Origin of the sequence: Streptococcus sp. HMSC067A03 (genome assembly GCF_001814295.1) — a bacterium.
Classification (GTDB): Bacteria; Bacillota; Bacilli; order Lactobacillales; family Streptococcaceae; genus Streptococcus; species Streptococcus constellatus.
This window is the reverse complement of the sequence record NZ_KV815650.1, coordinates 1-57,671: the sequence shown is the minus strand read 5'-3', so window position 1 is coordinate 57,671 and position 57,671 is coordinate 1. Positions and strand designations below refer to the sequence as shown.

Here is a 57,671-nt window from a genome sequence, read left to right as displayed (position 1 = left end):
CTTTTGTAAGTATAGCTATTCTTGTTCATATCTCCACATACACCTCGATCCCGGAAAGGAACTACTTCTTCATATTTCATACTATTCGCATAAATAACAGAAGTTGAGGACGGTATAACTGTTGCACCGATCATAAAAGCTGCTGCAATCGTAAGGAAAATTTTATATAATTTTTTCATAATATATACCTCTTTCTTTATAAAGACAAATACTTTTAAAAAAACAATACTAATTACATCAATACTTATAGTACATTGGTTTCACTCCTCCCTTTCTTTAAATTGTAGCACTATATACCAAATGGTGGCCACCATGGAAATGTACCAATTATTGCAGTAATAAAAGATAGTATTGAGAAAAATCTAAATTTTTTCATATATTTTCATCTCCTTGTCTTTATTTATCCTTATGATATAATATTATGAAAAGGCATTCACAAAATGCCCACTATTTTCACATTTCATATTTAACACAAGGAGTCGCCTATGCATTGGGATATTGGCACAGTTTACAAGACGATTCGAAAAGCAAAGGGAATCACCCAGCAAGAGATTTGCGGGGATTGGATTTCGCGCTCCAATCTTTCCAAGTTTGAAAGCAACCAATCCGTTCCCAGCTATGAAACTATGGAATTTCTTCTCAATCAAATTGACATGAGCTTTGGCGAGTTTGAGTATATTTGCAATCACTACAAACCTCAGACAAGACAAATGATTATCAATCAAATGTCCAATCATTTATCTACTTCAGATAGTACAGAATTGATTAAAATTGCTCAGCTTTGTAAAGAACACTTAAAAAAAGTTGAACATGATCTTCCTATCCAGCACATACTAGAGACCTTAAATATTATCATAGAAATCCGAAAAAATAGTTTTAGTGACCACTCTAGAGAATTGGCTGAAGCCATGTGGTCTGATCTTAAAAGGCGTGATATTTGGTACAAAAACGACTTTAATATGCTAGATGTGATTCTCTTTATTTTTCCTATTGAGACGCTTCAGGATATTACAGAAAAAATCTTAATTAACCTTGAAAAATACAAGGATTACAAAAGCATCAAAAATGCCCAAGTTTCCTTGCTGCTCAACCTTTCTACTATCTATCTCTGTAATCAATTATTAGATGACTGCGAACACATCTCCGCTATCGCCTTAGACTTAGCCAAACAACTCAAGCGCTATGATTTTCTCGGCTTTGCTCAAGTCCGTCTTGGAATCTGTCAAGCAAATGATGAACTAATACGGAAAGGGCTTAGTCTGTTGGAATTAACCGAAGAAACAAAATTGTTAGAAGATTTACAAGAAGAAGTCAAACAATATCGTGCTTCCTATTTCTCTCATATTTCACATGGAATTTCAACCACTTCAATAGAAACGGAGAAGTAAATGACTTACAACGGATTTGTATTTTTTGATATTGATGGTACTTTAGTAAATAGTCAGGGACAAGTTCCGATAGAAAATAAAAGAGCCATTGCTCAACTACGAGCCAATGGCTTTCTTCCCATTGTCTGTACCGGACGTGGCCGCGGAGAAATGGGAACGGTTCTGGAAGACGCTGGGATTCATTCTGCCATTTTGCTAAACGGAATGGAAATTCTCCATGAGAAGCAATTCCTGTTTGAAGGACGGATTGCACAAAACAGCATTCTCAAGCTCCTGCAACTGGCAAAGGAAAATAAGCACGGCCTCGGTTTTTATTCACAAGGAGAAATGCGTGTGACAGCACTCAGTTCAACTGTTCAGCAGAATTTCCGTTATTTCCATCAAGACCTGCCCCAAGTTGGACCGACCATTTACCAAAACCAGCCTTGTCAGATGTTGCTCATTTTTAGTGAAGATCCCGAAAAAGACACTCAGTACCAAACAGAAGTCCCTGAACTGCACTTTTTCCGTAACAGCCCTTACTCGATAGACATCACGCCGCACGGTTGTAATAAAGGCTCTGGAATTCAGCACCTACTGACCTTATTAGCAGACGAAGCACCAACTTACGCATTCGGAGACGGACTCAATGACCTATCAATGTTTGAAAGAGTGGATTATTCAATTGCAATGGGCAATAGCCAAGCAATCGTCAAAGAAGCAGCCACTTTCATCACGCGCTCTAATGATGAAAATGGCATTCCACACGCCCTTGCTCACTTTGGTTTAATTTAAAAAGAAGCTCCTGTATTCGAGATACAAGAGCTTTTAGATTAGACTAATTCTTTTTTATTCGGATTGTAGACCAAGAAACCAAGACCGACAAAGAGCAGCAGAACAACTGTCATGAAGGCAACTTGTCCACCGACTTGCCCTGTTATCGAAATTGTTTGACGCAAAGCCGAAACAGAGTAACTCATTGGCAACCAAGGATTGATATTTTGGAAAATCTTATCCGTCAACGGAAGTGGGTAAGTCCCTGCACTAGAGGCTAGTTGCAACAATAACAAAATCAAGGAGGTGAAAGCACCAAGCTTAGTGTCCCACGTTACCAGAGCCGTCACCACCGCCATGAAGCACATGCTCGTTAAAAGAATGATTCCAAGCGTTGCCCATTCATGATTAGCAGTCAAGCCAATCATGTGCACTGCACCATACACCAATAAACCTGCCAAGAGAGAAATAACGCCATTGACCTGAATACGTGCTTTCAGCCATTCCATACGTGTCTCAGGTTTCTTACCAGAAGGCAACGTGTTAAAAATGATATTGGTTGAAATCGCTGCTACAAAAAGTGCCACAGAAATCATGTATGGAGCCATACCGATACCATTTTTACCAACATGGTCTTTATCTATTTTCTTCGTTGTCAATGGATTTGCGAGAGCTTTAGCATTGGCTTTATTGGTTGTCACCATAGATAATTGATTTTTGGCATCTGTCAAACCTGCTGTCAAGGTGTCCACACCCGACACAAGCCTTCCCAAATTAGACGTCATCATTGAACTACCATCCGCCAGCTTCGTAGAACCATCTGCTATTTTACCAGCACCATCAGACAACTTACCTACTCCTGACACTAGTGCCGCAGAATTGCTAACTAATTGATTGGCTCCTGCTGCCAATTTTGCCAAGCCTGCGTCAATTTGACCATTATTACCAGCTAATTGATTGGCTCCAGAAGCAACCTTTGCCATTCCAGATGTCAATTGACTGTTTTTACTAGCTAAAACCTTAGAACCTGAACTAATTTTCGCCATGCTAGATGTTAGTTGCTCGTTATGACTAGATAAGGTGTTAGCTCCTGCCGTAATTTGAGCCACTCCATTTGTATAGTCTGTCACACCTTTCACCAATCGACCAGCACCCGTTGCTAAACTCCTTTGCAATTGGTCAACTCCTGCTGCCACTTGACTAGCACCCGTAGTCGATTGTTGTAATGCCGCAAGAATGCTTTCTTGAGATTGTTGTGCACTCGTTTGGAGACTTGAAAGAGCACCTTTGGCTTGTTCGATGACAGCGATGCTTTGTTGGTTAGAAGATTGATCTGGCAAATTTTCCACTTGCGCCTTGAGCGCTTGAATCGTTGTCAACATCTTTGTCACGGCTGTAGAAGTTTGGCTTGGAGCTTGTGAAATAGCGGTATTGATTTCTGCTTGTTCACTAGCACTTAATTTTTGATAAGCAGCTGTAGCAGCTACGTTATTTGTAATCGTAGCCTTATCTGTCGCAACACTATTGACAAGCATATTTGCAGTTGTTTCCATATCATTCAAAGCAGTTGTCATGCTCGCTTTAGCAGCTGACAAGTCTGAACCTGTTGACAGAGCAGTTTGAACAGCAGTTAAACCTGTTTGCAAAGCTTGTAGTTTTTGAACTTGCTCAGCTGTCATACCAGATTGTTTAACAGTCGCCATCAAAGTGTTCAGACCCGTAGCTAGTTGATGCGCACCGCTTGATAATTTTTGAATTTCCTCATTAGAAGCAGTTAATTGATTGACTCCTGCCAATAAATTTTTTGATTGATCATTTAATTGATTGGCACCACCTGCAAGATTTGCCACGCCATTAGTATAGTCGCTTAAGCCATCTGAAAATTGTTCTGAACCGTCCGCTAACTGACCAACAGCATTTGTATAGTCTGTCAACCCTTTTGATAATGTTGTTGAGCCAGAAGCTAATTGACCGACACCTGATGTATAAGCTGAAAGGCGTGTTGACAAGGTACCAATCCCGTCTGACAACTGACGCACACCAAGAGTATACGTTCCCAAACCTGTCGTTAATGTATTAGCACCATCCGCAAACGTCATACTAGAACTAGATAAAGTCTGTAAATTATCTGTCAAGGTTTGACTACCCTCTTTCAATTGTTGACCACCAGAAGCGAGTTGACCACTACCAGAAGCAGCTGTTGTCATACCTTTTCTCAATTTATTCATACTCTTAAAAAGAGAAGTCATATACGTATTGGTCACATTGTTTGCGACAGTTTGTTGAAGTCGCGTCATAGCCGAATCACTCATCTTACTAGCAATAAAGCTATGTCCACTAGACGTTTGATAATCAATCTGCATTTTTTGTGGCTTATTATCCAGAATACTAGCTGCCTTTTGGGATAAATCACTCGGAAGCGTGATAATCATATAATAATCACCCTTCTCCAAACCTTTCTTTGCCTTTGCTTCAGATACAAAATGAAAATCTAAAGCATCATTCTTTTTAAGGCTTTTCACCATATCATCCCCAACAGACAACGTGTTACTGTTAAATCTTGCATGTTGATCCTTATTCACCACTGCTACTGGTAATTCCGATACTTTTCCATAAGGATTCCACATTGAACTCAAAAAAATAACATTATAAAGAGCCGGAATCAAGGAAACACCAATCATGACAATAATGAAGAGTGGTTTTTTAAAAATTGCTTTCCATTCGTTGAACATTTTTTCTCCTCTATCTTAGACACTCTGTATAAAAATTTTAATTTTTGAAATATTTTTATACAGAGTGTCTAAATATTTGATATAATAGATTATACAGTTTCTGAAATTTTTCACAAGAGAAAAAATTCATTTTTATACATGTTGTATAAAATTGTTCAAAAGAGGAAAGGCATATGGTAGAAAGTAACAAACGTCAAAAAACGAAAATGATTATTGAAAATGCAATGGTCGATCTGCTTAAACACGAATCATTCGATCAGATTAGCACTGTCAAGTTGACAAAAACGGCCGGTATCAGTCGCAGCAGCTTTTATACACACTATAAAGATAAATATGATATGATTGAGCATTATCAACAGAAACTTTTCCATAAGTTAGAATACATTTTTGAGAAGTATGCTCAAGACAAGCGTAGCGCGATTATAGAAGTTTTTGATTTCCTTACACGCGAATCCCTCCTTTCTGCTTTGTTAACAGAAAACGGAACAAAAGAAATCCAAACATTTTTACGTCATAAATTTCAAATTATGCTGGCTGAAGACCTACAAGAGCGCTTTAGTAGTAAACTACTAAGTCAAGTGGAGAAAGAATATAGCTATGTTTACCTGACAAACGCCTTTTTTGGGGTTTGTCAAATGTGGATTGCTAGAGGGAAAAAAGAGAGCCCTGAACAAATGGCAGATTTTCTTTTAAAAATGTTGGATTAGAAGATAATTCTATTTTGCTACTATCAAGATTATTCAAATATTAACGAATAAAGCCATTTAGTGTTAAAATGTGAAAAACTTCAAGACAAAAATGCTCATCACTTTTAAAACTAGAAAAGAGAAAACGAATTTGATATTTTCAATGAGTCATAAAAAAGAAGCTGGGAGTCTTCCCAACTTCGGATAAGTCTTAGATTAAAGTTGTTTGTTGTAGTATTCAACGACAAGCGCTTCATTGATTTCTGGGTTGATTTCGTCGCGCTCTGGCAAACGAGTTAATGAACCTTCCAATTTGTCAACATCAAACGATACGAATGCCGGACGTCCAAGAGTTGCTTCAACCGCTTCAAGAATTGCAGGTACTTTCAATGATTTTTCACGAACTGAAATCACTTGACCTGGGATTACGCGGTATGATGGGATATCAACGCGTTTTCCATCAACAAGGATATGACCGTGGTTTACGAATTGACGAGCTTGACGACGAGTAGTTGCAAGTCCAAGACGATAAACAACATTATCCAAGCGACGTTCCAAAAGAAGCATGAAGTTGAAACCAAGGATTCCACCTTTGATTTTAGTAGCTTGTACGAACAAGTTACGGAATTGTTTTTCACCTACACCGTAAGTGAAACGAAGTTTTTGTTTTTCAGCCAATTGCAAACCGTATTCTGACAATTTGCTACGGTTGTTTGGCCCATGTTGACCAGGTACATAGTTACGGCGAGCCAATTCTTTACCTGTACCAGTAAGAGAAAGCCCCAAACGACGAGCTTGTTTCCAAGATGGTCCTGTATAACGTGACATAAAAATGTCCTCCTATAAAGTATTTTTGAGGAAATAGTCACTTAGAAAGCCCTGATTCGTGCAGAACATTTTCGCCTAAACAGCCAAGGCTACTTTTATAGCTATGTTCTGTTGACGAGCTTCATGCTCTCCTGCTGCTATTTCACACAAAAGCCATTATATCAAAAAAAATCCTATCTGTAAAGACGGATTTTGTCAGATTATTTCTTTCTATGGAAAGAACCTTTCTTTTTCAATAATTCCTCTATCGCAATTATATTTTGCCGTTCAGATGTTGCTAAAATAGTTTCAAACCCCAGACTTTTAGCAGTATCTAGATTAACCTGTAGATCATCTATAAACACACATTGACTAGCTTGCAATGTATACTGGGTCAGTAATTTTTGATAGATACTTTTATCTGGTTTTGCACATCCTACTTCATAAGAAAGGATTTTCCCCGTCAATACTTTTGTCATTGGTAATAAACCGGCATTTTCAACTATATAAAAGATCTCACTGGTAGTAGATAAAATATAAATACTATACCCCATCTGAACCCATTCAAAAATTTTCTCTTGTAGCTGATAATAGCTATCTATTACCTCATACCAACGAGTAAAAACAGCTTCAACAGTAGGAGCATACGAACCGTCTAGCAATTTTTGAGCTTTCCGAATGGCTTGTTTCAAGCTTAATTCTCCAATATCCGTCTGAGCCCAAATTCCCGAGTCAAAAACAGCCGTTTTGACACGCTTACGATCTTCTTCATCCTCTACGAAAGCAGCTAAAATCTTAGCAGGGTTCCATTCAATTAAAACATTGCCAAAATCAAAAATTAGATTTTTAATCATTTCTTACTCCAGCCGCATTACATTAAAATAAATTTATCTTAATCTAAATACCGAATCAAGTTTTTCTCTGTTAAAATATCCGAATAAGTATAGGATTCGACGTAAGTATTTTCAATTTCACCTGGATTACTACTATTGTTGGTATATTCAACGATAAACAAAGAAGGATAGACTTCGATTAAACGACCTTGCTTATTTTTTTGACGTTTACGACCGTTTTCAAGAGTCATTTCTACCATTTTTCCTTCATGGGCCTTGATTTCTTCTTTAATTTTTCTCATTTTTGCAACATCTGTAAATGCATCACTCATTATCTATTCCTCTCTCTTAGAAATACTTGAAAACTTATTGTATTCTTTTTGAAAAATCAATTCCACCGTACCACGTGCACCGCTACGGTTCTTTTCGATAATCACTTCGACTTTGTTGTTTGGAATCCCTTCAGTTTCTTCACCGCCCCGTTCATAATAGTCATCACGGTAAAGAAAAGCTACAATATCCGCATCCTGCTCAATTGAACCAGACTCACGAATATCTGACAAAACTGGTCTCTTATCCTGACGTTGCTCCACACTACGCGAAAGCTGGCTCAACGCAATGACTGGAACTTTCAACTCTTTTGCTAAAATCTTTAATTGACGAGAAATTTCAGAAACTTCCTGTTGACGATTTTCTCGACCAGTACCTGTAATTAATTGCAAGTAATCAATTAAAATCAAGCCAAGATTTCCTGTTTCTTGCGCTAATTTTCGAGCACGTGAACGAATCTCTGTAATCCGAATTCCTGGTGTATCGTCAATGTAAATGCTAGCTTCTGCTAAATTTCCTTGTGCAATCGCATACTTGCTCCATTCTTCATCTGTCAATTGTCCCGTTCGAATTGAATGCGATTCAATCAAACCCTCAGCCGCCAACATCCGGTCTACTAAGCTCTCTGCACCCATTTCCAGAGAAAAAATAGCAACTGTTTTATCTAGCTTGGTTCCAATATTTTGTGCAATATTGAGGGCAAAAGCAGTCTTACCAACCGCAGGACGAGCTGCCACAATGATGAGCTCTTCTTCATGGAGACCAGTCGTCATATGATCTAAATCTTGATAACCTGTCGCAATCCCTGTAATATCAGAAGTTTGTTGGGAGCGTGTTTCCAAACTACCGAAATTAAGATTCAAAATCTCTTTGATATTTTTAAAACCACTTCGACTAGCATTTTCACTAACATCAATTAACGCTTTTTCCGCTCCAGCAATGATTTCATCTGCAGGACTAGCACCATCATAAGCTAGGTTGATAGAGTCTGTCAAACGTGAAATTAACCGCCGCAGAACAGCCTTCTCTGCTACAATTTTAGCATAATATTCAGCATTGGCAGAAGTCGGCACTGAATTTACAACTTCAACCAAGTAAGACAAACCACCAATGTTTTGCAAATCACCCTGACTGTCTAAAATATTACGAACAGTCGTTGCATCAATGGCATCACCTCGATCTGCCAAATCAATCATCGCTTTAAAAATTAAGCGATTGGCATATTTAAAGAAGTCGTTTGGCTCGATATATTCACGAACAAAAACTAGCTTACTCTCATCAATAAAAATCGCACCTAAAACAGATTGTTCTGCCAAAATGTCTTGCGGCTGTACTCGCAATTCATCAATATCTGCCATAAGACCTCCTCTCTCAAAAAATAATCTTCTTTATTAGCCTTCTTTTACACGTAAATTGATAACGCTAGTCACATCTTGATAAATTTTCACTGGCACATCAATCAAGCCAACAGAACGAATAGGATTCTTGACTTGAATCAATCGTTTATCAATCTTAATTCCAAATTGCTTTTGTAATTCTTCAGCAATTTTTTTATTGGTAATAGAACCAAAAGTACGTCCATCTGGTCCTACTTTTTCAGTAAATTCAACAATTGTATTTTCTGCTTCCAGCTTTTCCTTAATGGCTTGTGCTTCAGCTAACATTTCTGCATGCGCTTTTTCTTCTGATTTTTGTTTACCACGAAGTTCACCAATAGCTGCAGCAGTTGCTTCCTTTGCAAGATTTTTTTTAATCAAAAAGTTCTGTGCATAACCAGTTGGCACCTCTTTAATCTCGCCTTTTTTCCCTTTTCCTTTAACATCTGCTAAAAAAATTACTTTCATTTCTTTAACTCCTTATCTTTTAGTACTTCATGAACAATAATTTCATTCAACCGTTGGATGATTTGTGCGATTGTCTGGTCAGAAATTTGCGCTGCTGCCAAATTAAAATGACCGCCTCCACCAAGCTCTTCCATAATCCGCTGTACATTGATTTTACTACGACTACGAGCAGATATCGATATACTATTTTGTTTATTTTTGCTGACAACAAAACTCGCTTCAATTCCCGACATAGCTAGCATAGCATCTGCAGCTTTACTAATAACAACTGTATCATAGCATTTTTCTTCTGCTCCAGTGGCTACAAGTACATTTGGCAAGATTTTCTTACCATTTAAAATTAGCTCATTCACCTCACGGTACTCATCAAAGTCTGTGGCAGAAATATCCTGAATGGCTACACTGTCACTTCCACGCGTGCGCAAATAACTTGCTACATCAAATGTTCGACTAGTGACACGCGAAGAAAATTTCTTCGTATCCAGCATAATTCCAGCCATCAATACACTAGCTTGCATTTTACTCAAACGTCGATGCTTAGAATTTTGGAATTGAATCAATTCTGTCACTAATTCACAAGCACTGCTTGCTCCACTTTCAATGTAGCTAATAATGGCATTTTCTGGAAAATCCTGGTCTCTTCTATGGTGGTCAATGACGATAATTTGATGAAATAAATCATAAAATTCCTTTGATAAGGTCAGAGCTGTTTTTGAATGATCCACCATGATTAGTAAAGAGCGATTCGTTACCATTGTCATCGCATCAGCGACCGAAAGAAGATTGGTCTCTCCTTCATCTTGCAATCTATGAACTGCTCGCTCAATATCAGCAGCCATTTGATGAGGATCATAGACAGCATAGGTCTGATCAATAATATTGCTAGCAAATACTTGCATTCCAACAGCAGAGCCCAGTGCATCCATATCCAAGTTTCTATGCCCAACCACAAAAACTTGGTCCACACTTTTAATCTTATCTGAAATAGCAGTCATCATAGCGCGCGTGCGAGTACGCGTCCGTTTCACAGATGCAGCTGATCCACCACCAAAATAAACTGGATTCTTTGACTCATCATTTTCTTTTACAACAGCCTGATCACCACCACGAACTTCAGCAAGGTTCAAGTTTAACAGAGCTACTTTACCAATCTGTTCATGATTGCTATCTCCATACGAAAATCCCATACTTAAAGTAAGAGGAATTTCCCGCTTTTTCGCCTCTTCCCTAAACTGATCAATCACTGTGAACTTATCTTGCATTAACTGATCCAAAACTGTGTAATCTGTAAAAATATAAAAACGATCCATCCCCACACGACGAGAAAACATGGCGTATTTTTCGGCAAATTCAGCAACAAACTTTGCGATGAAACTATTAATATGACTAATATCTGAATCTGAAACAACATCCTCCAGATCATCATAATTATCAACTGAAACAATGCCGATAACTGGTCTTGTCGTCACAAGTTCTGTAGTTGCTTCATATTCGCTAGACGCATCAAAAAAGTAAAATACACTTGAAGCCTGATCCAGATACACTGAATATTTGGTATCACCAATCGTTGCATACGATCCTGTATTTTCAAATGGTATTTTAGTGATTTTTTGCAGTAAATCCATATCAAACTCACCATCTTCATTGGTGAGAACCAACTCTGCATAGGGATTAAACCATTCAACATTTCCAGATGCTTGGTCTACTTTCACAACACCAACTGGCATCCTTTCAAGTAATGACGCCAAACTGTTTTCTGCTTGATTGTTTACATACTGGATTTGTTCTACTTCATTAAGTTCATAACTTTTTTGTTGGAAAATCAATAGAAAAATCAAAATAGCCAGCACCAAAAAAAGCACAACTAACATCAAAATGCCGCTACCAAGAACTCTTAATAAAATAGCTAAAATTCCAAAGGAAATAACGCCCATGATTACAAAATGGATTGGAGTAAAACGAAATTTTTCCATCATAAACCTCTTAACCGCCATTTTACCATAAAAGCTCTAAAAAAGCGAGCTTTCCCTGTATAAAGCAAGCCAAATATCTTGTTAGACATCAATCTTTCTATTACTACTTGGTCTACTTTACAAGGAAAAACAAGTTCTGTCACTGTTTTCTCAACTTTACTAACTCAATAGTTTACAAACTTGTCAAACATTTTTCACGAAAAAGATACTTGTTCATACTATTGAACAAGTATCTTCATCATTATTTTTTTGTTTTTTCCTGGTTTTTCGAAATACTTCGTGATTTACCTTCCAAATAAACCATCAAAATAGAAATATCTGCAGGATTGACACCAGAAATCCGACTAGCCTGACCAATAGTTTCTGGATTTATTTTCTTAAACTTTTGACGAGCTTCTGTAGCAATAGAATCAATATCATCCCAATCTATAGTTGCTGGAATGCGTTTTTCTTCCATGCGCTTCATTTTTTCAACCTGATCCAATGCTTTAGAAATATAGCCTTCATATTTAACTTCAGTTTCAATCAATTCAATAATCTTTTCATCTAAAACTTCAGCTGCTGGACCAATAAAATTGATAACATCTTCATACGAAACTTCTGGACGACGCAAAAATTCTTTCGCTGTAACTGCGTCTGTCAATGGTTTAAAGCCTAATTTTTCAACCATTTCATTCGTTTCTTTAATTGGCTTTAATTTAATAGAATTCAAACGCTTCATTTCAGTTTCATATTGATGTTTCTTAATTTCAAAACGCAGCCAGCGCTCATCATCAACCAATCCTACTTTACGTCCAATTTCAGTCAATCGCATATCCGCATTGTCATGACGTAAAATGAGACGATACTCAGCTCGACTAGTCAAAAGACGATACGGCTCTACCGTTCCCTTAGTGACCAAGTCATCAATCATGACCCCAATATAACCATCACTGCGTTTCAAAATCAGTTCTGGTTTTCCTTGAATTTTTAGAGCTGCATTGATCCCTGCAACAATGCCTTGCCCCGCTGCTTCTTCATAACCAGACGTCCCATTCGTTTGCCCAGCTGTAAACAAACCTGAGATTTTCTTAGTTTCTAGAGTAGCACGAAGCTGATGTGGCATAATCATATCATATTCAATCGCATAGCCAGTTCGCATTAATTCAGCATTTTCAAGTCCCTTAATAGAATGCACTAAGTCTTTTTGAACATCTTCTGGCAAACTCGTTGAAAGCCCCTGAATATAAACTTCTTCTGTATCTCGTCCTTCCGGTTCCAAGAAAAGTTGGTGGCGTTCTTTGTCCGCAAAACGAACAATTTTGTCTTCAATGGATGGGCAGTAACGTGGACCAACCCCCTTCACCATACCTGAAAACATTGGTGCACGATAAAGATTGTTTTGAATAATTTCATGACTCTCTGCATTAGTATAAGTCAACCAACAAGGAATCTGATCCTTAATATAATCTTCATCTCTAGAAGTGTAAGAGAAATGGTTTGCCTTCTTATCTCCTGGCTGAATTTCTGTTTTATCATAATCAATTGACACCGCCTTTACACGTGGTGGCGTTCCTGTTTTAAAACGTCCAATTTCAAACCCTAAGTCACGTAAATTATCTGCTAAGTTAATTGCAGCTAAACTATGATTAGGACCAGAAGAATACTTCAAATCCCCAATAATAATTTCTCCACGCAGGGCTGTACCGGTCGTTACAACAACTGCCTTTGCAGCAAACTCTTGATGCGTAGCTGTTTTCACACCAATGACTTTCCCATTCTCAACTAGAATCTCATCTATAACGGTTTGACGCAAAGTCAGATTTTCTTGGTGTTGAACCGTCTTACGCATTTCTCTGGAATAGAGTTCTTTATCTGCTTGAGCACGAAGAGCACGAACAGCAGGCCCTTTCCCAGTATTAAGCATCTTCATCTGAATATAAGTTTTATCTATATTCTTAGCCATCTCTCCGCCTAGAGCATCCACTTCCCGTACAACAATTCCCTTAGCAGAACCTCCAATAGAAGGATTACAAGGCATAAAGGCTAACATTTCAATATTGATTGTCGCAAGTAAAACTTTACAGCCCATCCGGCTGGCTGCTAGTGAAGCCTCAACACCTGCATGCCCTGCTCCAATTACGACAATATCATAACTTTCAGTAAAATTGTATGTCATCTTCTCTTTCCTTATTTTTTCACCAAAAAAGTCAAACCTCTAGAAGTGCAGGACAAAAAGCCTGCAACATCCATGAGCTTTGACCATCATAGTTATTGCTACATCTATTTTAGCAGATTGCTAAAATATGTCAATCTAAATATACTGTTGAAGCTTTCCATTTTTATAGGCATTATCAATCAAACCACCACCCAAACATTCTTCTCCATCATAAAAAACAACAGCTTGTCCAGGTGTAATAGCGCGTTGCAATTCTGCAAAGTTGACAGTTGCCTTGTCACCCTTTACAGTAACTGTCACCTTAGAATCTGGCTGACGATAGCGAAACTTAGCAGTACATTCCATAGTAAATTCTTCTGGCATTTCTTTTGTGAAATGAACCTGACTAGCGTCAAGGCTGGTTGACATTAAGTTGTCATGATAAAAGCCTTGACCAACATAAAGAATATTTTGACTGAGATCTTTTCCAACAACGAACCAAGGTTCATTATCACCACCATGCTGACCACCAATTCCAAGACCACCTCGCTGGCCAATAGTATAATACATCAACCCAGCATGCTGACCCATATCTCGGCCATCCAGAGTCATCATGCGGCCGGGATGGGCTGGTAAGTATTGACTCAGAAACTCTTTAAAATTCTTTTCGCCGATGAAGCAAATACCCGTCGAGTCTTTTTTCTTAGCTGTAGCCAAACCAGCTTTTTCAGCTATTGCTCGAACTTCTGGCTTTTCTAGATGCCCCAGAGGAAACATGGTCTTCCGAAGTTGTTCCTGAGACAGTTGACTTAGGAAGTAAGTCTGATCCTTATTATTGTCCTTACCTCTCAGCATGTGGACTAAGCCATCTTCATCTCTCTTCACCTGAGCATAATGACCAGTTGCAACATAATCTGCTCCCAGTGTCAAAGCATAGTCAAGGAAGGCTTTAAACTTGATTTCCTTGTTACACATGACATCTGGGTTTGGAGTCCTACCAGCTTGGTATTCTGCCAAGAAATATTCAAAAACGCGATCCCAGTACTCCTTTTCAAAGTTGACAGAGTAGTAAGGAATGCCAATTTGATCTGCAACAGCTGCTACATCCTTGTAGTCTTCTGTAGCTGTGCAAACACCAAATTCATTTGTATCGTCCCAGTTTTTCATGAAAATGCCAATCACATCATAACCTTGCTCTTTCAAGAGCAAAGCAGTTACTGATGAATCAACACCTCCGCTCATACCAACAACGACACGAATTTTAGAGTTATCACTCATTGTATTCTCCCATCTTTTCGTTATTTCACGATTGAAGGTCGTGCTGTGCTTTCAACGATTGAAGGTCGCTTAGAGCAAGCTTTATTATAACATGAAATAAGTTTAAGAACAAATTTCAACAGCCAAATAGTTCTACCTTTACACCACTGTAAACTAAAAATGTGATAGATAACAACTATTGAGACAGTGATTGAACAATGGATACTCCATCAAAAGAGTTTCTTGGAATCTAGTGAATGACTTTGCAACTTCTATCGTAAAAAACAGGCTGGAACATTTTGTCCCAACCTCAATTATTTCTCGTATTCATCAATACCAACCATTTGCTAGCCAGAAAGCCTTAGCAGCTGACCAAGAACCATAACGACCTGCTACATAAGCGTCTGCTACTTTTTCTTGATTTTCTGCTGATAAGTCACCATTTAAGTAAGATAAACTCAATTGGTAACGACCATAATATTGTCCATTTTGTGCTGTGTAACTACCACTTGATTCTTTTTGTGCAATCCATTCTTTTGCTGCTGCATCTTCAGCACTCAGACCAGATGTAGTAGTTGTAGAATTGCTTGATGCCGTAGTAGTTGTAGTGGTATCATCTAACTCTAATACTTGCCCAACACTAATCAGATGAATATTGCTAATCTTATTTTTCTGAGCAATGTGATCAACTGTTGTATTATGTGATGCAGCGATAGCTGAAAGAGTATCTCCAGATTTTACTGTATAGCTATCTGCATTTGCAAATGTAGGAAGAAAGAACAGCGCTGTTGCTGTTAAACTCATTAAACCTACTTTTGTTTTTTTATTTGTGCTATTTAAATTCAACATCATTTAAATTCTCCTTTTCTATGATAGAACTATCATATACCTTAATTATTACTCTTGGTTTTTCCTTTCATTAAAAATATTACAAACAAATTGAAGAAAGACTAAAATCCACCCTATATTTCTTTGCTTTAAGGTTACTATAAGAAAAGTTACATTGAAGCAAGTCTAGAAGTTGGGTTACATCCATTTTATCAATTAAAAAGGCAGAAAAATATACTGAACTTTGATATAATGAAGACAATGAACTTATAAGGAGTTACGATGAACTCACTAAAATTTCAATCTGTTTTTGATATTATTGGACCTGTTATGATTGGTCCGTCTAGCAGTCATACAGCAGGTGCTGTTCGTATTGGAAAAATTGTTTCATCAATTTTTGATGACGAGCCAACAGAAGTTGAATTTCAACTATTTAATTCTTTTGCAAAAACTTATCGGGGACATGGTACAGACCTAGCTCTGGTGGCTGGGATTCTTGGGATGGACACAGATGATCCTGAAATTCCAAACAGCCTTGAGATTGCTCATAAAAGAGGCATTAAAATTGTCTGGACGATTCAAAAAGATAGCAATGCTCCACATCCAAATACAACTAAAATAACCGTTAAAAATGATCGGAAAACGATTAGCGTTACTGGTATTTCTATTGGTGGTGGAAATATCCAAGTGACTGAATTAAATGGTTTCTCTGTTTCGCTCAGTATGAACACTCCGACCATCATTATCGTTCATCAAGATATACCTGGAATGATTGCTCATGTTACTGAAGCACTTTCTCGTTACAACATCAATATTGCACAAATGAATGTCACAAGAGAAAAAGCTGGTGAAAAAGCAATTATGATTATCGAAGTTGACAATCGCAGTTGCGAGGAAGCAATAGAAGAAATTCGCAAAATTCCTCATCTCCACAATGTCAATTTCTTCAAATAGGAGAACTTATGTTTTATTCAATCAAAGAATTAGTAGAACAAGCTGATTTAGACTTTCAAGGCAGCGTTGCCGAACTTATGATTGCTACTGAATACGAACTGACAGGGCGTGAACGAGATGAAGTTTTACGGTTGATGACCAGAAATCTAGAAGTTATGAAAGCCTCTGTCATTATGGGATTAGATGAAAGTAAATCTCGGAGTGGTTTAACAGGTGGTGATGCAACCAAACTTCACAAATATATTCAATCAGGAAAAGCACTTTCAGATTACACTGTCTTAACGGCAGCAAAAAATGCTATTGCTGTCAATGAATATAATGCTAAAATGGGGCTAGTTTGTGCAACACCAACAGCTGGAAGTGCTGGTTGTTTACCTGCCGTTCTCACATCAGCTATTGAAAAATTAGAACTTACTGAAACACAACAACTAGACTTTCTATTAACTGCTGGAGCTTTTGGTCTAGTTATCGCTAATAATGCATCCATTTCAGGAGCCGAAGGAGGCTGTCAAGCTGAAGTCGGATCAGCAGCAGCCATGAGTGCAGCAGCACTTGTTCTAGCAGCTGGGGGCACACCATTTCAAGCCAGTCAAGCAATTTGTTTTGTCATTAAAAATATGCTTGGATTAATCTGTGATCCCGTTGCAGGTTTGGTAGAGGTTCCCTGTGTCAAGCGAAACGCTATGGGAGCTAGTTATGCTTTCATTGCAGCCGACATGGCTTTAGCAGGAATTGAATCTAAAATTCCCGTTGATGAAGTGATTGATGCTATGTATCAAGTCGGGGTTAGCATGCCAACTGCTTTTCGCGAAACTGCTGAAGGTGGTTTAGCAACTACACCTACTGGTCGTAAACTGTCTAAAGAAATTTTTGGAGATTGATCTCTTTTTATACAAAAAAGCTGGGATAACAACCTCCAGCTTCAAAGTACACTGTATAAGACACCAACGCTGCAATAACTGTTGCTCAAAGTAGCGCTTTGAAGCTGATAAGATTTGCAAGACAAATCTTAACACTGTTCACTTTTCAAGCTGAGAAGAGTACTTTTAACAAAACCTTCTTTTTCTTCATTCGCAACCTCAACAGTCTTCCAGACTGTCTCCCTTATAAAAATACAGACTATGCAAAATTTTAAGTATATTTTTTTCGATTTAGATGGAACACTTGTTGATAGTTCAGCAGGAATCAAAAATGCTTTCCACTATGCATTCACCTCGTTAAATATCAAAACCCCTGATAGCAAAGAGTTAGATACCTTCATTGGACCACCTTTAGAAGTAAGCTTTGCTTCTGTTGTTCCAGAAGCTGATATCAATCATGCTATTGCTTTATTTAGAGAATATTATAAAAATAAAGGTGTGTTTGAAACTCAGCTTTACCATGGTGTAAAGGAACTTTTATTAGAATTAGAAAATTCAGATTATCATATCTATATCACCACTAGTAAAAATGAAGTGATGGCTAATAAAATGGCACAATACCTAAAAATTGATAAGCATTTCAATGGCATCTTTGGCTCACTTCCGAATTCTTACCATAAAGCCGATGTTTTAACACGCGCTTTAAACTATTCTCATGCCAACCTTAACCAATCTGTTATCGTCGGAGATACCAAATTTGATATGATAGGTGGAAAATCCGTTGGAATGAACACTCTAGGAGTTTTGTGGGGATTTGGATATCGAGATGAATTAATTAACAATGGAGCAGATTTTATCTCAAATTCACCACAAAATCTTTTAACAGCATTGATAAACAATACTTTACATAAGTTGTAAACTATATTTACGATATACAAAAAAGATGAATAAATCTTTACTTGATTTATTCATCTTTTAATTAATCCGTTCTTGTTATTCCACTTAGTAATTCCAAGCTGATAACCCTTGTGCACTATATGCACGATAAGCAGCCTGAATTTGATCATCTACTGTAGCTGTTGAACCCCAACCTGGCATTGTTTGAAAAAGGCCACTAGCTCCTGATGGGTTATAAGCATTAACTTGTCCGTTTGACTCACGAGCAATAATCTGTTCCCAAGTTGACGCTGGAACACCTGTTAATTCTGCCATACGAGCAGCTGCATAAGCACCTGTCGCTCCTGCTGTATTACCATTAGAAAGAACAGCATTTGAAGAATGATTTGCTGTAGCTGGTTGCGAATAAGTAGTTGAAGCAGCAGGTGCATTATACGTCACATCTTCATAAGTTACAGCTTCTTCTGTTGCAGTCTCTGTCGAACCTGCTGAAAGATTCTCTTCATCAAGCTCTAAAATTTGTCCAACTTTAATCAAGTCCGGATTTTTAATTTTATTGAGCTCAACTAACTTTTCAACTGATGTATTTTTTTCTTTAGCAATTTCTGATAAAGTATCGCCTGATTTAACAGTATAAGATTCAGCACTTGCAATAGTTCCTGTTGCAAAAAAAGCAACTGCAGTAAGAAGTCCTGATAACGTTAATTTCATTGATTTCATGTATATATCAATTTCTCCTTTTTTCGTATAATACTATATTACACATAAAATATTACTCTAATCTTATAATTGTATTACAAAGATTACAGAAATATTGATTTTATACGCAAAAAACGCTTTAAAAGGCGTTTTTTTGCTAACAATAATATAAGTTTTTTAACTTTTTAAGAAAAATAACATCAAACCTAAGACAAACATAGTAAAAATAGAAAGTGTGTCTTCTTTTTTCCACCTCAACTGACGGTAACGGCTTCTTCCTACACCACCTTGATAACCTCTCGCTTCCATAGCAGTTGCCAAAGCATCTGCACGTTTAAAGCTAGAAGCAAATAACGGAATCAAAATAGGAATAATTGATTTTACCTTTTGAACAACACTTCCTTCACCAAAATCAACCCCACGCGCCCTTTGAGCATTCATAATCCGTGTTGTGTCATCCATCAAAGTAGGGACGAAGCGTAAACTCATTGACAACATCAACCCTATTTCATGAACGGGTACCTTTAATACTGCTAAAGGCCGCAATAATGATTCAACTGCGTCTGCCAAACTAAGTGGCATGGTTGTTAAAGTTAGGAGAGTAGAAAAAATAATAATTAAAAGAAAGCGACTAAAAATGATGCCTGACTGAGCTAAACCTACCTCTGTGATTCTTATAAAGCCAAATTGAAATAACAACGAGCCACCAGATGTAAAAAATAGTTGGAATAAAGTAGTAAAAGCAATCAAAAAGACCATAGATCTTAATCCTTTAAGGAAAAAAACTAAAGGAATCTTTGAAAGCCCAACTAGTAATATTGCAAAGATGAACAATAGGCCATTAGTTACAATATTATTTGCTAAAAAGATAATTAAAATAAAGAAAAACATTGACAAAAGTTTGCTGCGAGGATCTAGTCGATGAATGATTGAATTTCCAGAAACATATCGCCCCAAAATCATACTATCCATGGAATACCTCCTTAAATTCTTCTATAGTGATAGGTAAATATGGAAAAGTTAGCCCTCTATTTTCTAATTCTTGTGCAAATTTTGTAATTTTGGGAACTCCTAGTTGAATACTTTCCATAAATGCTACATCTTGGAAAACTTGCCGAGGCTCTCCGCTTTTGACTAGTCTTCCTTTTTCCATCACATAGACAGTATCCGCAAAATTAGCAACATCATCCATCAAATGTGTTACCAAAACAATGGTCATTCCTGCTTCATGTAATCGCTTAAATAAGCTCATCAATTCTTTTCGTCCAGCGGGATCTAAACCGGCTGTTGGCTCATCCAAGACAAGAATTTCTGGCTCCATCGCTAAAATACCAGCTATGGCTACTCGACGCATTTGTCCTCCAGATAATTCAAATGGGCTACGTTCAAATAATTCTTCTGAAATTCCGACAAGAGTTAATTTTTCACGTGCTAAACGTTCAGCATCATCTTTTGATACTCCAAAATTTTGTGGACCAAAAGCAACATCTTTTAAAACTGTCTCATCAAAAATCTGACTTTCAGCAAATTGAAAAACCAATCCTACTTTTCTACGTACTTGTTTAATATCCTTGTTTATAGATGTCGAAGTAATTTTGACATCATTAATCACAACACTTCCTTCAGTTGGCACTAAAAGTCCATTCAGTAATTGTAAAATAGTTGATTTTCCACTACCTGTATGACCAACCAAAGCAATATATGATCCATTTTTTATTTCTAAATTGACTTCAAAAAGTGCAGGACTCTCAAAGGGAGTGCCTGCTTGATAAGTATAACTAACATTTTCTAAAGTAATTCCCATAAATAATCCTGCAATTCTTTTTCTGTTAAATAGCGCTTTGGCAATTGAAAGCCTGAATTCATCAAAGTTGCTTTTACTTGATTTGTAAAAGGTTCATCTAAACCTAAATCCTCTAAATCCGCTCGTGAGAAAAGCTCACTTGGTGTACTAGTCGATTCTACCTGTCCTTCTTTCATCACCAAAACTCGATCACTAAGAGCTACTTCATCCAAATCATGTGTGATAGAAATAACAGTCATACCATGTTGATCTTTAATCTTTTTAACTGTCTGAATTAACTCTAAACGCCCTTCTGGATCCAACATACTAGTTGCTTCATCTAAAATAACGATATCAGGACGCAAAGCAACCACACCAGCAATAGCCACACGCTGCTTTTGCCCACCAGAAAGTCTTGCTGGTTCACGTTCTTTAAAGTCTTGCATTCCAACAATATCTAACGCTTCTTGAACTCTGTCAAACATCGTTTGGTAATCCATCCCTTGGTTTTCCAAACCAAAAGCGACATCATCCTCAACGGTTGCTCCCACAAATTGATTGTCTGGATTTTGAAAAACCATCCCAATATGCCGGCGCTTTTCCCATACATTTTCAAGAGTTAATTCATCTCCATCAATGATAATCTCGCCACTTTCTGCTTCTAACAGACCGTCTATTAAACGAATTGTCGTAGATTTGCCACTGCCATTATGACCTACAATAGACAACCACTCTCCTTGTTTCACGTGAAACGTCACATCTTTAAGAATATAGTCCTCTACATGATTATCATATTTATACTTTAAATGCTGAACGTCAATGATATTTTTCATATTATCTAAATGTATCTTTAAAGAGATAGGCACTTCCTTTGAAATAGTCATAACCCGAATAAATCGTAAAAATCAATGCAATATATAGCAAAATTTGTCCTAGCAATGTCCAGTGCAATAACAAAAAAATAATGGAAAACATCTGCGTAAATGTTTTTATTTTTCCTGGCATAGCAGCAGCTAAGACTGTCCCCCCAGTTTCAACCAATAATAACCGCAAACCTGTCACAGCTAACTCTCTGCAGATGATAATTGCAACAACCCAAGCAGGTGTCATATTCATTTCAATTAACATAATAAAAGCTGACATTACTAATAACTTATCTGCCATAGGATCAGCAAATTTCCCAAAGTTTGTTACAACTTTCCATTTACGAGCTAAATAGCCATCTAAATAATCTGTAATACTAGCTACTGCAAAAATAATCGCTGCAAAAACATGCATTCCAACAGAGTAACTTAAGGATAGAACTAAAATAAAAATTGGAATTAAAGCAATCCGTAACAAAGTTAAAGCATTGGGAATATTTTCTTTTTTCATTTTCATTTCCTTAATTATTTATTATAAGTGTAATTGTACCTGTCAAACTTGTCAAGCCTGATGTATCAATCTGCTGATTATCTATTGTAATTGTCACACCTTGAACCACACCAAGAGTAATTGTTGATGTAGTTCCTGGTGAAATAGTGGTTGACACACTTTGATTTTCAGGGCTTAATGTTGCACCACCTTCTAAGTCTGTACCTGTAACACTTACCCAGCTAGTTGTATCATTAACAGATAGTTTTAAATTGACAGGTTTGACTGCTCCTGTCAATATCGCTGTCAAGTTGCTGCCGTTTCCCGATACAGTCAAATTTGTTTTGGAACTGTTAGAAGATTCACTAGAAGTAGATCCATCATTTGAGCTAGATGAAGTAGTTGTTTGTTTATTTACAACACTATAACTTGATGAAGGATTTGTGGTTAACGAATTATGACGAACATATGTCCAAACATAATAACTAACAAAGACTAAAATAGCTAATGCTAGAATGGTTAAGTAGAATAATGGCAAAAAAGAAGTTCGCTGCCTTTTCGTTCTTCGGCTTCTAAAATTCTCTTCCTCATCAATGTCCACTTCATCATAAGTAATCATGCTTCCTTCTTCATAAGCTTCAAGAATAATTCGCTCATCTAAATCAACAGCCCAAGCATATTTTCTTAGAAAAGAACGAGCATAGAAAGGACTAGGGAGACGATCAAAATCATCAGCTTCCATAGCTTCTAGTAACTCCAACTGAATATCTGTTTTCTTTTGTAAATCTTCTAAGCTCATCCCTTGATTGATACGAGCCAATCTCAGGACTTCACCAATTGTTTTTTTTCTCATACGCCTCAGCCTTCTTTCTATTAAACACTATTTTACCAAATTTCACTAAAACATGAAATCATTTTGGAAAAATAGTAAAATCAATCATGTCACAAGAATCAATAAAATAATGTCCTATCTCAATCACATCAACTAAACTAATTGTCTGCAATATTTTGGGTAAATCAAATAAATTCTCACCTTCTGAAAAGGTTTTATATTGAGTTGCAATATACTCTAGCGAATTGAGCCCATGCAAAAAATCACCAAACATTTCACTTTTTATAGTATCAAGATGTTCTTCTGTCACATCAGGATCTTTTTCAAAATCCCGAATTGCCGAACGAAATTGGTGAGATAGAGTAACTGGTTCACTAGTATCCATTGTCAACATCACAAAGTGAAAATCTTTTTCTACCTCAACTTCTAACGATAGAGAGTTGTCTATTTTTCCAACTTCGTAAAGCGCTTGAAATCTTTTAGATGTCCAGCCAAACATCATTGCAAATAGCAGTTTTAAACCAATTTTATAACGAAATAAATCAACTTCCGCTAACGATTGATTTCCACGTAACCCGATTGCTAGCTTAGAACTTGCCACTTCCATTCGTACACTTCCAGTAGCAATAATAGGATTTAACGTAAGAGAAGAGCGTTGAATGAGTCCTTGTTTAGCAAAAGAATCCAGATGTTCTTGTTGCTCTTGAATAACAGTAATAGTCTTTTCTAAGTCAAAATTGCCAATCAACAATAGGCTCATATTGGATGGATGATAAAAGGTTTCAAAATTTTCATTCAAATCCTCAACTGTTATTTCCGCAACTGATTCAATGCTTCCTGCAATATCTTCTGCTAATGAAGTGTCTGGATAAAGATTTGCTAAAGTATGAAAAAACAAACAATAATCTGGATTATCTTGATACATGCTAATTTCTTGTTGAATAATTCCCTGTTCACGTTGAACCGACTCTTCGGTAAAATAAGCATTTTCTAGTAAACTTTGCAACAATCTCACATTTTCTAAAATATTGTCCGTCGCTGAAAAAAGATAGCTGGTCTTAGTAAAACTTGTAAAGGCATTGCTCTCAGCTCCTAACTTAACAAACTGTTGTAAAATATCCTGGCCATTTTCATCTTCAAATAATTTATGTTCTAAAAAATGAGCAACTCCTGCAGGATATTGAACAACTTGATTAGAACCGCGTGGAATAAAACAAGTATCAATTGACCCAAAATTTGCTGTCATAATCCCATAAGTTTCATTGAAGTCTTGTTTGGGTAAAAGAAACACTCTTAAACCATTTTGCAAAGTAGTTTGATAGACTACTTCCCCAACTGCCGGATAATCCTTTCTCTCCATTTTTAAAATTTGCATTATTTTCCTTCCATGAAATAAACTGCTTGTAGTCTGAGTTGTTTTGCAATGACGATAATATCTTCTCTGGTGACTGTTTCTAAAGCATTTAACCAAACATCAATTGACATAAATCTTTTCTGCAAAACAGACGCCATATAAGCTCGTTCTATCAATGTATTTTGCCTATCTAAAGAAAGGAGCATCGTATTTCGAAGCATTTTTTTAGTCTGATTTAAGTCTTCATCTGTAAAACGTCCCTTTTTCAAATCTGCAATTTGTCGATAAATTAAACTGACTGTTTTAGTCCTATTTTTCCTGTCAATCCCAGCGTAAATACGCATCATACCTGAAAAAATATCAATACTACTTGAAATCGTGTAAGCTAAACTTTCTTTCTCACGAATATTAAAAAATAATTTTGAATGAGCAAAACCACCTAAAAGTCCATTCAATACAACAAGAGGGATATGATTCCTATCTCCATATTGAACTGAAAAATGATATCCTAATTCAATAATGGATTGATGAGCATCATTTTGTTTCAATCCCTCTTTTAAAACATTCGAAAATTCTTGATGATAATGCAAGTGTAACTCAGGTTGACGAGGGTGTAAACCAAACATCTTTAAATGTTCATAGACTTCAATCTCATTAAAATCACCTATAAAAAATATGTCAATCTTATCATTTTGAAGCATGTCTTGAAAAACTGCAAAGCTACTTTTTGGAGTTTCTTTTTCAACCAAATCTAATGTGGCAAAATGAGGAATTTGCATGTCTTGCTTTGTATAAAATAATTTATTCAGTTCTTGATGAGCGTGATAAAAGTGATCCTCAATTTCAGCTTTTAAATCGTTAAGTACATTCTTCTTTTCAACTTCAAAAACAGTTCGATTAAAAGCCCTTCCATCTACTAAAGGTTTTAACAAGCTATCTTTTAAAAAATTAAGTATCTCTCCTGTTAATGCATTTTTACGACTTAAAAATGCATCACTAACAAAGGAAATATCTAAATCTACATAATGAATGAGTCCTCTTCGTGATAGTCTTGTTGAAAAGTTCGCACCATAAAGATTTGCTAATCGCTCACGAAAGATCTGTGACGTGGGATAAATTTCGTTAGCTGTTTCGAGCATATTTGCAGCCAGTACGCGTCCCGCTATCGTATCCATAGACATTGGAGCTGAAAATCTTATTTTTATTCGATTGGTTTTAAATTTTTTGGATGTTATAAAATGGAGATCTACTCCAGAAACCAGCTCCATATCGTCCCTCATCTTCTTTTTTTTATTGACCTCTATTATATCACGAAACAGTGCTTAATTTCTCATTCAAGTATTATTCTTTCATCTTAAAACGTTTTCTTCATGATACGTTTGAATAATTTTAATATCATCTTTTCACCCAATTATGATATAATGACAAAGATTGAGGTGAATTATGAAATACAAATTATTTGATGAATATATTACTTTACAAGCATTATTAAAAGAAGTTGGAATCATTCAAAGTGGTGGTGCTATTAAAAGTTTTCTTCAAGAAAATCAAGTTTATTTTAATGGAGATCTCGAAACTCGTCGCGGAAAGAAAATTCGTATTGGCGATATCATCACTCTTCCAAATCAAAAATTAGAAATACTATTGACTGCACCAAATGAGGAGGAAAGAATTGAGCACGAAAAAGAGCTTTTAGAAAAAAGACGAGTCGGCGCTCTTGTAAAAGAAATGAACAAAAGTATCAAAAAAAGTAAACCAGCAACAGCAAATCAAAAAGCCAATAAATCTAATAAAAAAGCTCCTATCCGCTTCCCAGGTATTTAAATATGTGGTTAAAAAACTTACAAATTCAACATTTTCGCAATTACGAGCTAACTGAAATAGACTTTCATCCTGGACTCAACATTTTTCTAGGTCAAAATGCTCAAGGAAAAACAAATATTTTAGAAGCTATCTATTTTCTTGCATTGACACGGAGTCATCGAACTCATTCAGATAAAGATTTAATTTATTTTTCTAAAGACACCTTAAAAGTATCTGGACAACTTGTCAAGCAAATTGGAAAGATCTCTTTAGAGATTGACTTGACACCAAAAGGAAGAATTACAAAGGTTAATCATCTAAAACAAAGCAAATTATCAGATTACATTGGAAATATGAATATTGTTTTGTTTGCTCCAGAAGATTTACAATTGATTAAAGGAGCTCCAGCCCTTAGACGCAAATTTGTTGATATAGAGTTGGGGCAAATTAAACCAATTTATTTATCTGATTTATCACATTATCATCATGTTCTAAAACAGAGAAATACTTATTTAAAGACAGCAAAAACAATAGATGAGACTTTTTTAACTGTCTTGGATGATCAGTTAGTAGAGTTTGGTTGCCGCATTATGCAGCATCGAATAGAATTTCTCAAAAAATTAGAATACTTTGGTCAGCAAAAACATTTGGAACTCTCAAATAATTTAGAAAATTTAACTATTAAATACTGCTCTTCTATTCGACTTTCAGATTTCAATAAACTAGAAGAAGCTTTTCGAATTGCATTAAAACAAAGTCGTAGCAGAGATTTATTTAAAAAAACTACTGGAGTTGGTCCCCATCGAGATGATATTGCTTTTTATATCAATGATATGAATGCTAATTTTGGTAGTCAAGGACAACATCGAAGCGTAGTCTTATCTCTCAAATTGGCAGAAATTGAGCTTATGGAAACTGTTACTAAAGAAAAACCAATTCTTCTACTTGACGATGTCATGAGTGAACTTGACAATAACCGTCAACTTAATCTACTTGAATCTATTTCCCAAAATATCCAAACATTTATCACCACAACAACTCTAGAACATTTACAAAACATGCCTTCTGATATTAAAATTTTCTCAATTCACGAAGGAAATTTAACAAAAAAAAACATGTAAAGTGTATGTTATTAAAATTTACAACGATGTCAACTTAGTTAATTATAAAAGCTCTACATCATATAGTGCAGAGCTTTTATAATTTTATTGAACAGAATAGTTTGGAGCTTCATTCGTTATTTGAACATCATGAGGGTGACTTTCTTTCAAACCAGCTCCGCTCATTTCGATAAATTGTGCTTTATCATGTAGTTCTTGAAGATTAGCTGCTCCACAGTAGCCCATACCAGAACGAACCCCCCCAATCATTTGGAAAACGATATCTGCTGCTGCGCCTTTATAAGCTACACGACCTTCAATTCCTTCTGGAACTAACTTATTTGCCTCATTGACAGAACCTTGGAAATAACGATCACTTGAGCCTTTCTTCATAGCAGCAATGGAACCCATTCCACGATAAGTTTTGAACTTACGACCTTGGAAAATTTCCGTTTCACCTGGTGCTTCGTCTGTGCCAGCAAACATTGAACCAAGCATGACTGCATTACCTCCCGCAGCCAGAGCTTTTACAATATCTCCAGAATATTTGATGCCACCGTCTGCGATAATTGTTTTCCCGTATTCACGGGCAACTTGTGCAGCATCATAAATCGCAGTCACTTGAGGTACACCAACTCCAGCAATGACACGAGTGGTACAAATTGAACCTGGACCAATTCCAACTTTCACAACATCAACTCCAGCATCGTATAACGCACGCGCACCTTCTGCAGTGGCAATATTTCCTGCAATCAACGTTCGTTCTGGAAAATGTGCACGAATCTCAGCAATTTTCCGAAGTACTCCCGCTGAATGTCCGTGTGCTGTATCAATGACAATGGCATCTGCCCCTGCTTCAAATAAAGCTTCTGCACGCTCAAATGTATCAGAAGTAACTCCTACTGCACCAGCAACCAAAAGACGACCATACTCATCTTTGGCTGCATTTGGAAATTCAATTACTTTTTCAATATCTTTAATTGTAATCAAACCAGACAAACGACCATAGTCATCAACCAACGGCAATTTTTCAATGCGATGTTCATGAAGTATCCGTTCTGCTGTTTCAAGATCTGTTCCAACAGGAGCTGTCACAAGATTTTTACTCGTCATGTGCGCAGAGATAGGTTGATTATAATCCGTAATAAATCTCATATCACGATTTGTAATAATCCCAACTAGCTTCCTATTTTCAAGAGTTTCAACAACAGGAACTCCACTGATACGATAACGCTCCATCAATTCTTCTGCATCTGAAACCGTATGAGTCGGAGTCAAGAAGAATGGATCAATGATAACTCCATTTTCCGAACGTTTAACTTTCCGAACTTCATCTGCTTGTTGCTCAATAGACATATTTTTGTGAATAACACCAAGACCTCCAGCACGAGCAATAGCAATGGCCATTTTACTTTCTGTAACAGTATCCATTGCTGCAGTGATAATTGGAATATTGAGTGTCAAATTTTGAGCCAATTTTGTTTGTAAATTAGCATCATTTGGCAAAACATGACTCTCAGCAGGAATGAGTAATACATCATCAAAAGTAAAACCTTTTTTCAAAAATTTAACGTCCCAGTTAGACATCCACAAATTCCTCTTTTCTTTATTTATTGAGCATAGCTCGTATTTATTGTTAATATGATACCATTCTATCTGTATTTGTCAATCTCTATTTTATAAAAAGTAAAAACCATCACGTTAGGTGATAGTTTTGCTCATTTTTATTGAAAATAGTTAATTCCCATAGCAGACTTTACCTCAAAAAGTGTTTGACTAGCTACTTGCCGTGCTCTATCACTACCTTTTTGTAACATAGTATAGACTTCTCCCATATCTTTTGAAAATTCAACACGACGTTCACGAATTGGACCTAATTCACGCTCTAAAATTTCTAATAAATAGCGTTTTGTTTTCACGTCTCCCAGTCCACCTTGTTGATAGTGTTCTTTCATTATTGTAATTTCTCGCATATCTTCTGGACGACCAAATACATCTAAATAATGAAAAACCATATTACCGTCAATTTTACCAGGATCTTCAATCTTGATATGGTCAGGATCCGTATACATGCTCATCACTTTCTTTTGTAGAGTATCCATATCATCAGATAAATAAATACCATTATTTAAAGATTTAGACATTTTTGCATTCCCGTCAAGCCCTGGTAAACGCCCTGCAGCTTCATTTTGAGGATAAATGCCTTCAGGCTCTACCAAGACATCACAACTATAAGTATGATTAAAAGAACGTACAATTTCACGAGTCTGTTCAATCATTGGTTTTTGATCATTACCTACTGGAACATAATTCGCTTTAAAAGCAGTGATATCTGCTGCTTGTGCAATTGGATAAACTAAAAAACCAGTCGGGATACTTTCACCAAATCCTTTTTGAGCAATCTCTGACTTGACAGTTGGGTTACGTTCTAAACGAGCTAGTGATACCAGATTCATATAATACATTGACAGTTCTGACAACTCTGGAATTTGACTTTGAATAAAAATAGTTGTCTTTTCAGGATCTAAGCCAGCAGCTAAATAGTCTAATGCCACATTCCCGATTGACTCCACAATTGTCTTAGGATCCTTAGCGTGATCCGTCAAAGCTTGTTGATCAGCTAAAAATACAAATAATTCATGTTTCCCTTCATCTTGCAATAAAACACGATTTCGCAAACTTCCTACATAATGACCAATATGTAACTTCCCTGTTGGACGATCTCCTGTTAAAATAATAGGTTTTGACATCACATTCTCCTTGAATTTTCTTGATAATATTATACCATTTTCAAGAAAAAAGTGTAGAAACTATTTCTACACTTCTAAAAATTATTTGACAATGGAATTGCCAGCTTTCACACGCCAATTATAATCAGATAATATAATATCTTTCAAAGAATAAGAGGCTTGCCAATTTAAAAATTCTCTTACTTTAGCAGTATCTGCTAACACATTTGCTGGATCACCGACACGACGTGCGACAATTTCATGAGGAATTTTTTTCTGTAAAATTTGCTCTGCAGTATTGTATATCTCCTTGACAGTGTAACCATGTTCAGTTCCTAGATTGAAAATCTGTGACGTTGACGAATCTGTAAACAAATAGTCAAATCCCTTTACATGTGCCTGAGCTAAATCTAAAACATGAATATAATCACGGATGCATGAACCATCTCTCGTTTCATAATCATCGCCAAAAATTTTTAAAGCATCATTTTGTCCCAGAGCCGTTTTATTAATATTAGGGATGATATGTGTCGGATTTTTAACTCTCAAACCATTTGAAGCATCCATAGCAGCACCAGCAACATTAAAATAACGAAAAATAACATATTTCCAATTATAACGATTGGCCATCCAATAAATCATACGTTCTCCCATCAGTTTTGTCTCTGCATAAGGATTTACTGGATTTAATAGCGTATCCTCATTTGCTGATTTATCCATACAATTATTTCCATAAACTGAAGCCGTTGATGAAAAAATCATCTTATTGATGCCTACTTCTGATAATACTTTTAAAACATGGTTCATGCCTGCTACGTTAGCCGCAAAATATTTACTAGGATTTTCAATACTTTCACTAACAACGATTTCCCCTGCACAGTGCAATACAGCATCAATTTTATGAAACTGTAAATAATCTTTTAATGCCAGCTCATCATAAACATCCAGTTCTTTAAAGTGCGCTCTTACATCCACCGCATCCCTGACACCTGATGCTAGATTATCCAAAACATGCACATCATAATCAGCATCTAAAAGTGCCTTTACAGTATGAGAGCCAATATATCCAGCTCCACCTGTTACTAAAATTGATTTCATTTTTTCTTCTCCTTGTCTTTCTACATCAATACAAGAGTATCTTTTAGTAAGTACTGGTAGGTTTCAACCAAACTTTCAATTCTATCTCCAATAAGAATACCATCAAATCCAATGGTTAAAATCTGTTCAACATCTTTACAGTTTACACCCCCACCAAAAATCAACTGATATGTAAACCCAAGCTTTACACTTGAATTATCTAAATAATCTTTTAAATCTTGGAAACTTTCTTCAACTTTTTTAAATGAATAATCCTTTTTTCCTTTTAATATTGCACTTAATATTTCATAAGCTATGATAATATGTTTATCCTGAAGATTCAAACCATCTAAATATGTTGTGCATTCAAAAATAGGATTTTCATGATTTCCTACACAAATAATAGGGACAATATCTTTCTGTAAAGCATTGTCAAGCTTTGATCGAATAATTCTTGTTGTTTCATTTAAACACTTTTGTCTTTCTAAATGGCCTACAAAAGCATAGTTTATATTGTAATGTTTTAAATGTTGAGGTGATAAATCACCTACATTTCTTCCTTTAATTGACAAATTTTGAACTGCGATGTCAAAATGATACTCATCATAATTTGGTATAATAGGAGCTATAATCAATTGATGCTGCTTGTTTATTGGTTGATTGAACTTCTCTAACAATTCTAATTGTTGCTTGATTGACATCTGATTTTTAAAATTAAAAACAACTAACACTTTACTATTCCTTTACATCATATTTACAATTCTTTTAAAAAATAATCTTCCACTGTTTGTTTGTAAGATTCAAATTGAGGATTTTTTACAACATTATGGAAAGATAGTGTTTTTCTTTTCTTTAAACCACAAAATTCCATGGTCTTATGAAATGAAATCAAAATATCATCAACATCTTTTCCATCAAAAAATGTAGTCAGATTATTAAACGCTTCTTCTGGTGCATTCCAAGTTGTGGATAAGATGTACTCCTTGTTTTTCATTAAACCACCTTGACCATAAGTATCTGCAAACGAATAAAATTGACCATATTCAAAAACTTCATCCATATACAGCTTTAACTTTCCAGGCACATTAAACCAATAAATAGGAAATTGAAAAATAATCAAATCTGCCCACAAAAATTTATTTCTTTCGTTTATTACGTTGTAGTCCTCAACTGACGATAACTGAATATCATGTTTGTGTCGTAAATTTTCCAACATAACATTATACAAACTAAAATTTAATTCTCCTTTACAGAAATCATGCTTTTGATAACCATTTATTAATAAAATTTTCATTTTTTCCTCCTAAAAATTTATAAATTTATTATAAATCTATTTATTTTTTCTTACTTCTCTATATTCTAAAATGTAATATTTTATCCCTGAATCATTTGAAAAAAGTCAAATTTTCTAGTAAAATGAAACTAATTACAGAGTTAGGAGAAAAATATTGCTTACAGTATCGGATGTCTCACTACGATTTAGTGATCGAAAATTATTTGATGATGTGAATATCAAATTTACAAAAGGAAATACTTATGGTTTAATCGGCGCTAATGGTGCAGGAAAATCAACTTTTTTAAAAATCTTAGCTGGCGATATCGAACCAACTACTGGAAATATCTCACTCGGACCAGATGAACGTCTCTCAGTCCTTCGACAAAATCATTTTGACTATGAAGAAAATCGAGTTATTGACGTAGTTATCATGGGGAATGAGCATCTTTATAATATTATGAAAGAAAAAGATACCATTTATATGAAACCTGATTTTTCTGATGAAGATGGTGTCCGAGCAGCTGAATTAGAAGGTGAATTTGCTGAATTAGGTGGCTGGGAAGCCGAAACCGAAGCTTCTCAATTGCTACAAAATCTTCATATTCCTGAAACCTTCCACTACCAAAATATGAACGAATTATCAAATGGAGATAAAGTAAAAGTTCTTCTTGCTAAAGCTCTATTTGGTAAACCAGACGTTCTGTTACTAGATGAACCAACAAACGGTCTTGATATCCAATCCATCTCTTGGCTAGAAGATTTTTTGATTGATTTTGAAAACACCGTTATTGTTGTATCTCACGATCGTCACTTCCTTAATAAAGTATGTACCCATATGGCTGATTTAGACTTCGGTAAAATCAAACTTTATGTTGGTAATTATGACTTCTGGAAAGAATCTAGTGAATTAGCTGCTAAACTCTTAGCAGACCGCAATGCTAAAGCTGAGGAAAAAATCAAGCAACTGCAAGAATTCGTTGCTCGCTTCTCTGCTAATGCTTCAAAATCTAAGCAAGCAACTTCTCGTAAAAAAATGCTTGACAAAATTGAATTGGAAGAAATTGTCCCATCAAGCCGTAAATATCCATTTATTAACTTCAAAGCAGAACGTGAAATCGGAAACGACCTCTTGACAGTCGAAAATCTTTCTGTCAAGATTGACGGCGATATTATTCTTAATAATATCAGCTTCATTCTGCGCCCTGGAGATAAGACAGCCTTGATTGGACAAAACGACCTTCAAACAACTGCTTTGATTCGAGCTATTATAGGAGATATTGACTATGAAGGAACTGTAAAGTGGGGCGTTACAACTAGTCAATCTTATCTACCAAAAGACACCAGCAAAGACTTTGCTAGTGGGGAATCTATTCTTGACTGGCTCCGTCAATTTGCAAGTAAAGAAGAAGATGACAATACTTTCCTTCGAGGGTTCTTAGGGCGTATGCTTTTCTCTGGTGATGAAGTTAACAAACCTGTCAATGTTTTGTCAGGTGGGGAAAAGGTTCGTGTCATGCTGTCAAAACTCATGCTTCTCAAATCAAACGTTTTGATATTAGATGATCCAACCAACCACTTAGACTTAGAATCTATTTCTAGCCTAAATGACGGTCTGAAAAACTTTAAAGAATCTATTATTTTTGCTAGTCATGATCATGAATTTATCCAGACACTTGCTAATCACATTATTGTTCTTTCTAAAAATGGTGTCATTGATCGTATTGACGAAACTTATGATGAATTTTTAGAAAATCAAGAAGTACAGGAAAAAGTCAAGAACCTTTGGAAAGATTAAACCTTTTCGACAGTAGGAGCTGATAAAAGATTCAGTTCCTTAATTTTTAGCATTTTATTATTTATAATAACCTATGAAAAAAATCAAAAAACTTCTTAAACCTTATTATCTATTTGCATTTTTTATCCCATTTTTTATCCTGTTTTTAACTTATTTTATAAATGGAATTTATTGGAAAAGTGACACTTCTCCACTTTTGGGAGATGGTTTTCATCAGTATGTCATTTTCGATGTTACTTTAAGAAATATTTTGCATGGTACAGACAGTATTTTTTACACGTTTACAAGTGGACTTGGATTAAATTTTTATGCTTTATCTAGCTATTATCTTGGAAGTTTTTTATCACCTTTAGTTTACTTTTTCAATTTAAAAAATATGCCAGATGCAGTATATTTATTTACTCTGATAAAGTTTGGTTTGATGGGATTGACTTGTTTCATAAGCATTAAAAATATATTCAAAAAAATTTGTCCTTATTATATTTTAATACTGTCAACATCCTATGCTTTAATGAGTTTTGCAGTTAGTCAACTTGAAATAAAAACTTGGTTAGATATTTTTATTATTATTCCACTAATTTTACTTGGTTTACACCAATTAATTGTTCAAAATAAACGTATTCTTTACTTTACATCTTTGTCAATTCTTTTCATTCAAAATTATTATTTTGGATACATGATGGTTCTCTTTCTTATTCTATGGTATATTGTTCAAATTTCATGGGATTTTAAAACTAGGATTAAATCTTTCCTGGACTTTACAATTGTATCAATTTTAGCTGGGATAACGAGTCTTATCATGATTTTACCAACTTTTCTAGACTTAAAAACTCATGGTGAAAAATTAACAAAAGTGACAACCTTACTGACTGAAAAAAGTTGGTATTTAGATATTTTTGCCAAAAACTTCATTGGAGCTTTTGACACAACTAAATATGGCTCTATTCCTATGATTTATGTTGGTCTCATTCCATTATTGTTAGCAGTTCTATTTTTTACATTACGATCTATTAAGTTTCACGTGAAACTTGCTTATTTTCTTTTAATTACAATTTTAGTAGCTAGCTTTTCTTTACAACCGTTAGATTTATTTTGGCAAGGTATGCATGCGCCAAATATGTTTCTACATCGTTATTCTTGGACATTTTCCATTGTCATTATCTTCTTAGCTGCAGAAAGTTTAGAACGTCTAAAGGAATTTAAACTAACAAATATTCTAGTTAGTTTTTCTATCTTAGGATTTGGGTTTATTTCTACTTTTATTTTTAAGAAACATTACAAATTTTTAGGTTCCGTTAATTTTATCTTAACATTAGAGTTTTTAGTCGCCTATCTTTTAATTTTTTGGGCTTATACAAAAAAATATATCCCTTCTAAAATATTTACAGTTTCTACTTTATTATTTGTTTGTTTTGAACTTAGTTTAAATAGCTTTTATCAAATGGAAGGAATTGCAAAGGAATGGATCTTTGCAAGTAGGAATGCTTATGAACAAGATTTAACATCTATTGATTCACTCGTTAAATATAGTAAAAAGAAAAACTTAAATTTCTTTAGAACCGAAAAATTGTCTATTCAAACTGGAAATGACAGCATGAAGTACAATTATAATGGTATCTCTCAATTTTCTTCTGTTCGTAATACTGCAGCTAGTTCTATTCTTGATAAACTCGGTTTCAAATCATCTGGAACGAATTTAAATTTACGTTATCAAAATAATAGTATTATTATGGATAGCTTATTAGGAGTAAAATATAATATTTCAACAAATAATCCTCAGAAATATGGTTTTTCGTCTATTAAGACTAAAGATAATTTAACACTCTATGAAAATAGAAATGCTAATTCACTAGCATTTCTAACAAATTCAATTTACAAAGATGTAAAGTTTAATCATTTAACGTTAGATAATCAAACTCGTTTTCTCAATCAACTTTCTGGATTAAATTTAAAATACTATCACCGATTAACTCCTACAAGTAATCATAATGTTAAACAGGTTGGAAATAGAATAGTTGCAGAAGTAGATAAAAATGGTCATGATTCTTTTGCCAGTGTCTCTTATACTTTAGAAGTTCCAGCAAATAGTCAAGTTTATTTAACTTTACCAAACTTAACTTTCTCAAATGACAACCAAAAATCAGTTGACATAACTGTAAACAACAATCAAAAAATGCATTATAGTACTAATAATGTCTTTCCTTTTTTTAATCTTGGATACTTTAATCACAAGCAAACCATAACTGTAAAAGTAACTTTTCCAGATAATTCAAAAGTTTCGTTTGATAGTCCTGAATTTTATACTCTTGATACAAATCGTTTTCAACAAGCAATAAACAAGATTCAACAACAAAAAGTATCAGTAACAACAAAATATAATACAATAACAGCATATTATCAAGCTCAACGAAATAGTTCTTTATTCTTCACCATTCCTTATGATAAAGGTTGGTCTGCAACGCAAAATGGGAAAACAATCAAAATTTCAAGAGCACAAAATGGCTTTATGAAGGTTAATGTAAAAAAAGGAGAGGGAAAAATTAAATTGACATTTATCCCGAATGGTCTTAAAGATGGTAGTATAGCATTTTTATCTGGAATCTCGTTCTTTATTATTTATAATAAGATACGAAAGAAAAATTGTTATAATTAAAAACCCAAACTGTCTTTTTGCTCAGTTTGGGTTTTATTATATCTTGATAATATAAAAAAGCACCCTTTATGAATGCTTAGTAGCTCCGGCAGTAGGACTCGAACCTACGACATCATGATTAACAGTCATGCGCTACTACCAACTGAGCTATGCCGGATAATATAGTCCGTACGGGATTCGAACCCGTGTTACCGCCGTGAAAAGGCGGTGTCTTAACCCCTTGACCAACGGACCATATATGTTCTTTAACAGAACATATACTATTATACCAGTTTGGAAAACTTTGTCAATAGTTTTTATTTAAAAATTTAGTTTTTACTCATCCTTTTGATTCCTCTAAAATGGATTTCAACTTTCCAATTTTCATTCGAGTAATCGGACAACGGTGATCTTCATAAAAAATAATTTCTCTTGTTTTTTTATCATAACCTTTAATATTCCCAATATTAACTAGATAAGATTTATGAGGTGAAAAGAAGCGCTGTGTTTTCTCGTCTTTTTCCTGAATATCTGCAATCGTACCATAAAATTCTTTAAAAAAGTTTTTACCAACAATTCTTAATTTATGAGAAGAACCTGTCGTTTCAATATATAAAATATCATTAAAAGGCATTCTAACTTCGCCACCACGGAAACTATATTCAAAATAATCAACCATATCTTTATTTTCAATCAACGTTGCTTTTGTATATTCAATACTGTCTTTTATATGTTTTTTAAAAGCAGCATCATTCAAATTTTTATCAACAAAATCCAATGCAGATACTTTATATTTAAACGTCATAGTAGCAAATTCTGATTTTGTTGTAACAAAAACAATAATGGCATAAGGATTGTGATGCCGTATAAATTTGGCTATTTCTAACCCTTTTGTTTCTTCACCTTTAATATCAATATCTAAAAAATATAATTGATTTACTTCATCGTTTTCAATATATTCTTTAAATTCTCTTACTTTTCCAGTTATTTTAACTTTTATCGTAATCCCCATTTCCTTAGCTATTTCTGCCAATGTTGTTTCCATTCTAACTTGATGTGTAATTTCATCTTCTAATATTAGTACTTTCATTATAAACCTTCTTTCCTTACTCTCATTACTTGTGTAAAATATTCATCCTCAATGTTTGTATCAAGAATAATTCCTTCATAGTTATTAATAATTTCTTTGATATTGCTTAAACCTAAACCTCGTCCCTCGCCCTTTGTTGAAAAATCGGTTTGATAAATCATTTCTAAGTCTAGTTGTCTTTTTTTACGTGAATTTTGAATGACTAAGATAGTTTCTGTATCCAAATCTACCAAAGAAACATTCATTGTTTTTTGATAACTTTCTGCCGATCCTTCTATTGCATTATTTAAAAGAACACTTGTCATTCTAACTAGATCTAATAATTTAATCGGCAAAGGCTTGACAAAATCTTTTACTTCAAATGTTAATTCTATATTATAATCACGTGCCTTAAACAAGGTTTGTATCATAACGCTTCTAAGCGCTGAATCCCCAATGTTATTTAAATCAAAATAAGTATATTTATCTGAACGAAGTTGTAAATTAGCATTTACTAGTACTTCCTGATAAATTCGTTCTACTTCTCTTATATTACCTGTATGAATGGCAGATTGGAAACTTGCCAACATCCCACCATAATCGTGACGAAAACCTCGAATTTCATTGTAAAGACTCACAATTTCATCTGTATACTTTTGTAGTTGTAGCTGTTCTCGTTCTTTTTGTTTAATTTGCTCCTCTTTTTCATATTTTTCGCGAATAGATTGTAAGTAGAATAAAATTGACATAAACATTAAAAAGCAAATTGTAGCAATCATACTAGAAAAACTATTTAAACTTTTCATATTGCTAAGCCAATGCGATATATTTAATAAAAAATGAATGAATAATAGATAAAAATTTAACTGTACAATCTTATCTTTGAAATCAACCTTTTTAAAATATTTAAAATTAAACTTAAAATAATCAATTGCTTTTAAAATGAAAACTAAAGAAATAATATTAATAAAAATATAGAACAATCCCCAATATCTATCAACAAACTTATCACCTGTAACAGAAGAAATAATAACTGAAAAGAAGGTTTCAGAACCTGATACAGCTAAAGATAAAAATAGTGCTAAAAATAAAGACGAATGTTTTTTAACTTTTTTTACTTTAACAAAGTATAAATAAAAAAATAATGGTTGAATAAAAAACATTATATATCTAACCGAATAATGTATTATTGTAGTAAAATCAGTCAAAAATACAATTCCTAAACATAATAAAGTAAAGTGAATATTCACTTTATTCACTCTACTTATCTTCTTATAACAATATACAACAGAAACAGCTTCTATAATTGAGAATATAATCCAATGTATAAATTCTATTTTCACTATACTTACTCCTAAATATTTATTTACCAAAAAGTTTAGAAAAATCAAATCCCATTCTTATTCGACTATCTCCACCAACAATTTTATTTAACTGTTCATCAGTAAGTTCTTTAAATGATTCAACTTCCACTTTAGTTATTTCCTTTTTGCTAAAAATTTTTTTCATAAATTCTCCTTAATGTTTGTTTTTTGTAAGAAATCTTACAAAGTAATTATACAAAATTTTTAAAACCAAATTAAAAAAATCTCTAAACGATACATTTTTACATCTCAAAAGACTTTTTACACAGATATAGAAAAAGGCACGCTTCTCTCGTGCCTTTAAACTTATATGATCCCAGCAGGATTCGAACCTGCGACCGTTCGCTTAGAAGGCGAATGCTCTATCCAGCTGAGCTATGAGACCAATGCTTTATCATTTTAACAAAAAAAGTCCACAACGTCAAGATTACTTATGATAAGGACTTCCTTGTTGAATCATAAATGCTCGATAAATTTGTTCTACTAAAACTAATCGCATCAATTGATGAGGAAGAGTCAATTTTCCAAAACTCATCAATAGATTAGCTCTTTTTTTAACAGTATTAGATAAGCCAAGGCTTCCTCCAATCACAAAAGTAATATTTGAAATTCCACGAATGGTTATATCACTCAATATCTTACTAAATTCTTCTGACGGAAATTGTTGACCTTCAATAGCTAAAGCAATCACAAATTCCTTATCAGTTATTTTCGATAAAATACGATTCCCTTCTTTCTCCAGAATTTGCTGATTTTCTAAGTGACTTGCTTTATCAGGTGTTTTTTCATCTGAAAGTTCAATCAACTCAAATTTAGTAAAATGTTTTAAGCGTTTTGCATACTCTGCAATCCCATCTTTAAGATATTTTTCTTTTAATTTTCCAACAGTTACAAGTTTTATTTTCATATTTCTATTCTATCATATCCACAGTTATTTCACATCTTATTCACAAGATAAAACTTTAAATTTTCTTTCAAAAACCTTATAAATTACTAAGAAAGTCACAGATTTTAAAAGTTATCCACAAATTGTGGATAAGGTTAAACATTTAAGTTATAATTAAGATAAATTATTTATACTTTCAGTAATTGAAATAACTAGGAGGAAGATATGAAAAATTCTTCAAATTTTACAAAAAAATTATTATGGCTTTTCATGGTCTTAGCTATAGGTTTTATTGGTGGTTTATTTGGAAACTTAACCTCATCAAAATTATCAACAAATAGTTCTACAACAACTAAGGTTAACAAAGTTACTACTGCTTATAAAAATACAAATTCTACAACACAAGCTGTAAGCAAAGTAAAGGATGCAGTTGTATCTGTTATTACCTATGCTAATAATAATTCTCAAAATAGTGTTTTTGGAAATGATGATTCAAATACTAATAACGATAATTCTCAACAAGTGGCTAGTGAAGGATCTGGGGTTATTTATAAAAAAGACGGAAAATACGCCTACTTAGTGACCAATACCCATGTTATTAATGGTGCTAAAAAAGTTGATATTCGTTTGGCTGATGGGAATAAAGTTCCTGGAGAAATTATAGGTTCAGATACTTATTCTGATATCTCTGTTGTTCGTATTAGTGCTGATAAAGTAAAAACAGTTGCTGAGTTTGGAGATTCTAGTAAATTAACTGTTGGTGAAACAGCTATTGCGATTGGAAGTCCACTCGGATCAAATTATGCTAATACTGTGACACAAGGAATTATTTCTAGCTTAAATCGTAATGTGTCTTTAAAATCTGAAAGCGGTCAAACTATTTCAACACAAGCTATCCAAACTGATACAGCTATCAATCCAGGGAATTCTGGTGGTCCACTTGTAAATATCCAAGGACAAGTAATTGGTATTACTTCAAGTAAAATTGCTAGCAACGGTGGAACTTCTGTTGAGGGATTAGGTTTTGCCATTCCATCTAATGATGTTATTAATATTATCAATCAATTAGAAGCAAACGGAACTGTTACACGACCAGCTCTAGGAATCCAAATGATCGACATCACTAATCTGTCTAATTCAGATTTATCACGCTTAAAACTCCCATCCAAAGTAACTAGTGGGGTTGTTGTACGTTCAGCTCAAGCTGGGATGCCTGCAGCAGGAAAGCTTCAAAAATATGATGTTATTACAAAAGTAGATGGCAAAGACATTTCCTCAGTAAGTGATTTACAATCTGCTTTATACAAACATTCAATTGGTGATGATATAAAAATTACATTTTATCGTAATGGAAAAGAAACAACAACTACTATTAAGCTGACAAAATCTACAAAAGATTTAGATTCAAATAATTGACACTTTATTAACACATCTTTACAGAATTGTAAAGGTGTGTTATTCTATATAAACATGGAAAAATATCAATATATTACACTCAATGACATCCAAACAAATCCTTATCAACCAAGAAAAGAATTTTCAGAAGAAAAAATTGCTGAACTTGCTAATTCTATAAAAGAACATGGGATTATTCAGCCCATCATTGTACGAAAATCTCCAATAATTGGTTATGAATTATTAGCTGGTGAAAGGCGTTTTAGAGCTGCTAAATTAGCAGGCTTAACTAATATACCAGCTATTATAAAAGAAGTAACAGATGATGAAATGATGAAGCAAGCCATTATTGAAAATTTACAACGAGAAGACTTAAATCCTATAGAAGAAGCACAATCTTATCAATATTTAATTGACAAAGGGTTGACACACAAAGAAATCGCTCAAACAATGGGAAAATCACGTCCTTATATTACAAATTCTGTCCGTTTATTAAACTTACCTCTTAATATTATGGAAGCGATAAAAGAAGGAAGAATTTCTCAAGGACATGCTCGTTTACTTATCAACTTATCAGAAAAAGAGCAAAATCAGTGGTTCACTAAAATCCTATCTCAAGAACTTTCAGTTCGACAGCTAGAAAAACAATTGCATCCACATCAAAAAAAGACTTCAGCAAAAAACAAGTACCAACTTTTTCTCAAAGAAGAAGAAAACAGATTAAAAAAGATATTCGGTACAGAAATCTCACTCCAATTTTCTAAGCAATCGCAATCTGGAAAAATCTGTATTCACTTTTCAAGTCAAGAAGAATATCAAAGAATTATTGACAGCTTTAAATAAGGCTGTTAATTTTATTTTTTAAACTCACAGGATTATCCACTATTATTTTATAAGAAAATCTTGATAAATCACAGGAAAATTGTTTTATTCACAACCTGTGGAAAACTTGAAAGAACAATGTGAATTTATTTCCACAGATTGTGGAAAACTTTTACAGTTTATGGTAAAATATTTTTTATAGATTATTAAAAGAAGACAAAAAAACTGAATTAGCAAAGAAGGTTTTCTATGGCACAAGAAACTAGTTTTTGGGCGCGTGTTTTAGAATTAGCTCAAAAACAAATCAAAAAAAATACGTATGATTATTTCGTTGCAGGAGCTCGATTAATTAAAGTTGAAAATTTTCAAGCTACTATACTTCTCGATAGTACAGTCAAACAATTATTTTGGGAACAAAATTTAGCAGATGTTATCATTACTGCAGGTTTTGAAGTGTACAATAATCAAATTACAATGCATTATATCTTTCAAGAAGAGAAGGATGAGGTTAATCAGTCAACAAATACAAATCATTCAGTAATTACACTAAGCCTTCCTCCTATTGAAACTGGTTTAAAAACAAAATATACATTTGATAATTTTGTTCAAGGTGATGGAAATGTTTGGGCACTATCAGCTGCACTTGCTGTTTCTGAAAATTTGGCAACAACTTATAATCCGTTATTTATTTATGGTGGTCCAGGCTTAGGAAAAACCCATTTATTAAACGCAATTGGAAATCAAATTTTAGAAAATATACCAGATGCCAGAGTAAAATACATTCCTGCTGAGACTTTTATCAACGACTTTTTAGAACACCTTCGATTAGGTGAAATGGAAAGCTTTAAGAGAACTTATCGAAGCCTTGATCTCTTATTGATTGATGATATTCAATCTTTAGGAGGAAAGAAAGTTTCCACTCAAGAAGAATTTTTTAATACTTTTAATGCTTTGCATGGAGATAATAAACAAATTGTACTAACAAGTGACCGTAGTCCTGATCATCTGGACAATCTTGAAGAACGTTTAGTCACGCGCTTTAAATGGGGATTAACTCAAAATATTACCCCACCAGATTTCGAAACAAGAGTTGCCATTTTACGCAATAAAATAGAAGATTTAGACTATATTTTTCCAAATGATACTTTGGAATACTTAGCAGGTCAATTTGATTCAAATGTTCGAGATTTAGAAGGTGCCTTAAATGATATTTCTCTCATGGCCAGAGTGAAAAATCTTAAAGAAATTACAATTGATGTTGCTGCTGAAGCTATTCGAGCTCGAAAACAAGATGCAAGTCAAATGTTAGTTATTCCAATTGATAAAATCCAAACAGAAGTTGGAAATTTCTATGGCGTTAGCGTTAAAGAAATGAAAGGAAGTCGTCGTATTCAAAATATTGTTCTTGCTAGACAAGTAGCTATGTATCTTGCTCGTGAGTTAACTGATAATAGCCTTCCAAAAATTGGAAGAGAATTTGGTGGCAAAGATCATACAACAGTTATACATGCTCATGGAAAAATTAAAACAATGCTCGAAACAGATGATAATCTTCGCTTAGAAATAGAAAATATAAAGAATAAAATCAAATAATTGTGTATAATTGTAGAAAAAGAGTTAAAGTTATTCACAATTTATAAACAAGTTTATTTCTGCATTCGAACACTAATTTGAAAACTTTTCCACAAGTTTCACACAAACTACTATTACTACTAACTTAATAATCATAAAATAATAAAAGGAGTTTCTATGATTAACTTTTCAATCAATAAAAATTTATTTTTACAAGCTTTAAATACCACCAAGCGGGCTATTAGTCACAAAAATGCTATACCAATTCTTTCTACAGTAAAAATTGATGTCACAAATGAAGGGATTACATTGATTGGCTCTAATGGTCAAATCTCTATTGAAAATTTTATTTCAATTAAAAACGAAAATGCAGGGCTTTTAGTAACTTCTTCGGGCTCTATTTTACTTGAAGCAACTTTTTTCATCAATGTAGTATCAAGTCTTCCTGATATAACACTTGATTTTAAAGAAATTGATCAAAAGCAGATTGTTCTAACAAGTGGAAAATCAGAAATCACTTTAAAAGGAAAAGATGCAGATCAATATCCTCGTATTCAAGAAATTTCAGCAAGTAATCCCTTGGTTCTTGAAACAAGTGTTCTTAAAAATATCATTAATGAGACAGCTTTTGCGGCTAGTACACAAGAAAGTCGTCCGATTTTAACAGGAGTTCATTTTGTCTTAACAGAAAATAAAAATTTAAAGACAGTTGCAACAGATTCTCATCGGATGAGTCAAAAGCAAATTATTTTAGAAAAAAATGGAGATAACTTTGATGTTGTTATTCCTAGTCGTTCTTTACGTGAATTTTCAGCCGTTTTTACGGATGATATTGAAACAGTAGAAATTTACTTCACAAATAATCAATTGCTCTTTAGAAGTGAAAATATTAGCTTTTATACACGGCTTCTTGAAGGAAACTATCCTGATACCGATCGTTTAATTCCAACTGATTTTAATAACATAATTACTTTTGATACTAACAATCTTCGTTATGCAATGGAACGTGCACGTCTTCTTTCAAATGCGACTCAAAATGGAACAGTAAAATTAGAAATTATAAATGGTGTAGTTAGTGCACATGTTAACTCCCCTGAAGTTGGACGTGTGAATGAAGAAATTGATACTGAAAGTATTTCAGGTCAAGATTTAACCATTAGTTTCAATCCAACTTATTTAATTGATTCTTTAAAAGCTATTGACAGTGAAAAAGTTACAATCAGCTTTATTTCAGCTGTTCGCCCATTCACTTTGGTACCAAATGATGACACAGAAAACTTTATTCAATTGATTACACCAGTGAGAACAAATTAATGTATAATGTAGGAAATTTTGTTGAAATGAAAAAACCACATGCTTGTATCATTAAATCCACAGGCAAAAAAGCAAATCGTTGGGAAATTATTCGAGTAGGTGCAGATATTAAAATTCGCTGTACAAATTGTCAACATATTGTGATGATGAGCCGATATGATTTTAGACGAAAATTGAAAAAAGTTCTAGGAAATTAATTTCCTAGAACTTTTTTCATAATTATGTGACTTTCAGTCCGTCTCGCTCCGTAAGGTGCAAGACAAATAAACCACCCGTTTTGATTTTATTTTAATTTTTCAAATTTACCATCTGTAACTTCTTTAAAACCTTTACTTGTTAAGAACTTTTTACTAGCTTTCATGCTAACTTTTTTAGATTTTCTTGTATTTTTATCTGTGTACATTCCAGGTAAGTTTACTAATTTATCAAAGTCTACTTTATTGAAGTTAATTTCTAAACTTTCTCTAACTCCTTTATCTTCATAAACAACTTTTTCTTTAATCCCCTTAATATTTTGATACATTTGTGAAGCTTTATCAATTCTATCTTTAACATCTTCTTTTTTAGTAGCTCCTAATGTTTTATAAGACCAAAATGAATCAGTAGTTTGTTTTGTGACAATATCTCCTTTATAATAATAAGTTAATCGTAAGTCATATTGTAAATTTTGATCAATTCTTTGGAATGACATTGTTTTTTCTTGGGCTCCACATGCTCCAAGGATAATTAGTGAAACAATTGTAACAAAGCCAAGTAACAATTGTTTAAAATAACTTTTTTTCATGGTATTTACCTCCTATAGCTTAATAAAATTATAATATTTTTATGAGGTAAATGCAATATTTTATTAAAATGATTAAGTTGTAAGTCAAATGGCTGTAAATATGGTATAATGATTTATTGAATTGAAAAGATGAAAGGAAGCGCGAAATGGCTTTAACAGCAGGAATTGTGGGATTGCCTAATGTTGGAAAATCCACTTTATTTAATGCAATTACAAAAGCGGGAGCAGAAGCAGCTAACTATCCCTTTGCGACGATAGACCCTAATGTTGGTATGGTTGAAGTACCAGATGTCCGTTTACAGAAGTTGACAGAACTTATTGTTCCTAAAAAGACTGTACCAACAACTTTTGAGTTTACAGATATTGCAGGAATTGTAAAAGGTGCTTCAAAAGGAGAAGGTCTTGGAAATAAATTTTTAGCTAATATTCGTGAAGTAGATGCCATCGTTCATGTGGTTCGGGCTTTTGATGATGAAAATGTTATGCGGGAACAAGGACGTGAGTCAAATTTTGTTGACCCAATGGCTGATATTGAAACGATTAATCTTGAGCTGATTTTAGCAGATTTAGAAAGTATCAACAAACGCTATGCACGTGTGGAAAAAGTTGCTCGAACCCAAAAAGATAAAGATTCAGTAGCTGAATTTCATGTTTTGCAAAAAATTAAACCAGTTTTAGAAAATGGTTTATCAGCGCGTACCATTGAATTTGATGAAGAAGAACAAAAAATTGTCAAAAAATTATTTTTATTGACTACAAAACCAGTGCTTTATGTTGCGAATGTTGGTGAAGACGAGGTAGCAGATCCGGATAATATTGAGTATGTTCAACAAATTCGCGAGTTTGCAGCAACTGAAAATGCAGAGGTAGTTGTTATATCTGCGCGTGCTGAAGAAGAAATTTCTGAGCTAGATGATGAAGATAAAGTTGAATTTCTTGAAGCAATGGGCTTGAATGAATCTGGGGTTGACAAATTAACCAGAGCAGCTTATCATTTATTAGGACTTGGAACTTATTTTACAGCAGGAGAAAAGGAAGTTCGAGCTTGGACATTTAGACGTGGCATGAAAGCACCACAAGCAGCTGGAATTATTCACTCAGACTTTGAAAAAGGCTTCATCCGTGCTGTAACCATGTCTTATGATGATTTAGTGAAATATGGCAGTGAAAAAGCAGTCAAAGAAGCAGGACGACTGCGTGAAGAAGGAAAAGAATATATCGTTCAAGATGGCGATATTATGGAATTTAGATTTAATGTGTAAAGCATTGTAAATTAAATATAAACAAGGTTGGAAAAACTTTTCCAGCCCTTTTGGTCTTTTTAGAGGTAAAAAATGGTAAAGATGATTGTAGGATTAGGAAATCCTGGAGAAAAATATTTTGAAACAAGACATAATGTCGGATTTATGCTCGTTGACAAAATGTGTAAAGAACAAAGTTTAAAGTTTACAACTGATAAAATTTTTCAAGCAGAACTAGCTTCTACCTTTTTTAATGGTGAGAAAGTGTATTTTGTAAAACCGACAACTTTTATGAATGAGAGTGGAAGGGCTGTTCATGCTCTTTTATCCTATTATGGATTAGATATTGAGGATTTAGTAGTTATCTACGATGATTTAGATATGGAAGTAGGAAAAATACGACTTAGGACGAAAGGATCTGCTGGTGGGCATAATGGCATAAAATCAATTATTAAACATATTGGAACTCAAGAATTTAAACGAATTAAAATTGGTATTGGTCGTCCCAAAAATAATATGACAATTATTCACCATGTGCTAGGAAAATTTGCAAAAGAAGATTATGCTATAATTTTAAATACACTTGACAAGGTTGACGATGCTGTAAAGTATTATTTACAGTCTAATGATTTTGAACAAACAATGCAACAATACAATGGATAAAAAATGGATATTATTGAGTTTTTTAATCAAAATAAACAAATAGCTGATTGGCAAAAAAATCTAAATAAATCAACTCGACAACTATTGATGGGATTGTCATCTTCAAGTAAGGCTATCACCATGGCCTCTTGTGTAGAGGAGAATCATAAAATTCTGATTTTAACGTCTAGTTATAGTGAAGCGGAGAAACTTTCTAGTGATTTGATTGGATTGTTGGGAGAGGAAAAAGTATATACATTTCTTGCAGATGATACTCCATTAGCTGAGTTTGTCTTCTCTTCTCAAGAAAAGATTTTTGCTCGTCTAGAAGCTCTAGATTTCTTATTAGATTCTCAACAATCAGGATTTTTGATAGTTAATGTGGCAGCTAGTCAACTATTTTTACCCAATCCTGTTAATTTCAATTCAGCTTATATTGATTTAAAAATAGGGCAAGAATATGAGTTGAAAGATTTGATTTCTCAATTGCTAAATTCAGGTTATAAGCAAGTATCACAAGTATTGAAACAAGGGGAGTTTAGTCTTCGTGGTGATATTTTAGATATTTTTGAGCGTTCTAGTCAAATGCCTTTTCGGGTTGAATTTTTTGGTGATGAAGTCGATGGTATTCGTCTATTTAATCCTGAAAATCAAATTTCTATTCAAAATGTAGAACATGTGTGTGTTCATCCTGCTACAGATATCATATTTACTAAAGCAGATTATAAAAGTGCACAGAAAAAAATAGAAAATCTTATAGAAAAAACTGTAGATTTAACGTTGAAATCCTATTTAGAGGAAGTTTTAGCTAATATAAAAGAACAAACTCAACATGCTGATATTAGAAAATTATTGTCTTATTTTTATCAAAATGAATGGACAATTCTTGATTATCTTCCAAAATATAGCCCAATTTTCTTTGATGACTTTCAAAAAATCATGAATAAACATGCTCAGTTTCAATTAGAAGCAGCAAATTTATTGACAGAAGATTTACAAAATAGTAAAGCTGTTGGAAATCAATCTTATTTTGCAGATACATATTCAATATTTAGAAAGTATAAACCTGCTACCTTATTTTCAAATTTTCATAAGGGACTGGGAAATTTGAAATTTAATTCTCTTTATCAGTTCAATCAGTATCCTATGCAGGAATTTTTTAGTCAATTTCAGCTTTTGAAAGAAGAGATTAGTCGATATAAAAAATCTAACTACACGGTCATTATACAATCAAATTCTTTATTGACTTTACAAAGTTTACATAAAAATTTACAAGAATATGAAATTCCACTTGATTATGTTAATGATACTAAAATTCATAAACATGCTGTTCAATTAGTAGAAGGACGTTTAATTCAAGGATTTAATTTTGTAGACGAAAAAATTGTTTTAATCACTGAATATGATATTCTGCAAAAAAAAGTAAAACGAAAAGTTCGCAGGCAAAGTATTTCTAATGCTGAACGTTTGAAAAATTATAATGAGCTGGAAAAAGGAGATTATGTTGTTCATAACGTTCATGGAATTGGGCGATATTTAGGAATTGAGACGATTGAAATTTCAAGAATTCATCGTGATTATCTCACTATTCAATATCAAAATGCAGATCGTATTTCTATTCCTGTTGATCAGATTCAGCTTCTTTCTAAATATGTTGCGAGTGATGGTAAAGCGCCTAAAATCAATAAATTAAACGATGGACGTTTTCAAAAAACTAAACAGAGAGTACAACATCAAGTCGAAGACATTGCTGAGGATTTAATCAAACTTTACGCAGAGAGAAGTCAATTAAAGGGGTTTGCTTTTTCTAGTGATGATTCTTACCAGCAAGAATTTGATAATGATTTTCCTTACGTAGAAACAGAAGATCAGCTGCGTTCTATAAAAGAAGTTAAAAAAGACATGGAAAGTGATCATCCTATGGATCGTCTTTTAGTTGGGGACGTTGGTTTTGGGAAGACGGAAGTAGCTATGAGAGCTGCTTTTAAAGCAGTAAATGATCATAAACAAGTGGCAATTTTAGTTCCAACTACTGTTTTAGCTCAACAGCATTATACGAATTTTAAGGAACGTTTCAATGATTTTCCTATCAATATTGAAGTATTAAGTCGTTTTAAAAGTAAATCAGAACAAAAAACAATTTTAGAAAAACTAAAAAAAGGGCAGGTGGATATTATTATTGGAACGCATCGTCTCCTGTCAAAAGATATTGTATTTGCTGATTTAGGACTCATTGTTATTGATGAGGAACAACGTTTTGGAGTTAAGCATAAAGAAAAATTAAAAGAGTTGAAAACAAAAGTTGATGTTTTAACTTTGACAGCGACTCCTATTCCTCGTACACTCCATATGTCTATGTTAGGAATACGTGATTTATCAGTTATTGAAACTCCTCCAACAAATCGCTACCCAGTTCAAACCTATGTTTTAGAAAATAATGTAACAGTCATTAGAGATGCAGTTTTAAGAGAAATGGATCGAGGGGGGCAGATTTACTATCTTTACAATAAAGTTGACACAATGGAGCAAAAAGTTTCAGAATTGAAAGAACTGATTCCAGAGGCTTCTATTGGATATGTGCATGGTCAAATGAGTGAAATTCTTCTTGAAAGTACTTTACTTGATTTTATCAATGGGGAATATGATCTTCTAGTAACAACGACGATTATTGAAACTGGTGTTGATATTCCTAATGTTAATACTCTTTTTATTGAAAATGCAGATCACATGGGATTATCAACTTTATATCAATTGCGAGGGCGTATTGGTCGTAGCAATCGTATTGCATATGCTTATCTCATGTATCATCCTGACAAGTCTTTAACAGAAGTTTCTGAAAAACGTTTAGAAACTATAAAAGGTTTTACAGAATTGGGTTCTGGTTTTAAAATTGCTATGCGTGATTTATCCATTCGTGGTACAGGAAATATTTTAGGAAGTTCACAGTCTGGCTTTATTGATTCTGTTGGATTTGAAATGTATTCTCAATTGCTGGAGGAAGCTATTGCTAAGAGACAAGGAAAAGAGACAAAAAGGAAAAAAGGAAATGCTGAAATTAATTTACAAATTGATGCCTATCTTCCTAGTGATTATATTGCTGATGAAAGGCAAAAAATTGAAATTTACAAACGGATTCATGAGATTGACAGTCGTGTAAATTATGAAGAATTACAGAATGAGTTGATTGATCGTTTTGGAGAATATCCAGATGTTGTTGCCTTTCTATTGGAAACTGGTCTTATAAAATTTTATTTAGATCAAGTTTTTGTGCAACTCATTGAGAGAAAACAACAATCTGTAGTGGTTCGGTTTGAAAAAATTTCTCAACGTTTTTTCTTAATTCAAGATTATTTTGAAGCCCTTTCCGTAACAGATTTACAAGCAAGAATTTCAGAAAATAAAGGATTGATTGAAGTTATATTTAATGTAAAAAATAAAAAAGATTATAAAATTTTAGAAGAACTTCTGCAATTTTCTGAAAAATTAGTAGAAATTAAAAATCAAAAGAAAGATTGCTAACTTTACAATTCTGTAAAGTTTCACTTTCATCTATAATATTTTTTTAAAAAATGGTAAAATAATAAATTGAGGTAACTTTATGAGATTAGATAAATATTTGAAAGTATCCCGTATTATAAAACGTCGTCCTGTCGCTAAAGAAGTAGCCGATAAGGGAAGAATCAAAGTAAATGGAATTTTAGCTAAAAGTTCAGCAAATTTAAAAATCAATGATGAAATAGAGATTCGTTTTGGAAATAAAATTTTATTAGTCCGTGTTCTGGAAATGAAAGATAGCACGAAAAAAGAAGACGCCGCTAAAATGTATGACATTATAAAAGAAACAAAGGTAGAAGTAGATGGCTAGAAATATTATTCAATTAAATAATCGCTATATACGAGATGAAAATCAACATCGCCGTTATTTAGAGCAGGAAAGAAGAAAACAGAATCGCTTTATGGGTTGGGTATTGATTTTAGTCATCTTATTGTTTATTTTACCGACATTTAATTTGATTCAAAGTTATCAAAATTTACTAGAACGTCGATCACAATTGACACATTTGCAAAAGAAATATGAAGAAATAAGTAACGAAAAAGAATCTCAAAAAGCTTTTGCTAATAAATTAAAAGATGAAGAATATGCTGCTAAGTATGCACGCGCCAAATACTATTATTCTAAGCAAGGAGAACGTGTTTATACAATCCCAGGATTGTTGCCACAGTAAAAATGGAAAATTTATTACAAACAGTTGAACAATTTTTGGAGTTTTCAGATGAAAAATTAGAAGAGTTGTCCAAAAAGAATCAAGCTTTGAAATTAGAAGAGTTCAAAAAGGAAAGGGGAGATTATGCGTAAGTTATTATTTCTATTATTGTTGCCGGCATTTTTCACTGCAAACATAGTAGTAAGTACAGAACAAGATGTAGAACTGACTGCAAAGCAACAGTATGAAATCACTAGTACGATATACAGTAACTATTATACTGATCTTCCAACAAATCCAAATGTTTATGAGCAAATCCCAACTTATACATCATTAAAATTGGAAAAAGTAGCTGGGAATTTAACTCCGAATACATCAATTAAACTTTCTGAATTACAGGTCAATGAACAAGGTATTCCAGTATTTAAACTCGCTGATGGAAAATTCGTTCCTGCTGATAAACGAATGATTTATGATGATGTTGTTCAATCAAGCATAGCTGTTTCTCAAACAATGTGGCTCAAGCCGTCATTTGTAGTTTATAATCAAGCTTTTGTAAACGGAACAAAAGAAGTTAAGACAAATCTGCTACCTTATCATTCAGTGAAAATTACTCAACTGGCTGAGACAGCATCGGGAAAGTATGCTTATGTTGAAGGCAAAGGTTGGATTGATATGAAATATATGTCTGATACAGACAATCGTATGGATAAAGTTCAAGAAATTTTAAGAAGTAAGTACAATAAAACAGACTATTCTATCTATGTAAAACAACTAAATTCTGGAAAAACTGCTGGTATTAACCCAGACGTGGAAATGTATTCTGCTAGTGTAGCAAAACTTCTTATTCTTTATTATGCTCAGAAGCAATTAAATGAAGGAAAATATAGGCTATCCTCTGGTTTAAAATATATCCCTGCTGTAAATGACTATTCAGGTGCTTATGATACCGAAGGTAGTGGAAGCATTTCTAAAAAATCAGATAATAAGGACTACAGCATTCAAGATTTGATGAACCATATTGCAAAAGAATCAGATAATGCAGCTACAAATATTTTAGGATATTATATTACTAATCAATCAGACAGTACTTATCAAACAACAATTAAGCAAATTGCTGGGAAAAAGTGGGATGTGGAAAAACGCAATGCTTCAGCAAAGATGGCAGGAAATGTGATGGAAGCTATCTATGAACAAAATGGTGATATTATCAATGCATTATCGCAAACAAATTTTGATGAGCAGCGTATTTCTAAAAATATAAATGTAAAAGTTGCCCATAAAATTGGGGATGCTTATGATTTTAAGCATGATGTTGCTCTTGTTTATGCCAGCTCTCCTTTTGTTCTGTCTATTTTTACAAATCATTCTGATTATGATACCATTTCTCAAATAGCAGATGATATTTATGAGGTTTTGAAATGATGGAACAACGATTTTTTCAATTGGTGCAAAAAAAAGGCTATTTTAAATATCATAGAAGAATTTTACTTGCTATTTCTGGTGGACTAGACTCTATGACCTTGTTTGACTGGCTTTATAAGTATCGTGAAAAATTAGAAGTAGAAATTTTACTTGCTCATATTAATCATGGAGTGAGAAAAGAATCTGATTTTGAGGAAGAAGAACTAAAAAAAATAGCAAAGAAACTTGGTGTAAAGATTTTTACATCGAGTTTTTCTGGTCCATTTTCAGAACAAAAAGCACGTGACTTTCGGTATACTTTTTTCAAAAAAATCATGAAAGAGGAACAATGTACGGCATTAGTAACAGCACATCATGCTGATGATCAAGCAGAAACAATTTTTATGAGAATTTTGCGTGGTAGTCGTTTATTTCATATTTCAGGAATAAAGGAAAAACAAAGATTTGGGAATGGAGAATTGATAAGACCATTGCTGTCTTTTCAAAAATCAGATTTCCCTACTATTTTTCACTTTGAAGATTGGACAAATCAAGAAAATCATTACTTGCGCAATCGGATTCGAAACGATTATTTCCCAATTTTGGAAAAAGAAAATCCACAACTAAAAAAACATTTAATAGAATTGGGAATAGAGATTTCTCAAATGCAAGATGCATTAGTATATTTAACGAAGAATATTGAATTAACAAATGTAAAGGAATTCCAATACCAACCCTATTGTGTACAAAGTTTTTTACTACAGACTTATTTAAAGAAATTTCCTGATTTACAGATAAGTAAAGCACAGTTTTCTGATATTTTAACAATCTTAAACAAACATTCTAATTATCAACAACTACTTAAAGCGGATTATGAGCTATATAAAAATTATGATTATTTTGAGATTCGTAAAATCAGTCCACAGTCTGATTTAAAAGTGGATTCAATTTTGTTAAAATATAACGATATTGTGGAATATGGTAATTATCGCTTTTCTTTTGGAAAAGAACTTCGTGGTACAGAAATTCAAGAAGTATTTGTTTCACGTGAAACAGAAATTATACTTCGACGCAGAAGAGAACAAGATAAAATATTCTTGAATCAACATTATAAAAAACTTCGTCGGTATTTTATTAATCAAAAAATTCCTATAGATCAAAGAAAAAATGCTATTATTATTGAGCAAAATGGAAAAATTTTAGCAATTGCTGGAATCGTAACAAGTGATTTGAGTAAGAGTCAAAAAAATGATATAATGTATAACAAACTTTATATACAAAATTTAGATAGGTAAAAGAGATGCTAGAACAAAACATTAAGAAAGTTTTGGTTTCACATGATGAGATCGTAACAGCAGCCCAAAAACTAGGGGCTCAATTAACTAGTGATTATGAGGGGCAAAATCCTATTTTTGTAGGAATTCTCAAGGGCTCTGTTCCTTTTATGGCAGAACTGATAAAGCATGTTGATACCCACATTGAAATGGATTTTATGTTAGTGTCAAGCTATCATGGCGGAACTGCTAGTAGTGGTGTGATTAATATCATAAAAGACATTGATCAAGATGTTACTGGACGTCATATTCTTTTTGTTGAGGATATTATCGATACAGGAAAAACATTGAAAAGTCTTTGTGAATTATTTAAAGAAAAAAAGGCTGCATCTGTTAAAATTGCCACACTTTTGGATAAGCCTGAAGGGCGAAAAGTTAATATTGAAGCAGATTACACATGCTTTACGATTCCAAATGAATTTGTAGTCGGTTATGGTCTTGATTTTGATGAAAATTATCGGAATCTTCCCTATGTAGGTGTTTTAAAAGAAGAAGTTTATACAAAATAAAAAGGTATATTGATAGATAGATGAAAAATAAACAAAATAATGGTTTTATAAAAAATCCTTTCTTATATATTTTAATTATTGTTGTTGTTATTACAGGTTTTCAGTATTTTTCAGCTGGAAGTTCTGTAGGTCGTAGTCAACAAATTAACTATACTGAGCTAGTTAAAGAAATTAAAAATGGAAATGTAAAGGATATTAGCTATCAACCAAATGGTAGTGTTATTGAAGTTGCAGGTACTTATAAGAAAGAAAAGAAAGTAAAAGATAACACGGGTATTCAGTTTTTTACTCCCTCTTCTACATCTGTAAGTCGCTTTACTAGTGTTATTTTGCCTTCAGATTTAACAGTATCTGAATTACAAAAATTAGCTTCAGCTAAGGGAACTGAAATCACTATTAAACGTGAAAGTTCAAGTGGTGTGTGGATTCAGGTGTTGACTACTCTGGTGCCATTTGCTATCTTTGCTTTCTTCCTGTTTTCTATGATGAACCAAGGCGGAGGCGGCGGAGCGCGTGGAGCTATGAGTTTTGGACGTAATAAAGCTCGTGCGACAAATAAAGAAGATATAAAGGTGCGCTTTTCTGATGTAGCAGGTGCGGAAGAAGAAAAACAAGAATTAGTTGAAGTTGTTGAATTTTTAAAAGATCCTAAACGTTATACAAAACTAGGGGCTCGTATACCAGCTGGTGTTCTTCTTGAAGGTCCTCCAGGAACTGGTAAAACCCTTCTTGCTAAAGCTGTTGCTGGAGAAGCAGGTGTTCCATTCTTTAGTATTTCAGGTTCCGATTTTGTTGAAATGTTTGTTGGTGTTGGTGCTAGCCGCGTTCGCTCACTTTTTGAAGATGCCAAAAAGGCAGCTCCAGCTATTATTTTTATTGATGAAATCGATGCTGTCGGTCGCCAACGTGGTGTTGGTCTTGGTGGAGGTAATGATGAACGTGAACAAACTCTTAACCAACTCTTGATTGAGATGGATGGTTTTGAGGGGAATGAAGGGATTATCGTCATAGCTGCTACTAACCGAAGTGACGTTTTGGATCCAGCTCTTTTGCGTCCTGGTCGTTTTGATCGTAAGGTTCTTGTTGGTCAACCAGATGTCAAAGGTCGCGAAGCGATTCTTCGTGTTCATGCTAGGAATAAACCCCTTGCCGAAGATGTAGATTTAAAACTGGTTGCTCAACAAACTCCTGGTTTTGTTGGTGCTGACTTGGAAAATGTCTTAAATGAAGCGGCTCTTGTTGCAGCACGTCGGAATAAAAAAGTTATTGATGCTTCTGATATTGATGAAGCAGAGGACCGAGTTATCGCAGGACCGTCCAAAAAAGATAAGACAGTTTCACAACGTGATCGTCAAATTGTTGCGTATCATGAAGCAGGACATACAATTGTTGGGCTTGTTTTATCAAATGCACGTGTTGTGCACAAGGTAACTATTGTACCTCGTGGTCGTGCAGGTGGTTACATGATCGCTCTCCCGAAAGAAGATCAAACTCTTTTATCTAAAGAAGATATGAAGGAACAACTTGCAGGATTGATGGGAGGACGTGTTGCTGAGGAAATTATTTTCAATGTCCAAACTACAGGTGCTTCAAATGACTTTGAGCAAGCTACACAAATGGCACGTGCGATGGTAACAGAGTATGGTATGAGTGAAAAACTCGGTCCAGTTCAATATGAAGGAAACCATGCAATGTTTGGTGCTGCAAGTCCACAAAAATCAATTTCCGAGCAGACTGCATATGAAATTGATGAGGAAGTGCGTAATTTGCTTAATGAAGCGCGCAACAAAGCAGCAGAAATTATCCAATCCAATCGTGAAAAGCATAAATTGATTGCAGAAGCTCTTCTTAAATACGAAACACTTGATAGTCATCAAATTAAATCATTGTATGAAACTGGCGAAATGCCTGATGAACCAAGTGTAAGTTCTTCGCATGCTTTGAGTTATGATGAAGTGAAATCCCAAATGGAAGAGCAAAAGCCAGAATAAGTTTAAAATACAAAAAAATGGCTCATTGTCAACTGTAGTAAGTTTGATATCAGTTAACATTAAGAGAGGACGAAGTTCGTCCTCTCTTGCATTATTGTCTCTTGCAAACCACTAGCTGTGCTAGTAGTTCCGGTTAGCTTTTATCGTGGTAAGAAAAGAACCTCCTAAAATGCTAAGATAGAAGTGGTTTCCCTGCCACTACTAACTATCACAAAAGAGGTAGTCCATGAGAGAGGCTAATGAAAGCTTATCACATACCAAGTGGAATTGTAATATCATATTGTTTTCGTCCCCCAAGTATCGTCGTCAGCTCATTTACGGTAGATACAAAGCAAGTATCGGAAGAATCATACGGGACTTATGTCGAAAAAGCGTGACCATCTATGAAGCCACGATGAAGAAACAGCAAAATATACTTCAACTACTG

54 protein-coding genes, 3 tRNA genes and 1 pseudogene (1 of these 58 running past the window's edge) are annotated in these 57,671 nt (G+C 34.1%); 26 read left to right on the top strand and 32 right to left on the bottom strand.

Annotated features, from left to right (window positions below):
* A protein-coding gene (locus tag HMPREF2963_RS04415) for a hypothetical protein (protein WP_003071588.1) crosses the window boundary here: on the bottom strand, positions 1 to 179 show its 5' portion. 157 nt of this gene lie to the left of the window's left edge; only the first 179 of its 336 coding nucleotides appear in the window; its start codon is at positions 177 to 179; its stop codon lies beyond the left edge, outside the window.
* Between the two features lie 306 nt (positions 180 to 485).
* On the opposite strand from HMPREF2963_RS04415, the gene HMPREF2963_RS04410 reads away from it, so the two are divergent.
* Positions 486 to 1,388: a helix-turn-helix domain-containing protein gene (locus HMPREF2963_RS04410; protein ID WP_083312524.1), complete on the top strand. Its 903-nt coding sequence runs from the start codon at positions 486 to 488 to the stop codon at positions 1,386 to 1,388.
* A complete protein-coding gene (locus HMPREF2963_RS04405) occupies positions 1,389 to 2,162 on the top strand; it encodes a Cof-type HAD-IIB family hydrolase (protein WP_070668947.1) in 774 nt (257 codons plus the stop codon).
* Positions 2,163 to 2,200: 38 nt separating this feature from the next.
* On the opposite strand, the gene HMPREF2963_RS04400 is transcribed toward HMPREF2963_RS04405, so the two are convergent.
* Positions 2,201 to 4,873 carry a YhgE/Pip domain-containing protein gene (locus HMPREF2963_RS04400; protein WP_070668944.1) on the bottom strand — a complete coding sequence of 891 codons (2,673 nt, stop codon included), beginning with the start codon at positions 4,871 to 4,873 and terminating at the stop codon, positions 2,201 to 2,203.
* Between the two features lie 173 nt (positions 4,874 to 5,046).
* On the opposite strand from HMPREF2963_RS04400, the gene HMPREF2963_RS04395 reads away from it, so the two are divergent.
* Positions 5,047 to 5,580 (top strand): TetR/AcrR family transcriptional regulator, encoded by a 534-nt coding sequence (locus tag HMPREF2963_RS04395; protein ID WP_006270363.1) that lies wholly within the window; start codon positions 5,047 to 5,049, stop codon positions 5,578 to 5,580.
* Between the two features lie 195 nt (positions 5,581 to 5,775).
* On the opposite strand, the gene rpsD is transcribed toward HMPREF2963_RS04395, so the two are convergent.
* The 9 genes from rpsD to HMPREF2963_RS04350 form a co-directional block, all read right to left on the bottom strand.
* Positions 5,776 to 6,387, bottom strand: a complete 612-nt coding sequence (gene rpsD / locus HMPREF2963_RS04390) for a 30S ribosomal protein S4 (RefSeq protein ID WP_070668940.1) — start codon at positions 6,385 to 6,387, stop codon at positions 5,776 to 5,778.
* Positions 6,388 to 6,587: 200 nt separating this feature from the next.
* Positions 6,588 to 7,220: an HAD family hydrolase gene (locus tag HMPREF2963_RS04385; RefSeq protein ID WP_006270354.1), complete on the bottom strand. Its 633-nt coding sequence runs from the start codon at positions 7,218 to 7,220 to the stop codon at positions 6,588 to 6,590.
* Positions 7,221 to 7,258: 38 nt separating this feature from the next.
* Entirely contained in the window at positions 7,259 to 7,531 is a 273-nt protein-coding gene (locus HMPREF2963_RS04380; protein WP_003071603.1) for a Veg family protein, read from the bottom strand.
* 3 nt (positions 7,532 to 7,534) lie between these two features.
* Complete coding sequence (dnaB, locus tag HMPREF2963_RS04375; RefSeq protein WP_003071605.1) at positions 7,535 to 8,887, bottom strand: replicative DNA helicase; 1,353 nt, start codon at positions 8,885 to 8,887, stop codon at positions 7,535 to 7,537.
* A 33-nt stretch (positions 8,888 to 8,920) separates the two neighbouring features.
* Entirely contained in the window at positions 8,921 to 9,373 is a 453-nt protein-coding gene (gene rplI / locus HMPREF2963_RS04370) for a 50S ribosomal protein L9 (protein WP_003071606.1), read from the bottom strand.
* Complete coding sequence (locus tag HMPREF2963_RS04365) at positions 9,370 to 11,346, bottom strand: DHH family phosphoesterase (RefSeq protein WP_037598287.1); 1,977 nt, start codon at positions 11,344 to 11,346, stop codon at positions 9,370 to 9,372. Before HMPREF2963_RS04365 ends, rplI begins: the two co-directional genes overlap by 4 nt.
* A gap of 241 nt (positions 11,347 to 11,587) precedes the next feature.
* Complete coding sequence (mnmG, locus tag HMPREF2963_RS04360) at positions 11,588 to 13,504, bottom strand: tRNA uridine-5-carboxymethylaminomethyl(34) synthesis enzyme MnmG (protein WP_070668937.1); 1,917 nt, start codon at positions 13,502 to 13,504, stop codon at positions 11,588 to 11,590.
* Positions 13,505 to 13,639: 135 nt separating this feature from the next.
* Positions 13,640 to 14,761, bottom strand: coding sequence for a tRNA 2-thiouridine(34) synthase MnmA (gene mnmA / locus HMPREF2963_RS04355; RefSeq protein ID WP_006270321.1), 1,122 nt, complete (start codon positions 14,759 to 14,761; stop codon positions 13,640 to 13,642).
* A 309-nt stretch (positions 14,762 to 15,070) separates the two neighbouring features.
* Positions 15,071 to 15,592 carry an aggregation-promoting factor gene (locus HMPREF2963_RS04350; protein ID WP_037598280.1) on the bottom strand — a complete coding sequence of 174 codons (522 nt, stop codon included), beginning with the start codon at positions 15,590 to 15,592 and terminating at the stop codon, positions 15,071 to 15,073.
* A gap of 258 nt (positions 15,593 to 15,850) precedes the next feature.
* On the opposite strand from HMPREF2963_RS04350, the gene sdaAB reads away from it, so the two are divergent.
* The 3 genes from sdaAB to HMPREF2963_RS04335 all read left to right on the top strand — a co-directional run bounded on the left by sdaAB (position 15,851) and on the right by HMPREF2963_RS04335 (position 18,300).
* Positions 15,851 to 16,522, top strand: coding sequence for an L-serine ammonia-lyase, iron-sulfur-dependent subunit beta (gene sdaAB, locus HMPREF2963_RS04345; protein ID WP_003071619.1), 672 nt, complete (start codon positions 15,851 to 15,853; stop codon positions 16,520 to 16,522).
* An 8-nt stretch (positions 16,523 to 16,530) separates the two neighbouring features.
* Positions 16,531 to 17,403 (top strand): L-serine ammonia-lyase, iron-sulfur-dependent, subunit alpha, encoded by an 873-nt coding sequence (sdaAA, locus tag HMPREF2963_RS04340; RefSeq protein WP_037598276.1) that lies wholly within the window; start codon positions 16,531 to 16,533, stop codon positions 17,401 to 17,403.
* Between the two features lie 240 nt (positions 17,404 to 17,643).
* Positions 17,644 to 18,300 carry an HAD hydrolase-like protein gene (locus tag HMPREF2963_RS04335; protein WP_006268882.1) on the top strand — a complete coding sequence of 219 codons (657 nt, stop codon included), beginning with the start codon at positions 17,644 to 17,646 and terminating at the stop codon, positions 18,298 to 18,300.
* A gap of 84 nt (positions 18,301 to 18,384) precedes the next feature.
* Here HMPREF2963_RS04335 and HMPREF2963_RS04330 read toward each other — a convergent pair whose 3' ends face one another.
* The 8 genes from HMPREF2963_RS04330 to yfmF form a co-directional block, all read right to left on the bottom strand.
* Positions 18,385 to 19,005, bottom strand: a complete 621-nt coding sequence (locus tag HMPREF2963_RS04330) for a LysM peptidoglycan-binding domain-containing protein (protein WP_162837492.1) — start codon at positions 19,003 to 19,005, stop codon at positions 18,385 to 18,387.
* A gap of 150 nt (positions 19,006 to 19,155) precedes the next feature.
* Positions 19,156 to 19,950 (bottom strand): energy-coupling factor transporter transmembrane component T family protein, encoded by a 795-nt coding sequence (locus tag HMPREF2963_RS04325; RefSeq protein ID WP_037598273.1) that lies wholly within the window; start codon positions 19,948 to 19,950, stop codon positions 19,156 to 19,158.
* A complete protein-coding gene (locus HMPREF2963_RS04320) occupies positions 19,943 to 20,782 on the bottom strand; it encodes an energy-coupling factor ABC transporter ATP-binding protein (RefSeq protein WP_006268841.1) in 840 nt (279 codons plus the stop codon). Before HMPREF2963_RS04320 ends, HMPREF2963_RS04325 begins: the two co-directional genes overlap by 8 nt.
* Complete coding sequence (locus HMPREF2963_RS04315) at positions 20,767 to 21,594, bottom strand: energy-coupling factor ABC transporter ATP-binding protein (protein ID WP_006270357.1); 828 nt, start codon at positions 21,592 to 21,594, stop codon at positions 20,767 to 20,769. Before HMPREF2963_RS04315 ends, HMPREF2963_RS04320 begins: the two co-directional genes overlap by 16 nt.
* Before the next feature lies 1 nt (position 21,595).
* Positions 21,596 to 22,135 carry a CDP-diacylglycerol--glycerol-3-phosphate 3-phosphatidyltransferase gene (gene pgsA, locus HMPREF2963_RS04310; protein WP_006270330.1) on the bottom strand — a complete coding sequence of 180 codons (540 nt, stop codon included), beginning with the start codon at positions 22,133 to 22,135 and terminating at the stop codon, positions 21,596 to 21,598.
* Positions 22,136 to 22,145: 10 nt separating this feature from the next.
* Positions 22,146 to 22,967, bottom strand: a complete 822-nt coding sequence (rodZ, locus tag HMPREF2963_RS04305; RefSeq protein ID WP_003071635.1) for a cytoskeleton protein RodZ — start codon at positions 22,965 to 22,967, stop codon at positions 22,146 to 22,148.
* Positions 22,968 to 23,025: 58 nt separating this feature from the next.
* Positions 23,026 to 24,321, bottom strand: coding sequence for an EF-P 5-aminopentanol modification-associated protein YfmH (yfmH, locus tag HMPREF2963_RS04300; RefSeq protein WP_039677741.1), 1,296 nt, complete (start codon positions 24,319 to 24,321; stop codon positions 23,026 to 23,028).
* The gene (gene yfmF, locus HMPREF2963_RS04295) at positions 24,321 to 25,568 is read right to left on the bottom strand and encodes an EF-P 5-aminopentanol modification-associated protein YfmF (RefSeq protein WP_070668935.1); all 1,248 of its coding nucleotides are present in this window, start codon (positions 25,566 to 25,568) and stop codon (positions 24,321 to 24,323) included. Before yfmF ends, yfmH begins: the two co-directional genes overlap by 1 nt.
* 175 nt (positions 25,569 to 25,743) lie before the next feature.
* Here yfmF and yaaA point away from each other — a divergent pair, with 175 nt between their 5' ends.
* Complete coding sequence (gene yaaA / locus HMPREF2963_RS04290) at positions 25,744 to 26,124, top strand: S4 domain-containing protein YaaA (protein ID WP_037598259.1); 381 nt, start codon at positions 25,744 to 25,746, stop codon at positions 26,122 to 26,124.
* A gap of 2 nt (positions 26,125 to 26,126) precedes the next feature.
* Positions 26,127 to 27,224: a DNA replication/repair protein RecF gene (recF, locus tag HMPREF2963_RS04285; RefSeq protein WP_070668932.1), complete on the top strand. Its 1,098-nt coding sequence runs from the start codon at positions 26,127 to 26,129 to the stop codon at positions 27,222 to 27,224.
* Between the two features lie 84 nt (positions 27,225 to 27,308).
* On the opposite strand, the gene guaB is transcribed toward recF, so the two are convergent.
* The 5 genes from guaB to HMPREF2963_RS04260 form a co-directional block, all read right to left on the bottom strand.
* Positions 27,309 to 28,790, bottom strand: a complete 1,482-nt coding sequence (gene guaB / locus HMPREF2963_RS04280; RefSeq protein WP_070668928.1) for an IMP dehydrogenase — start codon at positions 28,788 to 28,790, stop codon at positions 27,309 to 27,311.
* Positions 28,791 to 28,927: 137 nt separating this feature from the next.
* The gene (trpS, locus tag HMPREF2963_RS04275) at positions 28,928 to 29,953 is read right to left on the bottom strand and encodes a tryptophan--tRNA ligase (RefSeq protein ID WP_070668926.1); all 1,026 of its coding nucleotides are present in this window, start codon (positions 29,951 to 29,953) and stop codon (positions 28,928 to 28,930) included.
* Between the two features lie 81 nt (positions 29,954 to 30,034).
* Positions 30,035 to 31,030: a UDP-glucose 4-epimerase GalE gene (gene galE, locus HMPREF2963_RS04270; protein ID WP_070668922.1), complete on the bottom strand. Its 996-nt coding sequence runs from the start codon at positions 31,028 to 31,030 to the stop codon at positions 30,035 to 30,037.
* A gap of 20 nt (positions 31,031 to 31,050) precedes the next feature.
* Positions 31,051 to 31,740: a triose-phosphate isomerase gene (locus tag HMPREF2963_RS04265; RefSeq protein ID WP_070668920.1), complete on the bottom strand. Its 690-nt coding sequence runs from the start codon at positions 31,738 to 31,740 to the stop codon at positions 31,051 to 31,053.
* Positions 31,741 to 31,763: 23 nt separating this feature from the next.
* The gene (locus tag HMPREF2963_RS04260; RefSeq protein WP_070668916.1) at positions 31,764 to 32,303 is read right to left on the bottom strand and encodes an NAD(P)H-dependent oxidoreductase; all 540 of its coding nucleotides are present in this window, start codon (positions 32,301 to 32,303) and stop codon (positions 31,764 to 31,766) included.
* 154 nt (positions 32,304 to 32,457) lie between these two features.
* Here HMPREF2963_RS04260 and HMPREF2963_RS04255 point away from each other — a divergent pair, with 154 nt between their 5' ends.
* Entirely contained in the window at positions 32,458 to 34,080 is a 1,623-nt protein-coding gene (locus tag HMPREF2963_RS04255) for an ATP-binding cassette domain-containing protein (protein ID WP_070668912.1), read from the top strand.
* 73 nt (positions 34,081 to 34,153) lie between these two features.
* Complete coding sequence (locus HMPREF2963_RS04250; protein ID WP_070668909.1) at positions 34,154 to 36,733, top strand: YfhO family protein; 2,580 nt, start codon at positions 34,154 to 34,156, stop codon at positions 36,731 to 36,733.
* A gap of 83 nt (positions 36,734 to 36,816) precedes the next feature.
* On the opposite strand, the gene HMPREF2963_RS04245 is transcribed toward HMPREF2963_RS04250, so the two are convergent.
* From HMPREF2963_RS04245 to rlmH, 7 genes are all read right to left on the bottom strand, one after another.
* Positions 36,817 to 36,890 (bottom strand) — tRNA-Asn (locus tag HMPREF2963_RS04245).
* A 5-nt stretch (positions 36,891 to 36,895) separates the two neighbouring features.
* Positions 36,896 to 36,967 (bottom strand) — tRNA-Glu (locus HMPREF2963_RS04240).
* An 85-nt stretch (positions 36,968 to 37,052) separates the two neighbouring features.
* Entirely contained in the window at positions 37,053 to 37,802 is a 750-nt protein-coding gene (comE, locus tag HMPREF2963_RS04235; RefSeq protein WP_039677734.1) for a competence system response regulator transcription factor ComE, read from the bottom strand.
* Positions 37,802 to 39,124 carry a sensor histidine kinase gene (locus HMPREF2963_RS04230; protein ID WP_222609648.1) on the bottom strand — a complete coding sequence of 441 codons (1,323 nt, stop codon included), beginning with the start codon at positions 39,122 to 39,124 and terminating at the stop codon, positions 37,802 to 37,804. Before HMPREF2963_RS04230 ends, comE begins: the two co-directional genes overlap by 1 nt.
* Before the next feature lie 19 nt (positions 39,125 to 39,143).
* Positions 39,144 to 39,290 (bottom strand): ComC/BlpC family leader-containing pheromone/bacteriocin, encoded by a 147-nt coding sequence (locus HMPREF2963_RS09015; protein ID WP_006270349.1) that lies wholly within the window; start codon positions 39,288 to 39,290, stop codon positions 39,144 to 39,146.
* Positions 39,291 to 39,456: 166 nt separating this feature from the next.
* Positions 39,457 to 39,530 (bottom strand) — tRNA-Arg (locus tag HMPREF2963_RS04225).
* A 42-nt stretch (positions 39,531 to 39,572) separates the two neighbouring features.
* Positions 39,573 to 40,052: a 23S rRNA (pseudouridine(1915)-N(3))-methyltransferase RlmH gene (gene rlmH / locus HMPREF2963_RS04220; protein WP_003071655.1), complete on the bottom strand. Its 480-nt coding sequence runs from the start codon at positions 40,050 to 40,052 to the stop codon at positions 39,573 to 39,575.
* A 204-nt stretch (positions 40,053 to 40,256) separates the two neighbouring features.
* Between rlmH and HMPREF2963_RS04215 the strand changes: the two genes are divergently transcribed.
* The 5 genes from HMPREF2963_RS04215 (at position 40,257) to HMPREF2963_RS04195 (ending at position 45,331) form a co-directional block, all read left to right on the top strand.
* Positions 40,257 to 41,447, top strand: a complete 1,191-nt coding sequence (locus HMPREF2963_RS04215) for a serine protease HtrA (RefSeq protein WP_006270334.1) — start codon at positions 40,257 to 40,259, stop codon at positions 41,445 to 41,447.
* A gap of 54 nt (positions 41,448 to 41,501) precedes the next feature.
* On the top strand, positions 41,502 to 42,269 hold the full coding sequence (locus tag HMPREF2963_RS04210; RefSeq protein ID WP_003071657.1) for a ParB/RepB/Spo0J family partition protein: 768 nt from the start codon (positions 41,502 to 41,504) through the stop codon (positions 42,267 to 42,269).
* A gap of 228 nt (positions 42,270 to 42,497) precedes the next feature.
* Positions 42,498 to 43,841 (top strand): chromosomal replication initiator protein DnaA, encoded by a 1,344-nt coding sequence (gene dnaA, locus HMPREF2963_RS04205; RefSeq protein ID WP_070668904.1) that lies wholly within the window; start codon positions 42,498 to 42,500, stop codon positions 43,839 to 43,841.
* Between the two features lie 156 nt (positions 43,842 to 43,997).
* Positions 43,998 to 45,134: a DNA polymerase III subunit beta gene (gene dnaN / locus HMPREF2963_RS04200; protein ID WP_006268813.1), complete on the top strand. Its 1,137-nt coding sequence runs from the start codon at positions 43,998 to 44,000 to the stop codon at positions 45,132 to 45,134.
* A complete protein-coding gene (locus HMPREF2963_RS04195; protein ID WP_070668901.1) occupies positions 45,134 to 45,331 on the top strand; it encodes a DUF951 domain-containing protein in 198 nt (65 codons plus the stop codon). Before dnaN ends, HMPREF2963_RS04195 begins: the two co-directional genes overlap by 1 nt.
* Before the next feature lie 86 nt (positions 45,332 to 45,417).
* Here HMPREF2963_RS04195 and HMPREF2963_RS04190 read toward each other — a convergent pair whose 3' ends face one another.
* Positions 45,418 to 45,918 (bottom strand): YehR family lipoprotein, encoded by a 501-nt coding sequence (locus HMPREF2963_RS04190; RefSeq protein ID WP_003071664.1) that lies wholly within the window; start codon positions 45,916 to 45,918, stop codon positions 45,418 to 45,420.
* A gap of 146 nt (positions 45,919 to 46,064) precedes the next feature.
* On the opposite strand from HMPREF2963_RS04190, the gene ychF reads away from it, so the two are divergent.
* The 11 genes and pseudogenes from ychF to HMPREF2963_RS04140 all read left to right on the top strand — a co-directional run.
* A complete protein-coding gene (ychF, locus tag HMPREF2963_RS04185) occupies positions 46,065 to 47,180 on the top strand; it encodes a redox-regulated ATPase YchF (RefSeq protein ID WP_070668898.1) in 1,116 nt (371 codons plus the stop codon).
* A 72-nt stretch (positions 47,181 to 47,252) separates the two neighbouring features.
* Entirely contained in the window at positions 47,253 to 47,822 is a 570-nt protein-coding gene (pth, locus tag HMPREF2963_RS04180) for an aminoacyl-tRNA hydrolase (RefSeq protein ID WP_070668895.1), read from the top strand.
* A 3-nt stretch (positions 47,823 to 47,825) separates the two neighbouring features.
* Positions 47,826 to 51,320, top strand: a complete 3,495-nt coding sequence (gene mfd, locus HMPREF2963_RS04175; protein WP_070668892.1) for a transcription-repair coupling factor — start codon at positions 47,826 to 47,828, stop codon at positions 51,318 to 51,320.
* Positions 51,321 to 51,399: 79 nt separating this feature from the next.
* Positions 51,400 to 51,666, top strand: a complete 267-nt coding sequence (locus tag HMPREF2963_RS04170) for an RNA-binding S4 domain-containing protein (RefSeq protein WP_049476378.1) — start codon at positions 51,400 to 51,402, stop codon at positions 51,664 to 51,666.
* Positions 51,659 to 52,027: a septum formation initiator family protein gene (locus HMPREF2963_RS04165; protein ID WP_003071674.1), complete on the top strand. Its 369-nt coding sequence runs from the start codon at positions 51,659 to 51,661 to the stop codon at positions 52,025 to 52,027. Before HMPREF2963_RS04170 ends, HMPREF2963_RS04165 begins: the two co-directional genes overlap by 8 nt.
* A gap of 2 nt (positions 52,028 to 52,029) precedes the next feature.
* Positions 52,030 to 52,158 (top strand): SP_0009 family protein, encoded by a 129-nt coding sequence (locus HMPREF2963_RS09555; protein ID WP_006268873.1) that lies wholly within the window; start codon positions 52,030 to 52,032, stop codon positions 52,156 to 52,158.
* Positions 52,151 to 53,431 carry a serine hydrolase gene (locus HMPREF2963_RS04160; RefSeq protein WP_070668889.1) on the top strand — a complete coding sequence of 427 codons (1,281 nt, stop codon included), beginning with the start codon at positions 52,151 to 52,153 and terminating at the stop codon, positions 53,429 to 53,431. Before HMPREF2963_RS09555 ends, HMPREF2963_RS04160 begins: the two co-directional genes overlap by 8 nt.
* Positions 53,428 to 54,705: a tRNA lysidine(34) synthetase TilS gene (gene tilS, locus HMPREF2963_RS04155; RefSeq protein WP_070668886.1), complete on the top strand. Its 1,278-nt coding sequence runs from the start codon at positions 53,428 to 53,430 to the stop codon at positions 54,703 to 54,705. Before HMPREF2963_RS04160 ends, tilS begins: the two co-directional genes overlap by 4 nt.
* 5 nt (positions 54,706 to 54,710) lie before the next feature.
* A complete protein-coding gene (gene hpt, locus HMPREF2963_RS04150) occupies positions 54,711 to 55,253 on the top strand; it encodes a hypoxanthine phosphoribosyltransferase (RefSeq protein ID WP_003071680.1) in 543 nt (180 codons plus the stop codon).
* 20 nt (positions 55,254 to 55,273) lie between these two features.
* A complete protein-coding gene (gene ftsH, locus HMPREF2963_RS04145; RefSeq protein ID WP_003071681.1) occupies positions 55,274 to 57,244 on the top strand; it encodes an ATP-dependent zinc metalloprotease FtsH in 1,971 nt (656 codons plus the stop codon).
* Positions 57,245 to 57,470: 226 nt separating this feature from the next.
* Positions 57,471 to 57,671 (top strand): annotated as a pseudogene (locus tag HMPREF2963_RS04140) (hypothetical protein); the annotation flags it as partial.

Bases quoted from the DNA above. Each gene is read 5' to 3' on its own strand.
- HMPREF2963_RS04410 (WP_083312524.1), top strand. From the start codon at position 486: ATGCATTGGGATATTGGCACAGTTTACAAGACGATTCGAAAAGCAAAG.
- HMPREF2963_RS04405 (WP_070668947.1), top strand. From the start codon at position 1,389: ATGACTTACAACGGATTTGTATTTTTTGATATTGATGGTACTTTAGTA.
- HMPREF2963_RS04400 (WP_070668944.1), bottom strand. From the start codon at position 4,873: ATGTTCAACGAATGGAAAGCAATTTTTAAAAAACCACTCTTCATTATT.
- HMPREF2963_RS04395 (WP_006270363.1), top strand. From the start codon at position 5,047: ATGGTAGAAAGTAACAAACGTCAAAAAACGAAAATGATTATTGAAAAT.
- rpsD (WP_070668940.1), bottom strand. From the start codon at position 6,387: ATGTCACGTTATACAGGACCATCTTGGAAACAAGCTCGTCGTTTGGGG.
- HMPREF2963_RS04385 (WP_006270354.1), bottom strand. From the start codon at position 7,220: ATGATTAAAAATCTAATTTTTGATTTTGGCAATGTTTTAATTGAATGG.
- HMPREF2963_RS04380 (WP_003071603.1), bottom strand. From the start codon at position 7,531: ATGAGTGATGCATTTACAGATGTTGCAAAAATGAGAAAAATTAAAGAA.
- dnaB (WP_003071605.1), bottom strand. From the start codon at position 8,887: ATGGCAGATATTGATGAATTGCGAGTACAGCCGCAAGACATTTTGGCA.
- rplI (WP_003071606.1), bottom strand. From the start codon at position 9,373: ATGAAAGTAATTTTTTTAGCAGATGTTAAAGGAAAAGGGAAAAAAGGC.
- HMPREF2963_RS04365 (WP_037598287.1), bottom strand. From the start codon at position 11,346: ATGGAAAAATTTCGTTTTACTCCAATCCATTTTGTAATCATGGGCGTT.
- mnmG (WP_070668937.1), bottom strand. From the start codon at position 13,504: ATGACATACAATTTTACTGAAAGTTATGATATTGTCGTAATTGGAGCA.
- mnmA (WP_006270321.1), bottom strand. From the start codon at position 14,761: ATGAGTGATAACTCTAAAATTCGTGTCGTTGTTGGTATGAGCGGAGGT.
- HMPREF2963_RS04350 (WP_037598280.1), bottom strand. From the start codon at position 15,592: ATGATGTTGAATTTAAATAGCACAAATAAAAAAACAAAAGTAGGTTTA.
- sdaAB (WP_003071619.1), top strand. From the start codon at position 15,851: ATGAACTCACTAAAATTTCAATCTGTTTTTGATATTATTGGACCTGTT.
- sdaAA (WP_037598276.1), top strand. From the start codon at position 16,531: ATGTTTTATTCAATCAAAGAATTAGTAGAACAAGCTGATTTAGACTTT.
- HMPREF2963_RS04335 (WP_006268882.1), top strand. From the start codon at position 17,644: ATGCAAAATTTTAAGTATATTTTTTTCGATTTAGATGGAACACTTGTT.
- HMPREF2963_RS04325 (WP_037598273.1), bottom strand. From the start codon at position 19,950: ATGGATAGTATGATTTTGGGGCGATATGTTTCTGGAAATTCAATCATT.
- HMPREF2963_RS04320 (WP_006268841.1), bottom strand. From the start codon at position 20,782: ATGGGAATTACTTTAGAAAATGTTAGTTATACTTATCAAGCAGGCACT.
- HMPREF2963_RS04315 (WP_006270357.1), bottom strand. From the start codon at position 21,594: ATGAAAAATATCATTGACGTTCAGCATTTAAAGTATAAATATGATAAT.
- pgsA (WP_006270330.1), bottom strand. From the start codon at position 22,135: ATGAAAAAAGAAAATATTCCCAATGCTTTAACTTTGTTACGGATTGCT.
- rodZ (WP_003071635.1), bottom strand. From the start codon at position 22,967: ATGAGAAAAAAAACAATTGGTGAAGTCCTGAGATTGGCTCGTATCAAT.
- yfmH (WP_039677741.1), bottom strand. From the start codon at position 24,321: ATGCAAATTTTAAAAATGGAGAGAAAGGATTATCCGGCAGTTGGGGAA.
- yfmF (WP_070668935.1), bottom strand. From the start codon at position 25,568: ATGGAGCTGGTTTCTGGAGTAGATCTCCATTTTATAACATCCAAAAAA.
- yaaA (WP_037598259.1), top strand. From the start codon at position 25,744: ATGAAATACAAATTATTTGATGAATATATTACTTTACAAGCATTATTA.
- recF (WP_070668932.1), top strand. From the start codon at position 26,127: ATGTGGTTAAAAAACTTACAAATTCAACATTTTCGCAATTACGAGCTA.
- guaB (WP_070668928.1), bottom strand. From the start codon at position 28,790: ATGTCTAACTGGGACGTTAAATTTTTGAAAAAAGGTTTTACTTTTGAT.
- trpS (WP_070668926.1), bottom strand. From the start codon at position 29,953: ATGTCAAAACCTATTATTTTAACAGGAGATCGTCCAACAGGGAAGTTA.
- galE (WP_070668922.1), bottom strand. From the start codon at position 31,030: ATGAAATCAATTTTAGTAACAGGTGGAGCTGGATATATTGGCTCTCAT.
- HMPREF2963_RS04260 (WP_070668916.1), bottom strand. From the start codon at position 32,303: ATGAAAATTTTATTAATAAATGGTTATCAAAAGCATGATTTCTGTAAA.
- HMPREF2963_RS04250 (WP_070668909.1), top strand. From the start codon at position 34,154: ATGAAAAAAATCAAAAAACTTCTTAAACCTTATTATCTATTTGCATTT.
- comE (WP_039677734.1), bottom strand. From the start codon at position 37,802: ATGAAAGTACTAATATTAGAAGATGAAATTACACATCAAGTTAGAATG.
- HMPREF2963_RS09015 (WP_006270349.1), bottom strand. From the start codon at position 39,290: ATGAAAAAAATTTTTAGCAAAAAGGAAATAACTAAAGTGGAAGTTGAA.
- rlmH (WP_003071655.1), bottom strand. From the start codon at position 40,052: ATGAAAATAAAACTTGTAACTGTTGGAAAATTAAAAGAAAAATATCTT.
- HMPREF2963_RS04215 (WP_006270334.1), top strand. From the start codon at position 40,257: ATGAAAAATTCTTCAAATTTTACAAAAAAATTATTATGGCTTTTCATG.
- HMPREF2963_RS04210 (WP_003071657.1), top strand. From the start codon at position 41,502: ATGGAAAAATATCAATATATTACACTCAATGACATCCAAACAAATCCT.
- dnaA (WP_070668904.1), top strand. From the start codon at position 42,498: ATGGCACAAGAAACTAGTTTTTGGGCGCGTGTTTTAGAATTAGCTCAA.
- dnaN (WP_006268813.1), top strand. From the start codon at position 43,998: ATGATTAACTTTTCAATCAATAAAAATTTATTTTTACAAGCTTTAAAT.
- HMPREF2963_RS04195 (WP_070668901.1), top strand. From the start codon at position 45,134: ATGTATAATGTAGGAAATTTTGTTGAAATGAAAAAACCACATGCTTGT.
- HMPREF2963_RS04190 (WP_003071664.1), bottom strand. From the start codon at position 45,918: ATGAAAAAAAGTTATTTTAAACAATTGTTACTTGGCTTTGTTACAATT.
- ychF (WP_070668898.1), top strand. From the start codon at position 46,065: ATGGCTTTAACAGCAGGAATTGTGGGATTGCCTAATGTTGGAAAATCC.
- pth (WP_070668895.1), top strand. From the start codon at position 47,253: ATGGTAAAGATGATTGTAGGATTAGGAAATCCTGGAGAAAAATATTTT.
- mfd (WP_070668892.1), top strand. From the start codon at position 47,826: ATGGATATTATTGAGTTTTTTAATCAAAATAAACAAATAGCTGATTGG.
- HMPREF2963_RS04170 (WP_049476378.1), top strand. From the start codon at position 51,400: ATGAGATTAGATAAATATTTGAAAGTATCCCGTATTATAAAACGTCGT.
- HMPREF2963_RS04165 (WP_003071674.1), top strand. From the start codon at position 51,659: ATGGCTAGAAATATTATTCAATTAAATAATCGCTATATACGAGATGAA.
- HMPREF2963_RS09555 (WP_006268873.1), top strand. From the start codon at position 52,030: ATGGAAAATTTATTACAAACAGTTGAACAATTTTTGGAGTTTTCAGAT.
- HMPREF2963_RS04160 (WP_070668889.1), top strand. From the start codon at position 52,151: ATGCGTAAGTTATTATTTCTATTATTGTTGCCGGCATTTTTCACTGCA.
- tilS (WP_070668886.1), top strand. From the start codon at position 53,428: ATGATGGAACAACGATTTTTTCAATTGGTGCAAAAAAAAGGCTATTTT.
- hpt (WP_003071680.1), top strand. From the start codon at position 54,711: ATGCTAGAACAAAACATTAAGAAAGTTTTGGTTTCACATGATGAGATC.
- ftsH (WP_003071681.1), top strand. From the start codon at position 55,274: ATGAAAAATAAACAAAATAATGGTTTTATAAAAAATCCTTTCTTATAT.